Origin of the sequence: Sapientia aquatica, assembly GCF_004358105.1 — a bacterium.
Lineage (GTDB): Bacteria > Pseudomonadota > Gammaproteobacteria > Burkholderiales > Burkholderiaceae_D > Solimicrobium > Solimicrobium aquaticum.
Map to the genome: position 1 here is coordinate 1 of NZ_SMYL01000015.1, position 56,890 is coordinate 56,890.

Here is a 56,890-nt window from a genome sequence, read left to right on the forward strand (position 1 = left end):
TGCGTTTCGGCGCAAAGGGAGGAACAAAGACGGTCGACGGCAAAGAGGAAATTACGCCACCTGAATTCGTTCAAAAACTCGCCATCACGAGAACGGTTATCTCACAATTTAACTTCGAATATTCAGCAGCAAATTATTTCCTAATCAAAGATTGTGAATTCGACCGCGCCAATTTCCGCCAGAGTCGCTACAACAAACTAGAAATCATCAACACCCGAATCAGCCGCCAAATCGATTTCACCGACACCAAAGTGGATGAACAAAACATCGAATTCATTGCTGGCTTCAAAAATCGTATTGAGCTAACCGACGGCTCTAATGTTCGACTGCCTCGTTAATTTGTTGTGCGCTGTCGCTCAATGCCTTGGCTTACGACAGCGTCGAAACTTATTCAAGGTTGACGGCTGGCATGGTCACTCAGCTTATTTTTCTCCGCGATACACAACCCCTTCTTTCATTACAAAAATCGGATGCTGGGTTGACGAGATATCGGCTAAGGCATTGCCCGGTACGGCCACAATGTCGGCGAACTTTCCGGCTTGTAGTGTACCGGTTTGATCGGCCACTCCTAACAAATCCGCGCCGTTAGCCGTGCCGGCCATGAGCGCTTGTTCGGGCGTGAATCCGTTCTTACTCATGAGCACAAATTCATAGGCGTTCTTGCCGTGCTGGCCGACTGCCGCGTCGGTTCCCATGGCGATGGGTGTGCCGATTTTGGCGGCGTGTTGGAACATGGTTTGCATTTGTGCAGCGGCGGCTTTGGCTTTGACCGCGATCGCTGCTGGGAATTGATCGGCTTTGGAACCGACGGCGTCACCAGCGGATAAAGTTGGAACGAGATAAATGTGTTTCTTCTTCATTTCGGCCAAGGTGTCGTCTTTTAAAAAGCTGCCGTGTTCAATCGAATCGACACCAGCAATCAAGGCCATTTTGGCGGCTTTGTCGCCGTGACAGTGGGCCGCAACTTTTCTGCCCCATTGATGCGCTTCCGAGACGACCGCGTTCATTTCTTCTTGGGTTAATTGCGCGTTATCGACTGGGTCTGAGAGCGACAATACGCCGCCGGAGGGCATGAATTTGATTACGTCGGCACCGTATTTGATCTGGTAACGCACGGCCGCACGGCATTCGTCCGGGCCATTGCACACGCCTTGAATCGGGCCAGCGACGGCGATTTTTTGCGGTGGAATAGGATCTTGATCAGCGTGGCCGCCGGTCGAACCGACCGCATAGTTGGACACCAACATGCGCGGACCTGGGATGACGCCAGCGCGGATCGCGTTTCTCAATCCGAGCGCGATGTAGTCGGTGGAGCCGACGTCTCTGACGGTAGTCACACCAGCTTCCAAAGTAATCTTGGCAAAATGCGCGCCGTACAACGCTTGCTCAGCAGGGAAACGCATGATGCCGTTATAAAAGTCGCCGTACCAATCGGCGCTCATTTCACCGGCCAAATGCACATGCGCGTCGATAAAGCCCGGCATCAGCGTGGCATCGCCTAAATCGATAATTTTCGCTCCTGCTGGCAACGGGCTTTGGCTACCGACGCTGGTGATTTTTTTGCCTTCAATAACGATCACGCCGTTATCGACTAGCTTGCCACTGACGGAGTCAAACAGATGCGCTGCTTTGAGCACAGTGATTGGCTGGGGAGTTGCTTCCGCCGCCAATACATTGTTTGCCAGCAGCAGAGTTAATGCCGACAAGGTGAAGCCAACAGTACTGGAACGCTTATTCATTTTTTTAATTCCTTTGCTGGTAAAAACAACGATGAACGGATTACGACGGTGAAATTCAGGAAGCGACAACTTTAGTTTTATTAATGTTTCGGCTCGCTATGGATAGCCCTAACAAACCCAATACGATTAAGGTGACTGCAATCATTTCTGCTTGGGTGGCTTTGATTCCGGCGATTTCCAGAATCGGATTTACGCGGATATGTTCAATCAAAAGTCGCTCAACACCTGCCAACAACAAGTACAGCGAAAACAGCCAACCCGATTGATATCCTTTTTTACGCAGCGACCATAAAATCGCAAAGCACAGCAAGCCCATTAAGGTTTCATAAATCGGCGTCGGATACACGCCGGGAAACGGGATGACTTCGCCGAAAATATTATTATCGTATGTTTGCGCCCACAGCCAACTCGGCAACCAATCTGGTTTTAACGCGATCGACGCGGCAATACCCCAATCGCCATCGCCTGAAATCTGGCAACCGATGCGACCAATTGCATAGCCCAACATCATCGATGGAGCCACTGCATCAAGCAAAGGTCGCAGTGGTAATTGCCAACGTTTTACGCACACTAATCCAACCAACGTACCGACGATCAACCCGCCAAAAATACTCAATCCCGATGTACTAAAAATCATCGCCGCGGGATACGCTAAAAATTGATCTTTGTGCTCCAAAATATGAAAAAAGCGCGCCCCGACGATGCCACTGAGCATCACTGCAAAAGTTAAATCCGGCACGATGTGTTGCGGCGAAACCTGCACTTGCTCAAGCAAACCAGCACTCGATTTTTGACGTACGGTGGCGGCGCCAATGCGACCTGCTTGATACAGGCGCTCAAGTTCGCGCGCCAGCAAAGTCGATGCGACCAACATCGCGCTAGCCACGCACAAGCCAAACATTGGCAACGGCAGCGGTAGATCAAGGCCGGTTAGCCATTTGATTAAATCACTTAAGTAGGGAAAAGACATTTATTCTGAATAGTGTTGATTCTGGGTTGATACTGGATCCTTGCTGCGTCATTACGCGCAATGTTCACACTACATTATTGCCGTGAATTATTGCGTCGATGTGATCTTAGCGCCTTCGTGTGCATTGACCTTAGAACTGCTGCGTTTCACCAATTGGCCTTCCGAATTGACTTTCGCGCTCAACAGTTGCTGATGCAATTTGTCGCGTTCAGCGCCATCCCGAGTAATCAATTTAATCAAGATTTTGTCGGGTACCGATGCGTACTTACGCCGTTCTTTGCGCATATCGGCGGTGCGCCAACCTTGGTCCGTGAACCAATCCCACTGCACGTCGGTAATCGGATATTTGAGGCGAATACGCAAATGGTTTAACACGATGCTGCTGCCTATCGTCGGCTTGGGTCCGGGTGGTGCAAGAGCGCGCTCTGTGCGAATATTCAGCACATTTCGGATGACATTTTTCAGGCTCATGAAAAAACAGGAATAGTAGTAGGTTGAACAACAATATTTAACAATTGGGTGATGATGACATAGCTGGTAAGAATTGCACAATAGTATTTAAATCCGCCCGTCATACGTGAATTATTTAACAATTTAATGTCGCATTCCGGAATTAAAACTCAAGCTTGCAAGTGGTTTTAGTAACAAAAACGGGCACCGAAGTGCCCGCTTTCTCAACCACTCATTACAGCGTTACGCCACTTGCTTAGCTTGTTGCTGCGTTTCTTTAAATGAGGCTAACAAGGCGTTTTGCTTGGCATGCGCTGCCGCCAAATGACGCTCTTTGACATGACCATAACCGCGAATGTCTTCAGGAATGCTCGCAATGGCCACCGCTTTGCTCAGATTATCTTTGCTCAATTGCGGTAACAATGCCGAAATCGTGGCGCGATAATCGACCGGCAAACTGCGCTCAATACGACGTTCTTCGCTGTAGCCAAAAATATCTAACGCCGTACCGCGCAAGAACTTCAATTTAGCGATTACGCTGAAAGCCGACATCATCCAAGGGCCGAATTTTTGCTTAATCAAATGGCCTTTCGCGTCACGCTTAGCCAACAGCGGCGGGGCTAAATGGAAGTTGATTTTGTAATCGCCTTCAAACATCGCTTCGATCTTCTTGGCGAAGTCACCCGACGAATGCAAACGCGCTACTTCGTATTCATCTTTGTACGCCATGAGCTTGAACAAATACTTAGCCACGGTTTCGGTCAAACGTGTGCCCGCTTCGGTGACTTTGGATTCGGCTGCGTTGACTTGCGCCACAAAATCCGCGTATTGCTGCGCATAAGCGGCGTTTTGATATTTAGTCAAAAACTCTACGCGCTGAGCAACGATGGAATCTAGTGTTGGTGCTCGTTTGAATTCAATCACAGTCGCTGGTGTCGCCGCTTTTTGAACCGACGGTAAATCGAAAGCGGCTTTGCGGCCCCATTCAAAGGCGGATTTATTAAAGCCAATTGACACACCATTTAATTCGATGGCGCGCATCAACGAAGCCTCGGTTAAAGGAACCCAACCTTTTTGCCATGAATAACCCAACATAAACATATTGGTCGCTATGTTGTCGCCCATGAGCGCCGTCGCAATATCACCTGCGGCAATCAAGGCCACGCGGTCATTGCCACATGCGTGACGAATCGCTTCTTCCGCGCTCGCGCCGGGGAACTGCCAATCCGGATTTTTTACGAAAGCGGCGGTTGGCGAAGTGGTCGTGTTAATCGCTGCAAACGTGCGCCCCTCACCCATGCGCGATAACGCGTCACGACCTGCGGTGACGATCACGTCGCAACCAATTACCAAGTCCGCAGCACCTGTTCCGACGCGGGTGGAATGAATATCCGCATCGTGATCAGCGATCCGCACATGGGATAACACCGGACCGCCTTTTTGCGCCAAGCCGCTCATGTCCAACACGGAACAAGCCTTGCCTTCAATGTGCGCCGCGACCGCTAAAATTTGACCGACTGTGACCACGCCAGTACCGCCCACTCCAGTTACCACGATGCCGAATGGTTCAGCTGTTAATGGTAATTGTGGCGTTGGTAACTGCATTGCAGCGCCGACGACTTCGACTTTTTTCGGCTTCTTCAATGCGCCGCCTTCAACCGTCACAAAGCTCGGGCAGAAACCGTTGACGCAGGAATAATCCTTGTTGCAGGACGATTGGTTGATTTGGCGTTTGCGGCCAAAATCGGTTTCCAATGGTTCGACCGACAAGCAATTCGATTGCACGCCGCAATCGCCACAACCTTCGCAGACCGCTTCATTGATGACCGCGCGGATGGCTGGATCGGGGAATTCTTTACGCTTGCGACGGCGACGTTTTTCGCTGGCGCAGGTTTGGTCGTAAATCATCGCGGACACACCGGCTACTTCGCGCAATTCTCGTTGAACCGCATCGAGTTCGCTGCGATGACGCACGGTGACGCCTTCGGCCCATTGATAGTCTTCGGGATATTTATCTGGCTCGTCCGTGACCACAATAATTGGATGTACACCTTCAGCCGCGATCTGGCGAGAAATCATGCCCGGATCGATAGGGCCATCAACGACTTGACCGCCGGTCATGGCGACAGCATCGTTGTACAAAATTTTGTAGGTAATGTTGACCTTGCCCGCGACTGCTGCACGAATTGCTAATAAGCCGGAATGGAAATACGTACCGTCACCCAAATTGGTAAACACATGCTTCTCGGTCGTAAACGGTGCTTGCCCTACCCAGCTCACGCCTTCGGCACCCATGTGGCTAAAGTTGGTCGTTTCGCGATCCATCCACAACACCATGTAATGGCAACCAATACCGGCTAAAGCGCGGCTACCGTCCGGTAATTTGGTCGAGGTATTGTGCGGGCAACCGGAGCAGAAATGCGGGATGCGGTCTTTGTTTGGATCGGCTTTGGTGGCCACAGTGAGTAAGGCTTCTTTGGCTTCCAAGAAAGCAATTCGCTCAGCAACTTTGGCCGCGACTGGATGACCGGAGAAATATTTCGAAATCCGTGAAGCGATAGCGCGGGCAATTAATGCGGGGCTTAATTCGTACGTCGCTGGCAACAGCCAATCACCGTGACCTGCGCCTTGCAGATTGCTCCATTCGCCGGTGTCATCGAACTTACCAACCACGCGCGGACGGACTTTATCTTCCCAGCTATATAACTCTTCTTTTAATTGGTATTCCAAAATTTGGCGTTTTTCTTCAACCACCAGAATTTCTTCTAACCCCTGAGCAAAACTGCGCACGCCTTCGGATTCCAACGGCCAGATCATGCCAATTTTGTACAGGCGCAAACCGATGTCGCGCGCGACTTGTTCGTCAATACCAAGGTCAGCCAAGGCTTGACGGGTATCGAGGTAAGATTTACCGGCGGTGATAATCCCGATCTTGGCGTGCGGACTATCCCAGATAATTTTGTTGAGTTTATTGGCACGCACGTAAGCTAACGCGGCATACCATTTGTAGTTATTCATGCGCGATTCTTGCGCCAATACCGCGTCATTTTGACGAATGTTTAAACCGTCTGCAGGCAAGACTAGGTCGGTTGGAATAATCGGTTGCACGCGATCTGGATCGATCTCAACTACCGCACCGGATTCAACGATGTCAGTCACGCATTTCATCGCAGTCCACAAGCCGGTATAACGACTGATGGCAAAACCGTGCATACCGTAATCCAAATATTCTTGTACCGAGGAGGGATACAACACGGGGATTCCGCAGGCATTGAGGATGTGTTCACTCTGATGCGCGGTAGTGGAAGATTTAGCCGCGTGATCGTCACCCGCCAAAACTAACACGCCGCCGTGCTTGGATGTACCGGCCATATTGGCGTGTTTAAAGACGTCGCCGCAACGATCCACGCCTGGGCCTTTACCGTACCAGATTGAAAATACGCCATCGTATTTCGCACCCGGAAATAAATTCACTTGCTGGGTACCCCACACGGTGGTGGCAGCCAAATCTTCGTTCATGCCGGGATGGAATTTAACGTGCTCGGCTTCTAAATATTTTTTCGCTTTTTCAGCGGTCGTATCGACACCACCTAGCGGTGAGCCGCGGTATCCGGTGATATAACCTGCGGTATTTAAACCCGCTTTCACGTCGGCTTGGTGCTGCAACATCGCCAAGCGGATAAACGCCTGCGTGCCAGTCATAAAAGCGCGGCCGCGTTTTAAAGTGTATTTATCTTCAAGGGAAATGGCGTCTTGCGCCGTGTTTGCTAGATCCGACGGGGTCGGTTTGGTGATGTCGTTCATTGGTGTCTCCATGCCATGTTTGGGCGAATTTTGGATGCGAAGTTTAGGGCTGAATCTAAACTCATCAACGTGGGCGACTTTACTGTCGCTTGACGTTACTAACCACTTACTGAGGATTGCACTGCTGGTGTTAGCAGCGCGATCCGGTTAACCAATTTGGGCGCCTTGTGAGTTTCCAAATCGAGTCGGCACGATAGCACAGCAAAATAAGCTGCTCCATGCACACACTTTAAAATTCTTACCGGTACAGTTGGTGTCACTGTAACGGCGGACTGTGAACTGTTGTATTTTGTGCGAATCGATAATCAAAAGTTAAGCAAATAGACAGCGAACGCACAATGTAAAAAAACCGCTACGTTTTAGTGTAGCGGTTTTTTGACTTTTCAACTCAAGACTTTGGTCGGATCTAATACGTTCCTGGAATCAAAATCCCTTTATCAATCTGACTGATATTCGTGTGACCGCAAAACGCCATCGTTAAATCGAGTTCGTTACGAATAATATCCAAACATTTGGTCACGCCCGCCTGTCCCATCGCACCGAGTCCGTATAAAAATGGTCGGCCAATATAAACCCCTTTAGCACCCAAAGCGACTGCTTTAATCACGTCTTGACCAGAACGAATTCCGCCATCCATATGAATCTCAATTTGACCGCCGACCGCATCGACTATCGACGGCAAAGCACGGATGCTGGATAAGGCACCGTCCAATTGACGTCCGCCATGATTCGAGACGATTAATGCATCGGCGCCGCTCTCCACCGCATAGCGCGCGTCTTCAGGATCCATAATGCCTTTGATAATGAGCTTACCGCCCCAGCAACGCTTGATCCATTCCACGTCTTTCCAAGACAACGCCAAATCGAATTGTTGTGCTGTCCATGACGACAAGGACGACATGTCCGATACGTCGGACGCATGACCAACAATATTGCCAAACCCGTGGCGGCGCGTACCTAACATGGCAGCGCACCAGCGCGGCTTGGTCATCATGTTTGCGATGTTGGCGATGGTCAGTTTTGGTGGGGCCGATAATCCGTTACGAATGTCTTTGTGACGTTGGCCCAAGATTTGCAAATCCAAGGTCAACACCAACGCTGAACATTGCGCCACTTTTGCGCGTTCGATTAAGCGTTCAATAAATCCGCGATCTTTCATCACATACAATTGAAACCAAAACGGCTTGGTGGTGTTCGCCGCCACGTCTTCGATTGAACAAATACTCATGGTCGAAAGCGTAAATGGCACGCCGAATTTTTCCGCCGCTTGCGCCGCTAAGATCTCACCATCGGCGTGCTGCATTCCGGTCAAACCAGTCGGAGCCAAGGCCACCGGCATCGCTACTTCCTGCCCGATTAAGGTGGTTTTTAACGAGCGATTTTCCAGATTCACTGCCACGCGCTGGCGGAATTTGATATCGGCAAAATCGCTGTTATTGGCACGATAAGTCGATTCGGTCCACGAACCAGAATCGGCGTAATCGTAAAACATGCGCGGGACACGTTGCTGCGCCAACACGCGTAAGTCTTCAATTGTAGTGATGACACTCATAATAATTAATCGCTTCTTTAATCAAATGTTAATGCACCATTAGTACACCATTAAAGTGAATGGATACACATAGGCTTGCAGCGTCACGACCAAGCCAACCAGGCCAGCTAGGGCGATCGAATGGAAGAACACGTAACGCAAAATTTCACCTTCATGCCCAAACCATTTCGTCGCTGAGGCCGCCACCACGATGGATTGTGCATCCACCATTTTGCCCATCACACCGCCCGACGAATTGGCCGATGCCATCAGGATCGGGTTCAGACCGAGCTGCTCGGCTGAAGTTTTTTGCAAACCGCCAAACAACACGTTCGAGGCGGTATCGGAACCAGTCAACGCCACCCCCAACCAACCGAGCAAGGTTCCGAAGAATGGATACAACACACCCGTTTGCGCAAAGGCCAAACCTAGGGTGGAATCCAAACCAGAATAACGAGTGATGTAGCCCAAAGCCAGCATGGTGGCAATCGTCAGCAGCGAGTATTTCAAAAGCTTGATCGTGTCCCAATACACTTTGACCAATTCGCTGAATTTATAGCCCATCAACAAGCCAGAAGTTACGCAAGCAATCAAAATTCCTGAACCGGTGGCAGACAACCAATTTAAGTTATAAACCGCGGCTTCAATTGACGATTTATGCACCACTGGCGGCATTTTTTGCACCATTTTATGGAGCGCTGGCCATTCAATTTTGAAGATAGAAATACCGTCTAAATATTTCTTCCACTCCGGTATGCCCCAAACAAACACGCAGATCGACAGAATCAACCAAGGTAACCATGCGCGGATAACTTGATCGCGCTTGATAGTATTGACTGCATCGGGAACCGGGAAAGAATTGGCTTCTGGTGTCGTGGCTTTACCACCGTTGAACGTGCCAGCAGCATTGGTCCAAATCGTGGCTGGTTTCCACACTTTTAAGAACAGCGTCAAGCAAGTCAGCGAGGAAATCGCCGCGCCCACATCGACCAACCAAGGACCGTGGAAATTCGAGATGAAATATTGCGGCACCGCGAAAGTAACACCGGCAACCAAAATAGCAGGCCAGATTTCACGCATCCCTTTAAACCCGCAAAACGCGGTGATTAACCAAAATGGCACCAACAACGAAAACAGGGGTAACTGGCGACCAACCATGCCCGACAACTGCAACATATCCAAACCCGTTACAGCGGCCAGCGCAATAATCGGTGTGCCCAGCGCGCCGTAAGCCACGGGTGCGGTGTTCGCGATCAAGGACAAACCCGACGCAGCCAATGGAGCAAAGCCCAAGCCGATCAGCAACGCACCAGTCACCGCTACTGGCGTACCAAATCCGCCTGCGCCTTCAAAGAAGGCACCAAACGAAAACGCCACCAACAATAATTGCAGGCGGCGATCTTGGGTGATGTGGGTAATGCTTTCTTGCAGAATCTTAAACTGCCCTTTGCGCTCGGTGAGCTGGTACAGAAAGATGACGTTGAGTACAATCCAGCCGATTGGCAATAGGCCATTGGCTGCGCCAAAGAACGCCGCTGAAATTGCCGTCGTGGCCGGCATCGCGAACGCAAAGATCGCCACCAACAGCGCAGACAACAAACCTAATGCCGCCGCGATATGCGCTTTGATATGAAAAAATGCCAGCGAAACCAGCATCACGACCACAGGAATAGCTGCTGCTAAGGTCGATAGCCACGGATTATTAAACGGGTCATACACCTGATTCCACATGATTTGTCTCCAATTGATTTAATTTTTATCTTTACTTCCCAGTTCTGATTTAGCCGATGACTAATCAAAATTCAGTTTGAACCGCGTTACTTACGGCTAGCTTAACGCAGAGCAACTTGTATTACAACACTACATCATACAAACTCACTTGTGGTTTAATTAGAACGTTGTATGATGACAAATAACCGCATTCTTGTTGTTATTTGTGCTTTTTTGCCAATTTACTACGCCGAACCAAAATAACTATGCCCACCGAATCCCCATTCGTCACCGAACCGATCTCCGCCACCGGCACCTTGGCCGATCGCGTGACCGAAGTTTTGCTACAAAAAATCCGAACAGGTGAAGTTGCAGTCAACTCGCGCCTGCCGTCCGAGGCAGTTTTGGCCGAAGGTTTTGCGGTCAGCCGCACGGTAATCCGCGAGGCGATTTCGCGCTTAAAGGCCGAGGGATTGGTCGAGACCCGCCAAGGCAAAGGCACGATTGTGGTGGAGCAAAGCAATCCGATGGCGTTTCAGCTCAGTGTTGATGTGAAGGATTCCTTGGAGGCGGTTCTGCGGATTGTCGAATTGCGGCGCGGATTAGAAGGCGAAATGACCGCACTTGCGGCGCAACGACGCACTGCGGAGCAAAACCAACACATCCAACAAACCCTGCGCGCCATTGATGAAGCCGTGGCCGCCGGGCGCGACGGTGTCGAAGAAGATTTCGCGTTCCACGCTGCCATCGCGCAGGCTTGCGGCAATCCGCTGTACTCGTCGATGCTGGAATTCCTCAGTCAGTTTTTGCTCGACACTATTCGAGTTGGTCGCATCAACGAGGCGCAACGCGCCGACTTCATCGGACAACTGCAAGCAGAACATCAAACTATTGCCAACGCGATTGCGCAGCAAGATGCCGTTGCAGCGCGCAACGCCGCTTGGCACCATTTGGAAAATGTCACCAACCGCATCATTGCTGCCGACGCCGGATTCTGGCGCAGCGAAGGTGGCGAAGTAGCGCGCAAATTGTCGCAGGCGGAAGTGACCCGTATCCTGCCAGCGCGCACGAATTGATTTATTCGGCGCTCGGACTTAGCTATTTTTTAATAATTAATTAAAAATTGTGAGCAGGCCAAGTTAAATTTTTCTATACTGCTGATTACTTAAAAAACACCAATAAAAATCATGCAGCATATCCTCTACGAAATCTTCACCACCATCTTAGCGACCATCACCGCCCTACTTCCGATCGCCAATCCACTCACGACTATTGCCGTGTTACCAGCCTTAGCCGGACACTTAACGCCAATTGAACGCGCCAAGCAAGTCAAACGTGCTTGCTACTACATGGCAGCGATTCTGGTGGTGTTTTTATTGGCGGGCGCTGTCCTCATGGATTTTTTCAGTATTTCGGTACCAGGCTTGCGTATCGCTGGCGGCCTGATCGTGTGCAAATTCGGTTTCAACATGCTACTGCCACCGGACGAACATCCGCACGAACAAAAAGTAATCAGCAAACGCGATATTTCATTTAGTCCGCTGGCGATGCCAACCTTGTCTGGGCCTGGCTCCATTGCCGTGGTAATTTCGATGTCCACCGGCGTACATAGCCAAACCGCCTTACCAATCTGGCTTGGGTATTTGTCGGTGGTATTGGGAATTTTGTTGGTAGCTTATGCGTCGTGGTTAGTATTGCGTGCGTCCGAGCGGCTGACTTCGTTGCTGGGTGAAGAGGGGATTGAAGCCATTTCGCGCATCATGGGATTCTTACTAATTTGCATCGGTGTGCAATTCATCATTAACGGCATCGGCAACTTGCTACACGATCCGCAATTCTGGCCTGAATTGTTGACCCTGTAATTTTTTATCATCTGGTTTTTACCACTTCACGTGTTGCGGCGCTTAAATTTGTAAGCCCAAGCGCCGCAAATCACCGCAATCAATCCCATCAAACCCAGCAACAAATAATTACCGCATACGATGTACGGCGTGATGCCTTGATATCCTTGCACTGTCACCTCCAACTCGCCGCGCGTAAATGGCGGCAATTGCTGCACTACTTGGCCTTGCGCATTCACCAAAGTCGTCACGCCAGTATTGGTTGAACGCAGCATTGGGCGACCTGTTTCCAGAGCACGCATTTGGGTGATTTGCACATGTTGCGGCATGGCCCAGGTATCACCGAACCACGCTAGATTCGTCATGTTGAGCAAAATAGTGGGGACTGCTTTTTTGTCAAAATATGCATGAGCTATCTTGGCCGCGATTTCCTCACCGAATACGTCTTCGTAGCAAATATTAGGCAAAATTTGTTGATCTTTGACCGCAAATGGCGCGGCCAATAAAACACCGCGCTGCAAGTCGCCCATAGGAATATGCATGTAGTGATAAAACCATCCAAAGCCAGGTGGAATAAATTCGCCGAAAGGAACCAAGTGATGTTTGTCGTAACGATAATTAGCCAACGATGAGTTGCTCACATCATGCGGCGAAATTCCCATCATGCTATTAGCGAATAAATCGGGGCCATCGCTGTTGAACAATCCCAAGGCTATCGATGATTGCGTACGGTCAGAAAACTCCTGCAAATTCGCCAGATAATTTTCCGGCAAACCTTGCGCAACCAAAGGCAAAGCGGATTCTGGGGTAACGATTAAATCGGCTGGCTTTTGCTGGATACTACGGTAGTAAAAATCGAGCGAATCAACCAAATGTTCACGTTCAAATTTAATATTTTGATCGACATTACCCTGCAATAAACGCACGGTCATCGGAGCACCATTGGGCACTGTCCACTGCACAAAACTCAAACCAAATCCGAGCGCCAACAAGGCAATCGGCAAAGCGATGAAAGCCCGCTTACCAATTACAACCAATGCCACGCTGCCAGCGATTAGCGCAGTGAGCCAAGTAATGCCGTACACGCCGATAATCGGAGCGAATCCCGCTAGCGGACTGACGTTATGCGCGTAACCCGAAGCCAGCCAAGGAAAGCCAGTAAAAATCCATCCGCGCGTCCATTCCGCCAAACTCCAGCAGGTCGGAAACCACACCAAATACACCACGACGACCGGAAAATGCTTGCGAAGCCGCGCCGCCAAGCCCATCAAAAAAGCAGGCAGAAAAGCCAATGAACCAGCCAGTAAAGCCACCGCGATAATCGACAACCAGATCGGCATATCACCATAACGAAACATCGTGACAGTGAGCCAAATCACTCCAAAAAATAACCACGCAAAACAATACAACCAAGTCAGTTGCATTACTTTTTTGATCGTGGCAGCGTAATGCAACAAACAAAACAGGCCAGACAGGCCGAGCAATTGCAGCGGCCACAGTGACAGCGGCGCAAACGCGAATACGTTAATCGAGCCCAATAAAAAGGCACTTAAAAAAAGTGCCCAATGGGGAAAACGAGCGAGAAACTTTTCCAAATTAATCCTAATAAATAAACGTCTGCCGGCAATGTACGGGCGCTCTTCGTGAGTGCCTTGGTCGAACAACGTTGAAGGTGACTTCAAACATCAAGGGCAACTATATGGATTGCCCTAACAAAGTAGTACTCGCCTAATTCAACAACCTAACCCGCTTCATCCTCACCCGGTAAGGCTTCTTGCGGCATACGTTCCACCAACAAGACGTGCACCTGTCGCGGATCAGCGCGTAACACTTCAAAACTGGTGTGACCAATTAAAAACTTATCGCCTTTATGCGGCACACGCGCCAAATGGTTGGCAACTAATCCACCAATGGTGTCCACATCTTCGTCCGAAAAATGGCTGCCGATTACTTCGTTAAACTGACTGATTTCGGTCAAACCTTTTACGCGCCAACGATCACCATGTGCGCCAGTTCCAATTGGGAGAATATTGTCTTCTTCCTCGTCAAAATCGTATTCGTCTTCAATATCACCGACGATTTGTTCCAGTACGTCTTCAATCGTGATGATGCCATCGACGCCGCCGTATTCATCGACCACCATCGCAATGTGATTGCGGTTGGCGCGGAAGTCGCGCAGCAACACGTTTAAGCGTTTGGATTCAGGAATAAATACCGCTGGGCGCAGCATGTCGCGCACATCGAATTCTTCATCAAAGTAGTAACGCAACAGGTCTTTGGCTAACAACACGCCAACGACTTTATCGCGATTGCCTTCGACCGCAGGGAAACGGGAATGCGCCGTGCTAATCACATACGGCATCCATTCAGCAATCGGTTTGGAAATATCAATCACGTCCATTTGCGAACGCGGCACCATGATGTCACGGGCGCATAAATCGGAGACCTGAAATACACCTTCGATCATCGACAAGGCATCAGCGTCGATCAAATTGCGTTCGTGTGCGTCTTGCAGCACTTCGAGCAATTCGGCGCGACTTTCGGGTTCGGGGGAGATGAGAGCGGTGAGACGTTCAAATAAAGAACGGTGGGGTTTTACGTCAGAAGCGGCGGATTTATTATAGGCCGGGGCCTTAAATTCAGCGGTTCTGACCTTACTAGGATGTTCTGGCATAGGAGGCGTTGCGCCGTAGTTTTAATGCTACAGGATACATTAATTGTGCCCAAATTCCAAAAATCTTGCGCCAAAAATAGTGGTTCTGCGCAGATTTACTTAACCAAATTTCAATTGCACTGGCTCTTCGTTGGTGCGGCGTTCGGCTAACAGGCGCTTATTGTAATGATCGAGCCAATTCATAATTTCCATTTTGCCATCCATATGCTCGACTAGCGCGGTGCAGCTTTCGACCCAATCACCATCGTTGCAATAGGTCAAACCGTCGATGTCGCGGATTTCGGCGTGATGAATATGTCCGCACACAACGCCGTCAACATGGTGATGTTTGGCATCGGCAGCCACGACATGCTCAAAGCTGGAAATAAAATTCACGGCATTTTTGACTTTGAGTTTTAAGTATTGCGACAACGACCAATGCGACAAACCAAACCAGCGGCGCACTCTGTTAATTGGGCCGTTTAGCAGCAATAACATTTCGTACGTGTTGTCGCCCAAAAACGCCAACCAGCGCGAATACAGCATCACGTTATCGTATTGATCGCCGTGAATAACCAAGTAACGCTTGCCATCGGCGGTCACATGGATAGGGTTATTTTTGATTTCGACATCACCAAACGACAAATCGAAATAATGGCGTAAAAACTCATCGTGATTGCCTGGCACATAGACGATGCGACTGCCTTTGCGCGCTTTACGTAACAGTTTCTGCACTACGTCGTTGTGCGCGCGGGGCCAGTACCATGATTTTTTCAAACGCCAACCATCGACAATATCGCCCACTAAATAGTAGGTATCGGCATTACAGTGCTTTAAAAAATCGAGTAGCACCTCGGCCTGACAACCGCGTGTTCCCAAATGAATGTCAGAGATGAAGATGGTTCGCAATTTGAAGTCAAATTGTTCTTCATCGCCAGAATTTGATCCACCACTGACGCCGCTGCCAGTCGATTTTTCGCTCACGTTTGCTCCGTCGCACTGAGGATGATTATAAAAATTATGCAGAGCTTAGAGATGTTGTGTTTCAACTTGATGAAATCGCGCGAAATGCGTGTAAAGAGCAACAATTGGTGGTTGTTGTGCTATTTGTTCGCGGAAATCTAGGGGGAAATGGAAAGCCAAGGAGAAGTCAATGTGACTAACTTGGTTGAGGGATGATGGCGATTAAATTAATTACGGCAACCACGAAAGTTGCCCCTACCAGAAATGCCATGACGTTAATTTAACAACGCGGGGGAACAGCAAATCAGAGCGGCTTGCCGTCATCCGCATAGGGATTGGCAACACCCAAGGTCGCTAAAATCTCGGCCTCCAAACCTTCCATCTCTTCGGCTTCTTCATCGTCTAAATGATCGTAGCCTTGGGCGTGCAGCACGCCGTGCACGATTAAATGTAGAGCGTGATCGTGGATGGTTTTATTCTGCGCCTCGGCTTCTTGCTGCAATACGTCGGTGCACAAAATAATATCGGCTTGCGTGGTCTCGGCATGCTCATCTTCGGTGTAGGCAAAAGTTAACACGTTGGTCGCGTAATCCTTGCCGCGAAAATCACGATTGAGAATTTTGCCCTCCGCTGCATCGACAAAGCGCAGTGTAATTTCTGCGGGCGCAAATAATGCCGCTTGCACCGCGCTTTTGAGCAAAGCTTTCGGCAACTGCTTTTTTAAGCGCTCATCGGGAAATTGCAGCGTTAGGCTTAGTTTAGGTTTTGCGGACATTCTTCGGCGCTTTCGCTGGAACTAAACTAATCGCGGTATCCGTTACAGACGCGGCGTTTTCATATGCATCGACAATGCGCGCCACCAAAGGATGACGCACCACGTCCACACTGGTGAAGCGGGTAAAGGCGATGCCGCGTACATCGTGCAAAACGGTGTTGGCATCGACCAAACCACTTTTTTGTCCGCGCTGTAAATCGATTTGGGTCACGTCGCCGGTAATCACCGCTTTACTACCAAAGCCTATCCGCGTTAAAAACATTTTCATTTGTTCGGGCGTGGTGTTTTGCGCTTCGTCCAAAATCACAAACGCATGATTCAAAGTGCGACCGCGCATATAGGCCAGCGGAGCGATTTCAATGACCTGTTTCTCAAACATTTTTTGAGTGCGATCAAAGCCCAGTAAATCGTATAAGGCATCGTACAAAGGACGCAAATAGGGATCGACCTTTTGCGCTAAATCGCCGGGCAAGAAACCCAAACGCTCGCCCGCTTCGACCGCTGGCCGAGTCAACACAATGCGCTTGACCGCATCGCGCTCCAAGGCATCAACCGCACATGCTACGGCCAAATAAGTCTTACCCGTTCCAGCAGGGCCGATACCAAAGGTAATATCGTGTTCCATGATGGCTTTGAGGTATTGAATTTGATGCGGCGTGCGACCGCGCAAATCGGCGCGGCGGGTTTTTAATGTTGGGCTAACAATGTCGGAAGTCGCTTCCGCAGTCACTTCACGCGCCAATTCATTCTTAGCTGCAGCGGGCAAATGCGCGGCTTGCGCAACGCTATTTTGAGCGCGTTGTTCAACCAAGGCGAGTTGTACTTCATCGACAGAAATAGCTTTTTTGGTGGAATGATAAAAGCGCTCTAATAATTCCACCGCTTGTTCGGCGTTCTCTCCGCTGACGATAAATTTGTCGCCACGACGAAATAAGGACACATCCAGTGCCGCCGAAATTTGACGCAAGTTTGCATCCATGGGACCACAGACAGCGGCCAGACGCGTATTGTCTAGCGGCTGTTCGGGGGAGAAAGTTAAGACGTTGGATTTAGTTTTCACGCGTTGATTTCAATGAGTTCGCCACGAAGCGAGAAGTTATAACTTTGGGTGATTTTGACATCCACTAATTGGCCGATTAACTCCAGCGAGCCGGCAAAATTGACTACCCGATTATTTTCAGTACGACCTTGCAATTCATTGGCATCTTTAACCGTCGGGCATTCCACCAACACGCGTTGGACGCTGCCTATCATTTCATTGCTGTAGCGTTTTACGTTGTTGTTGATCACCGCTTGCAGACGTTGCAGACGCGCTAACTTCACTTCTTGCGGCGTATCGTCTTCCAAATTGGCTGCAGGCGTTCCAGGACGTGGGCTAAAAATAAAACTAAAACTATTATCGAATCCGATATCGTCAATCAGCTTCATCATCGCTTCAAAATCCGCATCGGTTTCACCGGGAAAGCCGACGATAAAGTCAGACGAAATCGACATATTTGGCCGCACCGCGCGCAAGCGACGTAAGACCGACTTGTATTCTAAAACGGTGTAGCCGCGTTTCATCGCGGCGAGAATCCGATCCGATCCGTGCTGAGCTGGCAGATATAAATGATCCACCAACTTTGGCACTTTGGCGTAGGTGTCGATTAAACGCTGGGTAAATTCTTTTGGATGGCTAGTCACAAAACGGATGCGCTCGATGCCGGGAATTTCTGCCGTGTATTCGATCAACAAAGCAAAATCGGCGATCTCGCCATCGGCCATTTCGCCACGGAAGGCGTTGACGTTTTGACCTAGGAAACTGATTTCTTTCACGCCTTGCGCAGCCAAGCCAGCGACTTCAGCCAACACATCTTCAAAGCGGCGCGATACTTCTTCACCTCGGGTGTAGGGCACCACGCAGTAACTGCAATATTTGCTGCAACCTTCCATGATCGACACAAACGCAGTCGGACCTTCCACCTTGGCGGGCGGCATATGATCGAATTTTTCGATCTCGGGGAAGCTGATATCAACTTGCGATTTGCCGGTGGTGCGTTGGTCGTCCAACATCTTAGGCAGGCGATGCAAAGTTTGCGGGCCAAACACCACATCCACATAGGGTGCGCGCTTGACAATCGCTTCGCCTTCTTGGGAAGCTACGCAGCCGCCGACGCCGATAATTAAGCCCGGGCGTTTGAGTTTTAACTCGCGCAAACGCCCTAAATCGGAGAACACTTTTTCTTGCGCTTTTTCGCGCACCGAGCAGGTGTTGAGCAACACCACATCGGCATCTTCGACCGTGTCGGTCTTAATCATTCCATCGGATAAATTGAGCACATCGGCCATTTTGTCGGAATCATATTCATTCATCTGACAACCGAAGGTTTTAATAAATACTTTTTTTTGCATGAGGCTTCTACGTTAAAAACAAAGTTCGTCGAACAACATTCGGCGAGTTTAATTAGCGGTGGTCGGAACCGTCACCGTCATCCCCGACGGCGCGACAAAGATCATTGACGGTGGAATCGTGGACTGAATCAACTGTGCTTCCGTTGTATTCATTATCCAAATACGATCAACCTGCCCTTGGGCATTTTCTCGGTACACAATTCGCACATCAGAGCCATTCAAACTCATGGGCTGGACGATGTGATTATTTTCATTTCGAATCTGTGCGCCGCCGGTCAATTGACGCACGACACCGTCAATGACGATAGTCGGCGCTGCCGACGGACTCAACACACCGATCTTGGCATCCGATGGAAATGGTCGCTGCCCCGTTGGACCAACCACGTTCTGGGCATGCAGATTGGCCACCAAACCCAACATGAAGATAAAAACCAGCGCGATTATTGAAATGCGAGCTTGCATAGACTTATCCGAAAATAATGAAGAAAATCAAAAGGTTAAGCGGCGAATTTTAGCATATCCGAGGGGCAAGCATTCAAGCAAGATACGCAGCGAAGCGCGATTTGCTTGGTTTTTGTTTAGTCGGCCGAGCGGCTTGGGAGCGAAAGATTAAATTTAATGCAACAAGACGGCGCAAAACGTGGCTAGCTTGCACCGTTTTACGCGCTTAATTTTCCAACGCAAAAAAGGGGATCAAGTCCGCAGCGCGGCTCTGGCTTGGGCGATCAAACCAGCAGTGGAACTATCGTGTTCGGTCAAATTAGCGTCCGAATGTAAATCGGCCTCAATTGCTTTAGCCAACACTTTGCCCAATTCCACGCCCCATTGATCAAAACTATTAATGCCCCAGCAAAAGCCTTGCACAGTCACTTTGTGTTCGTACAGGGCAATTAATGCGCCCAACGAAGCGGGGTTGAGTTCATCCAATAAAATCGTGTTGCTAGGGCGATTGCCGTCAAACGTGCGATGCGGCGTCAAGAGACGAATCTGTTCGGCAGAATAGCCTTGCGCTTGCATTTCGGCTGCCACTTGCTGCGCCGATTTACCCAGCATGAGCGCTTGCGATTGCGCGAAACAATTGGCTAGCAATACCAACTGATGCTCAGCCAAGTGGTGCTGCGGACGTAGCGCCGCGACGAAATCGACCGGCACAATATCGCTGCCTTGATGCAAACATTGGAAATACGCATGCTGCCCGTTGGTGCCAACATCGCCCCAAATTACCGGCCCGGTCGGCACATCGACTGCCACGCCAGCGCGGGTAATGTGCTTGCCATTACTTTCCATATCGAGCTGCTGGAGATAATTGGGAAAAGCGCGCAAATCCTGATGGTAAGCCGCGATCGACAAGCTATTGCAGCCCAATACATCACGATTCCAAATGCCGATTAAAGCCAATAACACCGGCATGTTTTTTCCGAGCGGCGCATTCTGAAAATGCACATCCATCGCATGCGCACCATCGAGCAAAGCGCGGAAATGATCAAAGCCTAATGCCAATGCAATCGGCAATCCAATTGCCGACCACAGCGAATAACGCCCACCGACCCAATCCCAAAATTCAAAGCGATTTTCCGGCGCGATCCCAAACGCTTGCACAGCTGGCTGGTTAGTGGACACCGCCACAAAGTGTTTTGCCAAATCGGCTTCATTAAAATGCCGCAAAAACCAACGACGCGCCGAATGTGCATTAAGCATCGTATCGGCGGTGGTAAACGTTTTCGAGGAAATAATAAATAAGGTGGTCGCGGGATTTATCTTACCCAGCACCTCATCGAGCGCATGTCCATCCGCGTTGGAGACAAAATGACTTGTGATGCCGGAATGGGCAAAACTGCGTAACGCTAAGCACACCATTTTGGGGCCGAGATCGGAGCCGCCAATACCGATATTGACCACGTCGGTAATCGCTAAACCTGTTGCGCCGGTCCATTGATGACTGTGAACCTGGCGTACAAATTCTTGCATGTGATCTAGGACCGCATGCACCTCGGCGTTGATGTTTGTGCCGTCAACCAGCTGCGGGGTGTTTTTAGGCGCGCGCAAGGCGGTGTGCAAGACCGAGCGGTTTTCGGTGAAATTGATTTTTTCGCCAGCAAACATGGCGGCGCGTTGCGACTCAACGTCCTGCTCGCGCGCTAGATCGCACAGCAAATTGAGAGTGTCAGACGTTAATCGATTTTTTGAATAGTCGAGCAGCAAGCCGGCTGCGTCGATGGAAAAGTGGTCAAAGCGCTTTGAGTCTTGTTCAAACAGGTTACGAATTTCAACGCCCTGTGCGCTAAGTTGGTGGAAATGTTGCTTTAATTTTTGAAAGGCCGAACTGTTAGACAAACTGTGCACAGTCATATAAGACTCATTGGGCTAAAAAATACTCGGGACTATAGCCCAACAGGTGCAAGCTAAGCAATTAAATAAGCAATTAAATAAGCAATTAATAATCGGTAATAATGCCATCCATAGCGATGTCGTGTGGCGCGATCTCCATTTCGCACATCGAAATCCGGTAGGCGATGCCGATCGCTTTGGGCTTGGGTTTTCTGGCTAAAGTCCGATCATAAAATCCGCCGCCATATCCTAGCCGGTAGCCTTTCTCGGTAAAGCCAACACAAGGAACAAACAACACTTCCGGCTCGATCGTGGGCGCGCTCTCCAGTGGCACCAAAACGCCGTAACGATCTTTCATTAATTCATCGCCTTGTTTAAATAGCGAAAACTTCAGCGGATGATCTTTGGCTGGCGCCGAAGGCAGCGCGGTGCTAATGCCTAATTCCGACAAAATCGGAATGATATCATTGAGACAGGGCTCGGCTTGAATCGGGCTGTATAAACCGACCGACTTGACCGCATTGGCTTTACACCAAGCAACGACTTGGTCGGCTATTTGTTTGTCCCACAGCTTACGGTGGTGCGTATCTATCGCTCGTCTGGCAGCGATTAAGGCGGCACGTTGAGTTGCTCTATTCATGGCTTTGCGCAATCAAAACAGCGTTAAGAAAATGGATTGGATAAAGCTGGCGCTACGTCCTACTTATGCTTCCTACTTATGCTTCCTGCCGATGTGTCCTACTTGTGCGTCCTGCTAATGCGTCCAACTTATTAACGGTAAAAAATACCCGCTAATTTAGCTCAATTCGCATTAACATTCGATTTATCATTCATGCTGCACTGCAACCTGTATTACCCTGTGCTTGCTGGATTAAATCGATGTTCGACATTTAGGCCGCAGCTTATACAACAATGATTGCTTAGGCTATGCCCTATTTAGGGCATTTTTTGCGGAATCAAGCCCCTCGAATCGTCAACTCAATCCACGGGTATTGCGTTGCTGCAGGGCAGATCGACTTGGCACAGTCTCTGTTAGACTGTGTCGGCGCGCAGTGCGCGTTGGAAGGTGCCGATAGTACGCGTGTTGTGCAAGATTGCGTGCCTAGTTTGTTAATTTTCAGAATAAATTCATGTCTCTATTGTCCGTTAGAAATTTTCGCTTCCCATTCGCCCGCCTGTTGCTAGCTGGAACAGTTGCCGTTTTATCTTGCACGTCTGCCCTTGCCTTACAGCTCACGACTTCTCCCGACGACGATCAACGCTTTTTGGCGTTGCGCGATGCGGCAGGGCGAGAAGATGCCAAGCGCGCTACCGAATTAGCCAGCCAGCTGTCGGCCTATCCGATTCCCTCGTATGTGGATTACTACCAATTACGAGCGCACTTGCGCACCGCTTCCGGTACTGAAATTAGCGATTTTTTAGCGCGTTACGCCAATAGCGCGATTGCCGATCGCTTACGTAACGATTGGTTGTTAATGCTAGGACGGCAAGGCAATTGGGCCAAGTTTGACGAACAATATCCGCTGTTTGTGTTGAACGACGATACACAAGTTAAATGTTTCGCCCTGCTTTCCAAGTTCAAACAAGGTCAAAACGTCGCTGCCGACGCGCGTAAATTATTGACCTCATCGCGGGTGTATGGCGATGGCTGCTTCTCGCTATTTAGCAATTTGGTCGACAGTGGGCAATTCAGCCCGACTGATATGTGGAATCAAATCCGCTGGGCGGCGGAAGCGAAAACCACTTCCGTGGCGATTCAATTAGCCACCTTAGCCAATCTGCCTAAAACAGCCAAAGCGCTCGATATTCCGACTAAAAAAACGACAGAAAAATTAGAGAAATTCTTATCCAAGCCGCTAGGGAAATCCGACGAAGCGCACAATATCGCCTTGATTTTATTGGGTCGCTTAGCCAAAGAAGATCCCTATGCCGCAGTCGCTGCGTTAAACAAGTTTGAGGCAAAATTAAGCGACGATGAACGTGCAATTGCTTGGGGCCAAATTGCCCTACCAGCCTCGCACAAATTACTGCCTGAAACCTTGGACTATTGGAAAAAAACCGATAACGCTCCGCTGTCGAATGACGCCTATCCTTGGCGCGTTCGGATCGCCTTGCGTAACGCCGATTGGAAATTGGTCCGTAGCTACATCGAATCGATGCCAGCCTTTATGCAAACCGAATCGGCATGGGTTTATTGGCTCGCGCGCACTTATGTAGCTGAAAACAAACCGGAAGTGGCGCAACCATTTTTTCAAAGCATCGCTGGGCAGTTTAATTTTTACGGCCAATTAGCACTCGAAGAACGCGGCTTGCAAGTTGCGATTCCGGCGGCAACTCCGATTTCCGCCGCAGAAGTCGTTGCTGCCAGCAATAATCCAGGCTTGCAGCAAGCGTTATTGTTCTTTAACTTAAATCTGCGCTTTGAAGGTACACGTGAATGGAATTGGGCCACCCGCGGCATGTCAGATCGGCAGTTGCTGGCTGCCGCTGAATGGGCGCGGCAAAACACGATATTAGATCGCATGGTGAGCAGTTCCGACAAAACCAAAACGCTATTCGATTTCACTCAACGCTTTCCGACGCCGCATAAAGAAGTCATGGCACAAACTACCGATGCGCTCAATTTAGATATGGCTTGGGTGTATGGATTGATACGCCAAGAGTCGCGCTTTATTCTTAACGCCCGCTCCAGCGTTGGCGCGTCGGGATTAATGCAAGTCATGCCAGGAACAGCCAAATACGTGGTGCGTAAATTGAAGTTAGAAAACGTTGACATCAGCAAAGTCAACGACATCGACACCAACATCGTCTTGGGGGCGAGCTATTTAAGCATCGTGTTGAACGATTTAAGTAACTCACAAGTATTAGCCAGCGCTGGTTACAATGCGGGGCCGAATCGCGCCCGAGCTTGGCGCGCTAGCTTGCCTAAGACCGTTGAAGGCGCCATCTTTACTGAAACGATTCCGTACACCGAAACCCGCGATTACGTCAAAAATGTGATGGCCAACGCAACCTATTACGCCGCATTATTTAAGCGCACGCCACAATCATTAAAGGCGCGTCTGGGCATGATTTCTCCAGCAGAAGCAACCCTAACATCGATACCAGACTCCACCACCGTTAATCAGGAATAGAGAGAATTGCTATGCAAAGTACCGACAACCAAACCACGCCAGAATTAGACACCGAAACATCGAAGTTACTCGAACGCGCGCGCCGCTCGGAATTAATTCTCGTGATTGGGAATAAAAATTATTCGTCCTGGTCGATGCGCCCTTGGGTTGCCTTAGTCGCGTTCGATGTGCCCTTCAAAGAAGTGCGAGTGTTGCTCGATCAACCCGATACCGCGAATCGGATTGCCGAATATTCCTTAGCAGGTCGCGTGCCGGTTTTAATTGATGGCGAATTAACGGTGTGGGATTCCTTGGCGATTTGCGAATACGTGGCCGAACAATTCCCCGACAAACATCTGTGGCCTAAGAATTCCGCTGCACGCGCGCGAGCGCGCAGTATTTGTTCAGAAATGCATTCCAGCTTTTCCGCATTGCGTTCCAGTATGTCGATGGATATCCGCGCTAGCCATCCGGGACAAGGCCGCACGCCACAGACGCAAGCCGATATTGGGCGGATTTCTGAAATTTGGGAAGAATGTCTTTCTCAATACGGTCACCATCAATTCTTGTTCGGCGAATTCTCAATTGCCGATGCCTACTTCGCGCCAGTTGTGATGCGTTTCCGCACCTACGGTGTATTCCTTGCGCCGGCTTTACAAGCCTACATGGAACGCGTAATCGCCCATCCCGCCGTTGCTCGTTGGATGCAAGAAGCGCAGGATGAAACCGAAGTTTTGCCGAATCATCATTAATCGAGTCGCTAGCAAATGAAGATTTATCGTGTTGGCGGTGCTGTGCGAGATGCCTTACTCGGCTTGCCTGTTCAAGATATCGACTATGTCGTGCTGGGCTCGACCCCAGAAGACATGGTGGCGGCTGGCTTTACGCCGGTGGGTAAAGATTTTCCGGTATTTTTGCATCCCAAAACGCACGCCGAATATGCCTTAGCGCGCACCGAACGCAAAAGTGCGCCGGGTTATCACGGCTTTGTATTCCATTGCTCGCCCGATGTCACACTGGAGCAAGACCTGCAGCGCCGCGACTTAACTATTAACGCGATGGCGTTTCCCGATCAATCTACCGCTGCTCAGCTTGATCCCGCCGAAATCGTCGATCCATATGGCGGACAGCGCGATTTAGCCGCGCAATTATTTCGCCACGTTTCACCCGCTTTTGCCGAAGACCCTGTGCGAATTTTGCGCGTGGCACGTTTCTCTGCACGCTTCCCTAGCTTTACTGTCGCGCCTGAAACCATGCAACTCATGCGCGACATGGTGGCCGCGGGCGAAGTCGATGCGCTCATCGCCGAACGAGTGTGGCAAGAAATTGCGCGCGGCTTAATGGAACTAAGCCCTGCACGCATGATGCAAGTGCTGCGCGAATCGGGTGCTTTGGCGCGCATCATGCCCGAGCTTGATCACAACTGGACTGAGGCAATCAGCACAAACAACGAAACGACCAAAGGCCAACAAATCGGCCAACTTGTCGATTTCGCTGCGCAAAAAGGCTATTCGTTGGCAGTGCGCTGGGCCAGTTTAGTGACCGTTTTAGCCCGCGACGCCTCAATCGACGCAGCAGATCAGCTCAACGCCGCGCAACAACTTTGCGCTCGCTTAAAAGTCCCGACCGAAGTTCGTGATACAAGCATCATGGCACTGCGTGAATGGCATGTGATTCGGCAAGCAACAACCTTATCAGCCCAACAAATCGTGGCCTTATTCGAGCGTTGCGACGCATTCCGCCGATCACAGCGTTTTTTTGACGCGCTGCAAGCCGCGACGATTGATGTGCCAGACGACGAGGCGCAAAACGTGCTCAACCAAGCATTGGCCGCAGCCCAAGCAATTCCCTCTGGACAAATTGCCCAGAGAGTTGCGCAGCAGTTTCCTAAGCAACCGCAAAAAATTGCAGAACAAATTTTATTATCTAGAATTGAAGCAGTAGAAAAACTGAACGCCAGCAAACCACGTTAATAACGATACCGAATCCAACACCGAACGAGAAAGCCATGCCAAAATCCCGCCGCACCGTCTTGGTAAAAGAACTCTCAGCGCGCCATCGATCGCGCGTGATGAATCATTTTTTGGGACTCGATCAAAGCGACCGATTGTTGCGCTTCGGTTCTAACTTATCCAATGAACTCATCACCACCTACGTTAAAGGGATTAACTTTGAAACGGACAAAGTCTTTGGCGTGTTCAGTCATCATTTTCGATTGATCGGCGTTGGTCACTTGGCGTTTGTACCGCGTGCGGATCGCCCCTTGGTGGATGGTGTGGTTCAAAAAGTGGCGGAATTCGGTGTATCGGTCTCCAGCAACGCGCGCGGTTTAGGGATCGGTTCCAAATTGTTTGAACGCGCTGGCATCCACTGCCGCAACGCCGACGTCACCACGCTGTACATGCATTGCTTAAGCTCAAACCAAACCATGATGCATATCGCGAAAAAGGCGGGCATGGAAATCCATCGCGATCATGGCGAGGCAGATGCCTATTTAAAAGTCGCGCCAGCCAATCCGAGTAGCGTGATGAAAGAAGCCATGCAAGAGCAAGTTGCTAGCCTTGATTACTCATTGAAATCAAATATCAGTGCAGTATTGCGGCTGTTTGGATTGGGTAAAAAGAAGAGCAAATAATTGCTCGACCAGCCACAATCCTGTCACATTCAGTTCCAGTTATTTAACAAAATTTAACCGCCTCAATTGCTTTCCTGACAGCAATTTTTAAACCCGATTAGTGTATATTTCACTGGCCTAGTAATCTTTGTAGCGGCGGCGCAGTTTAGGTTTTTATGTTCAGATCGTAGCAATTATTGCCACTTTAAACGTACTTAATTCCCCCTTCTCCCGCGCCCAACGACGCGCTAGTCACAGCAAGGATGACCAACATCAATAGACAAGCTAATTGAATTGATGCAACATCATTAAAGTACGGTTTAACAATTACCGCCGATCAATGGCTCATTAAAACCAAACGATATAGCCTTGAACGCAACCATCAAACAACACACTTTTTCACTGCGCCAATCGCTGGCGCTGCCGTTTCTTGCGCTCTTTTTTGTGATGATCAGCGTTTGGGCCTGGGTGTTTTACGCCAACATGGTCAGCATGGGGCGGCAAATGGAACAGCAATTGGCCGCCTCGTTGAATAGTCGGGTTAATGTTTATCTCGATCACCTGTTTTTAGAAGCAGTTACCTCGGTCAATGAAATTCATCGTTTGTATCGCGCCGGGCAGTTAAATCAACGCAGCGAAGAAGAGCAAGCAAGGCAATTCGCCACCATTATGTCGAGTCAGCCCGAATTAAGCGCGATTAATTTGGGGCTAGAAGATGGCCGCTTAATTGGTGTTAATCGCAGCCTGGCCAATGGCGTGTTGCATACCTCGGTCATTCCCAAAGGCGCACAACCGTATCGAGAAATCTATTCCGTTTCTGAAAACGGGCAACGTGATTTATTTGTCTTTCAGGAGCCGATTCCTTACATACCCAGCAAGCGGCTGTGGTACCGCCACGCAATCGACCAAGGCAAGGCATCGTGGTATCCGATTTATCGATTCGCGCAAGGTGAAACCGCGGATCTGATCGGTAACTTCGCCATCGGTTATTCGATGCCCTTATTTGACGAACAACATCAACCGATAGGCGTCATCAATAGCGATATCGCACTCGGTCAAATCAGCCGTTATTTAAAATTACTTCCCTTGGGCGAAGGTGGCGTCGCGTTCATCATCAATGAGCAAAACCAAATTATTGGTATATCCAATGACACGCCGCTCTTCCGCAAACAAAGCACTGGCGGCGACGAGGTTAATTTACAACTGGTGCACTTTAACAATATCAACTCGCCGGTGGTGGAAGCGGCTGGCGAGCGCTTGCCGCAAGGTGACGCCCAAGAAACGTACATCACGGTCAATGACGCAAGTTACTTAGAAAGCGTGCATAGCTTTAAAACTGACCAAGGCTTGGACTTACGGGTAGTGATTTTGCTGCCGGAGAAGCAATTCTTCCCAACGTTAAAAGCCAATATGCAGACCATGCTGCTGTTTGTGGCGGGTACCTTAATCTTGGGAATTATGCTGGTGCTGTTTGCCGCTCATAAATTAAGCAAACCTATCGAGCAAATGACGCAATGGGCCGATCAATTAGCCAAAGGGAATTGGGCTTTGCCAAGTAGTGATAATGACCCAGAGAAATTGCACGATTACCCGATTAAAGAAATTCGCCAATTGCGTAACTCGTTTTCCACCATGGCGTCGAGCTTAAATGAAACGGTGGCAACCTTGGAGCAGCGCGTTGCCGAGCGTACTGCGGAACTGGAGCTGGTCAACAGTAATTTGTCCGAACTCAGCAATACCGACGGGATGACAGGGATTCCAAATCGCCGTAAATTTGATGCGGTCTTAGCCAGCGAATGGAACCGCGCCACACGTACTGGGCAACCGTTAGTTTTGGCTTTAATTGACGTTGATTGGTTTAAGAAATTTAACGACCATTACGGCCATCTGGCGGGCGACGATTGCCTGCGCCACGTCGCTACCATCTTAAAAGCCAAAATTCGACGAAGCAGCGATTTGGTAGCACGTTATGGTGGTGAAGAGTTCGCCATCATTGCCCCCAGCATTAACAAAGCCAATGCGATTGAGATGGCCAATATTATTTGCAAAACATTGGCTGCCAGCGCCGTGCCGCACGCCATGTCACCGTTCGGCGTGTTGACCGCCAGCATCGGTGTAGCGCTGATTGTACCGACCTTGGATATCGAGCCAGAAACACTGATTCAAGCCGCCGACGAAGCGCTTTATCACGCTAAAGATAGTGGGCGCAATCAGGTGGTGTTTGCCGATATTAAGATTGCGCCAGAAGACCAGTTTTTTGAGTCCGATATTCGGTTCGAGCAAAGCTAGAATTTGGCGAACGATTTAACCCACAATTTGGGTCAGCGGCAACGACGTCGTTTCTTTAATCTGATGCAAAGCAAAGCTCGATTTCACATCCAACACGGCCGGATGACGCAACAAAGTTTCCATCATAAAGCGCGAAAAGTGATCCATGTTTTCCACATGCACGCGCAATAAATAATCCATCTCACCGGTCATGGCATAACACGCCACCACTTCAGGCCACTGCGCCACCGATGCAGCAAAATCCGAGCGAGGGGAACGCGAACCGCCAGTGCCGCCTTTCATCGGTGTGTCGCTGTGTTTTTCCAGCCGCACATTTACATACGCCAGCAAACCCAAGCCGATTTTGCTGGGATCTAATAAGGCCACGTATTGGCGAATCACGCCTAAATCTTCCAGCCGCTTGATCCGACGCAAACAGGGCGAAGAGGATAAACTGACTCGTTCGGCGACTTCTAAATTACTCAAGCGACCGTCAGCCTGCAGTATTGCTAAAATTTTACGGTCAATTTTATCTAAAATCATGATGGCATTTATTAGCTAATAAACGCCGATTATACGCAATTAAAATGCCGAAAATAGTAATTCAACCCGTTAAATTGGCATTTTATAGCCATTTATGAGGTCTATACTGAGCGATCTTAAACAGGAGACAGACATGGAATTTCAAGGCTGGGAAAACCCGATGGGAACCGATGGTTTCGAGTTTATCGAATACGCTGCACCGGACCCAAAAGCACTAGGTGAATTGTTTGAACAACTCGGATTCATGGCGATTGCGCGTCATCGCACTAAAAATGTAATCCTGTACCGCCAAGGCGACATCAACTTCATCATCAATGCCGAACCCGATTCATTTGCCCAACGTTTTGCGCGCAAACACGGTCCATCGGTGTGCGCGTTTGCCTTCCGTGTCAAAGACGCGGCTGCCGCTTACAAGCGTGCATTGGAATTAGGCGCTTGGGGCTTTGATAATAAAACTGGCCCGATGGAATTGAACGTTCCTGCCATCAAAGGCATCGGCGATTCGCTGGTCTATTTTGTTGACCGTTGGCGCGGTAAATCGGGCGAACCCGGCGCAATCGGTGACATCAGTATTTACGATGCCGACTTTGTCGCCATTCCTGGTACGCCATCCAATCCAGTCGGTCACGGTTTAACCTACATCGACCATTTAACCCACAACGTGCATCGCGGTCGCATGAAAGAATGGGCTGAATTCTACGAAAACTATTTCAACTTCCGCGAAGTGCGCTACTTCGACATCGAAGGCAAAATGACTGGCTTGAAATCCAAAGCCATGACTTCGCCATGCGGCAAAATTCGGATTCCAATTAACGAATCCTCGGACGATAAGTCACAAATCGCGGAGTACTTAGATCAATATCACGGCGAAGGCGTGCAACACATTGCGCTTGGCACCGATGATGTTTATGGCTCAGTCGCCAGCATGAAGCAAGCCAAGGTCGCGTTCCAAGACACGATCGAAACCTACTACGACATCGTCGATCGCCGCTTGCCAGGTCACGGTGAAGATTTGGCTAAATTGCGTGAATTACGCATCTTGATCGACGGCACTAGCACCGAGACGAAACGTGAATTGTTATTGCAGATTTTCACGCAAACAGTGATTGGCCCGATCTTCTTTGAAATCATCCAACGCAAAGGCGATCAAGGCTTTGGCGAAGGTAACTTCCGCGCCTTGTTTGAATCGATTGAGCTAGATCAAATTCGCCGCGGTGTATTAAAAGAAGAACCTGCAAAAGCGTAATAGAACTATTAAAATCATGTTTTGATGCGAACCGGCTTAGGCCGGTTTGCTACTTTTAAAGAAGAAAATTATGCAGAATGCACAACGCGATTTCCTAGCGACCGTGGCGGAAAAGTCCGACGGCGCAGCCTTGCGCGGTGATTACACCGACATCACCGCCGATTACGTCGTTCAACAAAATTGGGCTGCCTACACGCCCGAAGAACACGCCTTGTGGCGCAAGCTGTATCAACGCCAAGCCGAATTATTGCCCGGTCGGGCCTGCGATGAATTTATTGAAAGCCTCAACGCGCTCAACGCTTCCGAAGGCATTCCTGATTTTGAAGCCACGTCAAAGGCCTTGTTCGCTGCAACTGGCTGGACCATTGTTGCCGTGCCGGGATTAATTCCTGAATTGGCGTTCTTCACGCATTTAGCCAACCGTCGTTTTCCGGTTACGGTGTGGCTGCGTAAGCCCGAAGAATTTGATTACATCGTGGAGCCGGATGTATTTCACGATTATTTCGGTCACGTTCCACTGTTGTTTAATCCCATCTTTGCACACCACATTCAGGAATACGGGAAAGGTGGCTTGAAGGCGATGGGCTTGGGCGGCTTGGATCAATTGGCGCGTTTGTATTGGTACACGATTGAATTCGGCTTAGTTCAAAGTCCGCAAGGTTTGCGTGCTTATGGCGCGGGGATTTTGTCGTCGGGCGGCGAATTAACCTATTGCTTGGAACCGTCGTCGAGTCGGCACATTGCCTTGGATGTGGAGCGCTGCATGCGCACCTTGTACAAGATTGATTCGTACCAAGAGACGTATTTTGTGATCCGCGATTTTCAACAATTGTTTGACGATACTGCGCCCGATTTCACACCGTTGTATGCGCGCATCAAACAGCAAGAACCATTACCAGCCAATACCTTGTTGCCGAATGAGGTTGAATTAGTGCAAGGCTAATTCATGCATGTTGCATTTATTTAACAGTCTATGATTGAATAAATGCAACAGTACGGCACAGATACATTTCCACGCTTAATTTCCTGATAGCAAGCTTCATATAATGATTTACGGCAACTTTGCCGAGAATCAAGGCGGATGCAACCATGCAACCCGCCAAACTATATGGAGATCATCATGAGCATTCGGTCGGCAAACACAGCAATTGGCTTACTCAACGGCTTATTTTTAGCCAGCGCTTGGGCGACAATTTGCGTGGCACACGCTTCAGGCCCGCAGCCAACCAGCATCGCCACCGGCACGATCACATTTCATGGCAGCGTCGTCGAAGGCACTTGCTCGGTCAACACCGCCAATCAACAATTGAGCGACTGTTCGACCCGCATGGCGCGTCAGGTCAAACTAAGCACTAGCGCGTTGCCCCCAGTTAACTATTCCGAAACGCTACGCACTGAAAAAGACGTGCGCTCAGACCGACTGATTACCCGCAAAATCATCCTAGCCAATTACGATTAATTTGGCGTCAAAACAACAGTTCACCGCGCAAAGATTTTGCATTTGCAACACGGTAAGTGACCACAAATAAGGTGGCACTTACCTAGTTTGGTGCAAACAAGAACTAATTTAGGGAGTTGATTTACATCATTGCCCTAAGTTTGTTTTATTCAAAGCAACAAATGTTGCGTTAAACTGAGGCAACTTTTGATGATTTTGGGGAAGCACCTTGACGACAGCGACAAAAACAATCGCCTTAATTTCCGCCTTTTTCTTGCTAGCAGGCTGCCAAAAGGCGGTCAAAGCGCCGGTCGAATCGCTATATCGGATTCAAGGCAGCAAACAAAGCCCGATCTATCCGGTGGATGTAAAGCAAAACAGCGAAGACGTTTTGATCCAATTAAAGGCCGACGCGCCCTTACCGGAAATCACTTCGCTCGACTTGGCGGGCAACAAAATCCCGTTTAACTTTCACATCGTCAACAACACCATCGTCGTGCCGGGCAAGTTCGCGCATTTACGCCTGACTCATGCCGCGGACGAGACCATCGATATTTTGCAAGAAGAGCCCAAAAATTAAGCAGGCCAACGTGCTACTTGCATTTAAAACAGCACTACAGCGATAAATTGCCTTCCAACATCGCGCATTCCCTTGGACACGCCGAATTTCTGGCGCACCAAGTTGATGCGCATTTTTTTGTGTTGATTTCCCCCAATTACTTGCATATTATTAATAATTATTCTTTTTAAGCAACATTAGTTTATACTCGATTGCAGCCCGTTATTGCGCAAATTCCAATCAAAATTACCAATAGCGCCCCGACTAGTTTTTCGCGAATCATCCATTCATGATTGATCACTTTTTGGACCTGTTTGCTTCGGAAGACACCATCTCCGCCCTGGAGCTCCACCTTGCCAAAGCAAGCGGTGCAGATCGGGTGACGGCGCTGATCAATCTGGCATGGCATATGCGGCAACGGGACTGGAAACGTGCACTGGTATTAGCCAATGAAGTTGACCTAACGATCTACGACGCCAACTTAGCGCCCACCGAACTGACTCGCAGCAAAGCGCGGATTCGTTTAATGCGGGCAGAAATCAAATCGTTAGCAGCGGATTTAGATGGCGCGGAAGCCGAAATTGATTTGGCGCTAACCCGCTTTAAATCGATCAACGACAACATCGGGTGCGGCGATTGTCATTGGCTACTGGCTTATATTTGGCAAGACCGCGGGCATTCACGCGAAATCGAAATCCATTTATCGCTGGCACTGCATCAATACGAATTGGCCGATGAACCGGTGCGTATCGCGGCAACCAATGCCCGGATTTTGGCCCGCACCGCGTTTGTCGATATCGGCTCTGCCACCGAACAATTAGACCGTTTATTTCCTGATCTAAGTCAATTCCCAGACGTGGTGGTAACGTGGATTGTGACTTCACGCGCCACGATTGCCGCATTGACCGACGACCCGGGCGCGGCCATTAAGCTCGATCTGCAAGCCTATCAAACCGCGCTCAATTGCGGACAAATTCGTCACGCCTTGATTTGTGCCGCCAACGTTGCCGAAGGCTTCGCTACTTTATCCGATATGCATTCCGCCTTGGAGTGGGCGGAGAATGCATTAGCGCTGGCCCGCAACACCCAATGGCCGTACAGCATAGGTATTTGCTTAATGCAGGTCGGCGACGTATTACGTCGGCTTGAGCGCTACAGCGATGCGAAATCGTTTCTGCTGGAAGCGATTACGCAACTCAGCTCCATGGCGAGTTCGCGCGGCAATATCAACTCCTTGAATCATCTGGGCATGGTGGCGCTGGATGAAGAACAATTTGAAGAGGCGCTGCAGTATTTCGCCAGCATCGAACACAATATCGAAGCACAACGCGATCGCGACCAACTCATCATCATGTCGCGCGGGCAAGCCACGGCGCTGCTGCGTTTAGGTCGAATTCAAGAAGCCTCCGCCAAAGCCAACGAATCCATCAAACTCGCCATCGAACAAGGTAGCGCGGATGAACAAATTAAATCCTTGCGAGTTTTAGCTGAGTTGCATAAAGAAGCCGATTTGCCGCCGCCCGACAATATGGTATTACCGAGCGCTTCATTGCACTATTTAGATCAAGCCTTAAAGCTCGCCAACACGGTTAAGGGTTATCTCATCCCGCCCGATTTGCTCAATCAAATTGCCAGTGAATATGCTGCCTGCGGCGACTATAAATCAGCCTATGAAACAGGCGTAACAGCCACGACAGCGCGTAACGATACCCGCATCAGCGAGGCACAAAATCGCGCCATTGCGATGCAAGTGCGGCGTGAAATCGACCGTAATCGGGCTGAAACAGAACAGCAAATTAAACTAACCGAAGCGCTGCAAAACACCAATGCAACCTTGGAAACCTTAGGTTTAATTGGCCGAAAAATTACCGCCAGCTTAGATACCCGCGCCGTCTTGGAAGCCCTGCATTTTCACGCTAACGAACTGCTCGACTCATGGTCCTTCATCATCTATTTGCTCAACGAAGAAAAAACCCATTTGCAGGTCGTGTTTGGTTATGAAACTGGGTTGACAGAACCCTTCCCCTTATTCGAAATCCCGTGCGACCACCCTACTTCGTTAGCGGTGTCCTGTATTCGTGAAAATCGTGAAATCGTGATCAATTCCTCGCGTGATCGCCTGCACAGTCGCACCATTCCGGGCACCCAGCAAGCCACGAGTATGCTATTCGCCCCGCTCAAAGTTGGTCAGCGCACCTTGGGTGTTATGTCGATTCAGTCGCCCAAAGAAAACGCCTATGGCGAACGCGAATGTTCTATTTTTAGAACGCTGTGCGCGTATGGCGCGATCGCACTCGACAACGCGTCGGCCTACACCGCGGTGGAAGACGCGCGCAAACGCGCTTTGATTCAAGAACAAGAATTACGCATCGCCGCGATTGCTTTTGAATCGCACGAAGGCATGTTAATCACCGATGCCCAGCAAAAAATATTGCGCGTCAATAGCGCCTTCTCCAACATCATTGGCTATTCATCCGAAGAAGTCATCGGCAAACTGCCCAGCATGTTTAGATCGCCTTACCACGACGATTCGTTTTACCGCATGCTGATGTCGGTGGGCGACGAATTTGAAGCGTGGCAGGGTGAAGTGTGGACGCAGCGTAAGAATCAAGAAACCTTTCCACTTTGGATTACCGTAACCGCGGTGCGCTCGCTGGACGACAAAATCACGCACTTCATTTTTTCCTTAGTCGACATCACCGATCGCAAAGTCGCCGAAGATGAAATCCGCAATTTAGCGTTCTACGATCCGCTCACAAAACTACCCAATCGACGTCTATTGTCAGAGCGCTTGCAACACGCGCTGGCAACTAGTTCGCGCTCCAATAATGAAGGCGCGTTGCTATTTATTGACTTGGATAATTTTAAAAAACTCAACGACACACGCGGACACGATATCGGCGATTTACTCTTAGAAGAAGTCGGGCAACGGCTATCCTTGTGCCTACGCCAAGGCGACACCGCCGCGCGTTTAGGGGGCGACGAATTTGTGGTGCTTCTCGAAGAATTAAGCGACAACTCGCGACAAGCCGCCGACCTAGCCGAACTGGTAGCACAAAAAATTCAAACGATCTTAAATCGACCTTACACCCTAAACGGCAAAACGCACCACATCTCGCCTTCCATCGGAGTGACCCTATTTAAGTCGCACGATGTGACGGTCGATGATTTGCTCAAGCAGGCTGATTTAGCGATGTACCAAGCCAAAGACGCGGGACGCAACGCGATTCGATTCTTCGATCCAGAAATGCAAAAAATCGTTGATACGCACGCCGCCTTGGAAGCCGATTTGCGCCAAGCATTAATCAGCCACCAATTTGTCTTGCACTACCAAATCCAAATCAATAGTGAGCAAAAAATCGTCGGCGCCGAGGCGCTACTGCGCTGGAATCATCCCGAGCGCGGCACCGTTTTGCCGGGGGAATTTATCCATCTAGCCGAAGACAACGGTTTGATCTTACCGCTCGGCGATTGGATCTTGGATAGTGCGTGTAAGCAGTTGCGTAAATGGGCGCAAACGCCAGAAACTGAACATATGAGTATTGCGGTCAATATTAGCCCGCGCCAATTCCATGACACTAATTTTGTGGACAATGTAACCGCTGCGATCAAGCGCAATCACGTCGATCCGACTAAATTAAAGTTAGAAATTACCGAATCAATTTTACTCAAAGACATTGATACCGTTATCGTTAAAATGCGCGTGCTAATGGATCTGGGGGTACGGTTTTCACTCGATGATTTCGGTACTGGATATTCGTCGCTGGCCTATTTAAAACGACTGCCATTAGAGCAATTAAAAATCGACCAATCGTTTGTGCGTGATATTTTTATCGACGCCAACGATCTCGCTATTGTGCGCGCCATTGTCACGCTGGGACTCAGTCTTGGTTTGTCGATTATTGCTGAAGGAGTGGAGACTACCGAACAGCGCGACTTCTTAGAATCCTGCGGCTGCCACACCTTCCAAGGCTTCTTGTTTGGCCGCCCTATGGCAGCAGAGCGACTGCCCTTTGCCAACGAACATACACTTCATTAGACAAATTAGCGCATCCAAGGAATCGCCCCGCATTAGTGCTAGAATCAATTCATCCCAACAACTGACTTCAATACGAATTGATCTTATTTAGCTACTCTTCGAGCATTAAACTAAATCAATGACCACCTATTTAAATACGATTTTTAATCAAGATGCTATCTCTGGCATGGCGCAAATTCCCGATGGATCCGTCGATTTAATTGTGGCCGATCCGCCCTACAGTTTAGGCAAAGATTACGGTAACGAATCCGATAAATTAGAAGCGCATGATTATTTGGATTGGATGGAAAAATGGATTGATGCCGCGCTGCCAAAACTAAAAAGCAGCGGAAGTTTGTATATCTTTTTGACGTGGCGCTATTCACCTGAAATTTTTGTGATGCTTAAGCAGCGCCTGCAAATGATTAACGAAATTATTTGGGATCGCCGTGTTCCTTCCATGGGTGGCAGCGTGCGCAGCTTCACTTCGGTGCATGACACGATAGGATTTTTCGTGAAAGAAAAAGGCTATTATTTTGATCTCGATGCAGTCCGCATTCCCTACGACGCCGAAACCAAAAAAGCCCGCTCTCGCTCGCGTTTTGTCGGTGCAAAATGGCTGGAAGTGGGCTACAACCCCAAAGATTTATGGAGCGTTTCACGCGTACATAAAAGCGACCCTGAACGCGCCGATCATCCCACTCAAAAGCCGTTAGAAATCATCGAGCGCATGATCAAAGCATCCTGCCCCGAAGGCGGCTTGGTACTCGATCCTTTTATGGGAAGCGGCACAACGGCGGTGGCCGCGCTGCGCTGCAAACGCAACTACGTCGGTTTCGAACTAAATCCCGATTATTGCGCCATCATCCAAACCCGCATCAACTCCGATGAAGCGCATCCGGTTGAGAATAACAATCAACCGACCGAGCCGATTCGACCTAAGCTGGTAAAGAGTAAAACACGGACTAAAGTTGAGACGAGCAGTTCTAGGAAATTGAATTGAACTGAACTTGACTTAGCGGATTGAGCTAACTTATTAAAAATTAACTCTAATAAAAAATGCCTGCAATACGCAGGCATTTTTCTTTGCTACCAACACTACTGACTGATTACTTTTTAGGTGCGATCTTTAAGAGCGTAACTTGGTCGCTAACGATGTGCGCCGCTTCACGCAGCAAGATATCCTTTTGCGCTGCTTCGTTTTTATCGGCTTCTTTTTCGTTGGTGAAGTTGCGCTCAGTTGGCAACAAACCATCGTCTTTTTGCAACGCTGCTTCCGCCGCTTCGGCTTCTTTATCCGCCGCCTCAGAGCCAGCTTTTTTCGCTTTTTCCTCACGCCGTTTTTTCAGCTTCGCTTCTTGCGTATCGCGTTCGATGCGGCGTTCATTTTCATTGAGCGAAATCAGATTTTTTTCACGCAACGCTTTAAATTCAGCGATATCTTGTTTTAAATCTTGGAATTCTTTATCGCTATTAATCCGCGCATTATGCTGCTCGGTCAAGGTTGGAATAATGCTGGCGAAGTTATTTAATGGCGTGTACTTAGTCGGCGCAATATGGCTCCACGCCAAAGCATTATCGTAAGTGGATTCGCCAAAATCTTCGGTATCGGTGAACATAGGCAGCGTTACATCGGGCGTCACGCCACGCAATTGGATGCCATCACCGTTAATCCGAAACCATTTGGTAATCGTCATTTTGATTTCACCAAAATCAGGCTTCTCGCTTTTAACCAATTGATCCAAATTCACCACTGTCTGGGTCGTGCCTTTACCAAAGCTGGTTTCACCGATCACCAAGCCGCGGCCGTAATCTTGAATCGCGGCAGCGAAAATCTCAGAGGCCGAAGCCGAAGCGCGATTGACTAACACCGCCATTGGTCCAGTCCAGACCGCAAAACTGCCACTACCGATTTTATTGACGATGACGGAATTCTTGGAATCCAATTGCTGCATAACCGGGCCTTGATTGACGAACAAGCCAGTCAACTCAATAGCCTCATCGACCGAGCCGCCGCCGTTATTTCGCAAATCCATCACCACGCCATCAACGTGATCTTTTTTAAACTCGTCCAAAATAGTGGCAACGTCTCTCGCCGCGCTTTTGAAATCTTTATCACCGTTGCGTTGCGCCATAAAGTCGCGATAAAAGCCGGGCAACGAGACTATGCCGATATGACGTGTTGTGTCACCGTCAGGAATATCGATCACGTATTTTTTAGCGGATTGATTTTCAAGTGTGATTTTTTTGCGGATCAATTTCACTTGCTTATGTTCGCCATCTGGGCCAGCTTCCGCCGGCAAAACATCCAAGCGCACGACGGAATCTTCGGCACCGCGAATCAATGCCACCGCATCAAAAATACTCATGCCCATGATGTCGCTGCTCGGGCCACTTTCGCCCTGCCCAACGGACAAAATTCGGTCGCCGGCTTTTAACTTGCCCGACAATTCGGCTGGGCTGCCCGGTACCAGATGCCGAATCGTGATGTATTCGTCTTTATACTGCAACTCTGCGCCGATTCCGGTCAACGACAGCTTCATGGAAATATCAAAACTCTCGGCCGCACGCACGCCAAAATAATTGGTATGCGGGTCGTTCGCGATGGCGTAGGAATCCATAAACGTTTGAAAAACGTCGTCGCCTTTGATGCGCAAAATACTTTTCAAGGAATTGTCGTAACGCTTGTCGAGAATCTCAACAATCCCTTTGTCGTCCTTGCCCGCGAGCTTCAGACGCAGCCAATCGTTCTTTACCCGCTTGCGCCACAAATCGTTAATCTCTTGTTCGGATTTCGGCCACGCGGCGTTCTTACGATCCGGTTGGTAGCTTTCTTGCTGCTCAAAATCAAACCCTTTGGCCAACAAAGCGCGCGAGTAACTCAAGTGTTCGGTAATGCGCTGCTGGCGCAGGTTATACATAGCAAAAGGCACGCTCAAATCTTCGTTGAGCATGGTGAGGCCAAACTTATTACGAATCGGGGTGAATTGATCGATGTCGGACTGTAAAAAGATAATCTTTTCGCTATCCAACGCTTTGAGGTAATTGTCAAAAATCACGCCGGAAAGTTTTTCATCGAAAGGCAAATGCTCGTAATTCTCGTGGGACAGTACCAACGCCGCAAAATGCGCAGCGCGGGCTTGCTGCGGTAAGGGTTCAAGCGTGGCGTTTTCTTGAGTCGCATTAAGGACTGTTGAAAATAAAGCAAGCAGCAGCAAGAGAATTTTATTTTTCATTTCGATTCGATTCGTAAATTTGTCCACAAAATGGATTGGACGCGACTGAGCAGTGAGCACGTAGCATAACAAAGATTTGCTTGGAATATTCCTCAGGAGAACTTAAAATCTGGCCGCTGCGGATACTACCTAGCAAACTAAAAGGAGTTACGGCAATAATCGTTGCGCTTCGGATTTGCCTTGTTCGTAGGTTTTGATGACATTTTCACCGCTAGTGCAATCCATATTGGTTGCGGCAACAGGCGCTGTCGGTTGCAGATACACGCGCTTTTGGTATTCAAAAATGGAAGGCAAATCGGCGCGATGGCGGGTTAATAAAATCAGCGTCTGCGCGTCCTCTGCTCGGTCGAGTGGCAAAGGAATATTGTCGTAGAACCCGCCGTCGAGCGCGGGCCGATTGTTGACGCGGTAAATCGGTGTGATCGGAACCGCTGCCGCAGAAGCCAACAACAGATCACGGGCGGTATTTAAATCTTTACTTGCTGTCAGGTCGAGATACTCCGCCCGAAATCCTAAATGATGCGGCAAACGAGCATGGAAATTCTTTAACCAAAACTTTTCCGTCGAATACAATGCAAGCGCTATGAAGGTGGATAAAGTCAGCGGAACGAAGGGAATCGGACGCGTAATAACTACGTCAACGTTGAAGCTCTTTTGTTTTAAATTTGCGAAATCCTGCTGCTGTAAAAAACTACCAATCCAATCGGGATAAATTCGGGGTAACACGAATGGCCGCTTACCTCTGAAAAAATCGCGCCACTCAATATTGCGTGGTGTCGCATTAAAGCGCTCACTGGCCGCACTCAATGCATCGCTAATTCGGCCAGTCGCAAAGGCCGTCGCGATGCCCGCTCCAGCGCTCACTCCGATCAGTCGATTGGCTCGCCAGCAGGCATGTTGCGACAGTAATTCAATCATGCCGGCTTGCCACCAGCATCGATTACCGCCACCTGCAAAAACAATAGTTGTGTAGTCGCGCGCTAAAAAGTTGGAGTTGATTAATGCCTGCATTATTCTGGGTAAATTGGATTGCTGTGGTGGATTTAGGAATGTATGTTCGACTGCGTAGTTACGCGTAGTTATAGCTGATCGAATAATAATTCAACTCATTTTCCAGATCATCAATCTTAATTTTTTTCTCAAACTGCAAACCAAGTTTGGTCAGTACATGGATCGACGCGGCGTTATCAGGAAAGGTTAATCCGATGACTTTTTTGAGCTGATGTTCGGGCACCGCTTGGCGCATGATCGCGCTTGCACTCTCGGTGGCATAACCTTTGCCCCAGCAATCTTTGATAAAACGATAGCCGATGTCGACTTCTTGTAGGTCGCTTAGAAACTTCATCCCACTAAATCCGATTAACCTGCCCGACATTTTTTCGATACAGGCCATGCGACCGAATCCGAATTGTGAATAATCGTTGATCGGTCTAGCCAACAACATCTGGCGCACCTGGTCCAAGCTGGTGAAGGGCGCTTCGCCGGTGTACTTAAGTACCCGGGGATCAGACACCAAGGGGAAGTATTCTTGCGCGTCGTCCAAGTTGAAGTGTCTGAGAATTAGGCGATCAGTGTGAATAATCATCGGATCAAGCAGGCCGCCGCATCAAGCACGCGCATAACCTCTCCTTTTTTTAACGTTGGTATTGATGAACTGGTTCAAAAAATTAACGCAGCCGATGGAATACTTGCCACGAGTGCAGCAAGCGTTCCATTTAATCCTAACGAGCAGCCCAAGGTCAAATCAATTTTGAGCCGCTGGAGAACCACTCAGCACTTGCTCGACATCGACTAAATGCACGTCATGCATCATATTTAGGTAGGCTTCAAAATAACCTTTATGCGATGCCCCAACAATGGATAACAGCCGCTTACCTGGCGTGTCTTCCAAAACTTGGCGGATATTGGACACCATGCGCAGGTTGCGGGTCTCCCAGTAGCCGACATAATTGCGGCCATAAAATTGAGGTGATGGGTCTTTCATGGCGGCGCCAAAATCGCTTTCATACACCAGCTGAGCTTGATCGGGTTGATTGAGTGCGCGGTAGCGCGCCAAAACGCCTTCATCACTGTTCAAATGCGCGAATAGCGCCTTTTCCTGCGTAGACCGGGCGGCTGTAGCCGGGTTATCCCATAGGCGTTGAACCGTTTCCCAATAGGCTTTTTGATCGGATTCGTAGGCATCACTGGAACTGCCGGGATGATGGTCAATTGAGAATACCCGTTCTAATCCAAGACGGGCAGCTAACGGGGCAGCGATTAAGGCATCTTCACTGCGCTTTAGCGCCAAACCCTTCAGAATCGCGACCAAGCTTGGATGCATATGTTGATCGTCGATTTGCTCGTTCGCAGGCAGACGCAACCATTGAACTAAGGCCGAAATCGGCTCATCGGCGGCTAAAAAAATCGCCGCCAAATGGCGACGCTGGGCCGCAGTCGGGGTTGCTGACAAGTCCGCAAGCAATCGATCAACTTCCACGCTAGCTGCAGGAACATCCAATCCGGTGGCGTCTCGCGCGACGGTGGTATCGCGACAATAGGTTTTCACTACGTCTCCATATTGCTTAGGATAGCGCCGCATCGAATCGCATTGCGTTCCGGAGATAGCTTCTATCGTGATAATTTGTGGCTTCCAGGCTTGCAGACGATCGAGTAATTGGCCTAGAAATTTTGGATCAAAGTCGGCAGGAAAATTGCGCAAGTGGTCGCTTCCCAGCACCAGCACTTGATTTGGCGGCCCAACTTCGGGGCCTTTGAGTTTGCTCGGATCGAAGGAAGGTGTGTAATCTGCGGCCCTCGCCGCTGCGCCAAATAACATCGCAATCACGACAATAATGGTTCGTAGCATGGTGCTCCTTTTAAATAAAATATGGTCCTGCGTTGTAGACTGATGCGGGCAAAATCTTACGTGGAAGGTAAATTGTTCGCAGCGTGTTTGCGATAAACGGTAATAAGTCGGGATTGAACTGCATTTTCGAGTTATCAACCCGATGGAAAGTTTGCATTAAATCTAGCTAATCAACCATCAATGTTGAACTTTTTTCGATCCCACTAAATTCGATTTACAGTGTTTTAATTCACCCTGTAATATCGCTGCGTTGTCGTTGCCGTGTTGGACTCATTCACATTCGGATCAAACTCATTAAGGGGGCGTTATGAAACGTGTTGTTGGTGTTGGCGGTATATTCTTCAAAGCCAAGAATCCCGAAAAACTACGCGACTGGTATCGCGATCATCTTGGCTTTGCGGTCGATAATTGGGGCGGGGTCGTTTTTCAACCGAGCGGCACGGCAGAGTCGGTCGAAACCGAGCAAACGGTGTGGTCGTTATTTAAAGAGGACTCAACCCACTTCGCACCGAGCACGCAAAATTTTATGATTAATTATCGAGTCGATGATTTGCATGGGCTGATCGCGCAATTGCGTGCCGAAGGTTGCAATGTGGACGACAAAGTCGATGATTCGGAATACGGCAAATTTGGTTGGGTAATCGATCCTGAAGGGAACAAAGTCGAATTGTGGGAGCCGCCCAAAAGCTAGCGATCTACGCGCGGTCGGTAAGGCCGGTATTTAGCAAACCTTATCGACCACCCTGCAACAAGGGCGCCAAGGCTTGCTCTGCAGCGGTTTTACTTAATTCGGCAGCGTCTAAAATGTCCAACGCCTGCAGCACTTCATTCTTGCGCGCAGGGTCAACTAGCACCGCTTGATTGGCGGCTAACGAACGCAATAGCTGCGTAGTAATCCGGTCTAACTCAGGGCGGATCGTTTTTGCTAGATCCGGTGCATCGGCGAATTTGCCGGCGTGTTGCGCCGTCCATTTGGCAAACAAATCGCGCTGCACGGTTTTCGACGCTTGAATCTGGGCGCGAAATACCGATTCAACGAAATTACTAGCGAGATTGAACTCAGCGCCTTGTTTTACCGCCGCTTGAATCACTTGCTCTTCGCGCGCCAAATCTTCAATCGGTGCTTGCACATTCCACTTCGCCCGCGCCACCGCCTCGGCCAACAATAAACGCTCGTCCACGGCGCGTCGCAACGACTCTAAACCCCACGGAAAATAAAGCCAACGATCCATAGCCTTTTGCACTGAACCATTAGCAATCGACAATTGCAACCAGAGATTGATAACCGTTTGAAGCTGCGCATCACGCGGCAGCAGAATCGCTTTTTCTGAATGATCAAACGGTGCCTCCGGATGAATCGCACACAATTCGGGATGCAAATGTTGCTGTAACTTAGTTTCGATTGCATCGGTAATCATCAGGTCAGCTTGCTGGTTGACGATCTGATCGAAAATCGACACATTGTCTGGATACACAGTGAGCTGAGCATGCGGTGCATTGGCCTTGGCGAAACGTTCGTTAGTGCCGCCAGGATTGACGATCAAGCGTACATCGGCCTGATCAATCTGCGCCAAGGTTTGAAAGCGCGCACTGTTTTCGCAACGCGCAATCGGGGTTTTGCCATCGCGTAAATAAGGAATCGAGAACTGCGCCACCTTCTGCCGCTCCGGTGTAATCGAGACCCCAGAAATCGCCAAATCAAATTTTCCCGCGCTAAAATCCTGCATCAAACTAGGCCAACTCGTCGGCACCAGCTGCAACTTGACGTTTAAGGCTTGCGCCAAGCTCGCGGCCAATTCAATGTCAGAACCGATAAAATTATTGCTCTTTCCAATCCGAAAACTAAATGGCTTGTAATCACCGGTCGTTCCAACACGCAAAACACCGCGCGCTGAAATATCGTCAAGGCGACTAGCAGAACTTGATTGCGCGCTTGCAGCGGTGCTCCAAGCGATTAGCCCAATTAAGGCAAACAATTGAATGGCAAAGAATCGAATTAAGCGATGCATAGTAGTTCCTCGGTGTTTCTACATGAAGTAAAACGAATTAACGTAATCTCAACCGGCTGTGGGAAATTGATTGATCAGAATTTTACGATCTCTGGCGACCAGTAAAAAAACCAACGCAATCACCCACAATACCGAAACCATCGCCATCGAACCAAATCGCTGCATCAACAAACCCGTTGCCGCTGGCCCCACGGCGCTAGAAATATTCCACGTCAAGCCAATTAAGCCTGCAATGCGCAACAACGACGTGCCACCGAACTTATCTCCTGAAGCCACCATCGACAACGTGTAAATCGCACCAGAAAAACCGCCCAAGCAAAAAAGATATAAGGCCCAAACAATCGGCAATTGCAGCGCCCAGTGCAGTAGCGGCAACAACAGACAAACTGCTAACCCACAAAGGCGATGAATGCGCGCGCGTCCAAAATGATCCGACATCCAACCGGCAACATATTGCAGGCTTGCGTCGCCCGCCAAAACAATAGTCGCCGCAGTCAAAGCGCGGCTTTGCGAGAAGCCAGAATCTAACGCGACCAACGGCAAAAAACCTAAGATGATGCTATCAAACGAAGCAAAAAAAGCGACCCCAGCAATAATGATAGAACCACGTCGCACAACGACAAACCACGGCAGTACTTGCTCCGCAGGATTGCCCACATTTGCATCCGTCGGGCTTGATGTTTCGACATGCGCACGGGCGTCGTCCCTAGCAATAAATATGGCAGGAATACCCAGCATAAACAGCGCACCAAACAGTAAAAAGGCCGTCTGCGGAAAGCCCGACACCCAGTCTGTAAACAACGGCCCAAGAACCTGAAATAGCGTAAAGCTTGTCGTATAAATCGCCACAACCCGCCCGCGGTGACTATCGCTAGGCAGCACGTTAATCCACGATTCACCAATTAAAAAGAGCGCTGCCATCGACACGCCAAATAAAAATTGCAGCATCAGCCAGCTTGGAATCGACACAAAAAACTGCAAGGGAGCGATCGACAAGGTCGCCAAAATAAAGCACCCAATCATAATCTTGCGCCGCCCAATTCGCGCAACCACCGAAGGCGTTAAAAACGTGCCACACACGCCACCCAAGGCCGAAGCAGCAATCATCCAACCCACCACATTCGGCCCAAATCCACGCCGGGTTAATGCCAGAGCAGTCAACGGCAAGGTGCAACCCAAGCCGATGCCAACGATGGCAATACTAAATGTCACGGCAAAAAAATCCCGCCAAGCGCCTTTTTCGAGCATGTTGTTCTTTAGGTGATTACACTATTTTGCTGGGATGTTGACTCAATGTTGACGGTTAGCTGATGTTGATAAAACGTCGCATTAGCCCACTCAATTAGCACAGCATTTGTCGCTATGAATGCACTGATTTGGTGATTTTTAATTTCATTAGCATTTCATCTCACTCATGCAGCAGAGATTCATTAAAACTTATTCGGATTTACATGTCCGAAAAGCCAGTAGTAAAAAAATCCCCATGAGCTAAATCGGGATGACATTTAATGCCATCAAGAATAATTCGTCAAATTAATTTAAGCAATCGCTGCCGCTATAAGCGATGTACAGCGGGTATTCGCTACAAACAACCTATCCTAAGGGAATTGACGAATTGCCATTCATACACCACGCTATAAACATCGCTTAGCAATCACTTGGATTTAAAAAATATGGCTAAAAGAAGAAAACAAAAAGGATTAATTCACGCCGCCTTTGCCCTCCCTTGGTGGGTAAGCGTTGTCTTTGGATGTGCAGGCTTTTTTATATTCAATTGGATACTGCCATCATTTTTCGTCCGTAATCAATTTCTGTTTCCACTAGCGCCATACCTGCATTCTGTCGCGCTAGGAGTGTTGGTATTTTTCGGAATTCTAGCAACGCTTGGATTTATTGGTGCTAAGTTACGCGTCGATAAATCTGAATCCACTTCCAGACTAACCACCCCAAATACACCACGAAAACACCAAGATAGCAGCAATTCATCCGATCAAGTTCGCCCAATAGTACAACCGCACATCACCGATTCGAACCAAATAAGCAACCCAGTCCGCGCATGGAATTTAGCAGGACTTCGAGCATTAGAATGGAAGCGTTTTGAGCTACTCACCGCCAAATATTACGAACTGCTTGGCTTCAAATCAGAGACTATCCGGTGTGGCGCAGATGGTGGTATTGACGTTAAATTATTTAAGGGCGATTTAACTCAGCCTATCGCTATCGTTCAATGCAAAGCTTGGAACACCCCATCGGTGGGCGTAAAAGAATTACGCGAATTGCTTGGGGTAATGACGCACGCCAAGGTTAAACGTGGCATCTTTATCACCACCGCGACATACACCAAGGATGCCATCGCCTTTGGCGCTACAAATCCAATTCAGCTATTGGATGGCAACAGTTTTTTAGAAAAAATTACAGCTTTATCCGAGCAACAGCAAATAGAGCTATTGCAGTTTGCCTTTGAAGGTGACTACAGCACGCCAACTTGCGCGTCTTGCGGCATTAAAATGGTGCGACGTGATAGCAAGCGTGGCGCGTTTTGGGGATGCGTAAATTATCCTCGGTGTCGGAGTAAATTCCCACTTTCACATCAAGATAGAACCGTGACGATATAGCGTATGTTTTCTATAAAGCTTCTCGATGTTAAATAAAGCTCAAAAATTCCTACAAAATCATCCAGTTAATTCTTACGATGTAATTAGTCAATGAATCAGTACATCCCATTTCATTTTCATCCCTTTTCTCACTGTCCGCGCTTTTTAGTTTTTGATGTACTAACTGTCTTGATCATTCAGCGACAAATGCCGAATCAAAGTTAAATCAATACGTTTAGAGCAGTACATTTCCCAAATCTTGTAAGCTTTAAGGACAGTCCAATCAGTTTCGTTTGCAGAACCGATATCTGTCACCAATTCAAGCAGATCTTTCGGTAGTGCCGACAATATAGCAATTTGACCAAAATGGGCTGGATCAATAAAAGTCCGTTACATCGAAACGAACTACCTCCATTCGCTACTTTGGCTGACTAACGGATTCGATGATTTGATTTGATTTGGACATATAAAAGTTAAAAGCAACAAATGCTCGAATCATAATAAATTTCTGCTGCCAATGGACTCGTCCGATATCCGTGAATCACCTTAGGCCCCGAACCCGGAATTAATATTCTCCCCGCAAAACGCTACTTTCAGTAGTCCTTGCAAGTGAGCTCGTTTTCCTGATTGCGAACTTTCCCCGGTCGCTTTATCTTAACAGTGCATTTTTTATCGGACTCATTATTTAAAATCCTTTTCGATAACATTATGTCGGAGTACAAGTAGCGACATACCATCCAGTTTTCTTCGCCCTTCCATAATATCCAACTTACTTCGGTCTCATTATCAGTATTCGGTACAAGAGTCGCCTGTTTTTGCGGCGGTCCGGCCACGATAGATATTTGATAAAAATACGACTTGCTAGGAACAGACACCGATTTCCAATCTATAACGTCATTCGTCAGAGTGCTAGCTGTTTCAATTTTTTCTGGGCAAACAAACGACTCCGCCTTACAGCATTGGAAAACCCAAAATACGGTCATAAGAAAAAATTTTAATTTATTCGATAACATAAAAAGTATCTCCATTATTACTTCTGCTTTTTGCCTTCGACGAATTAAATTGAATTTCTCTCGGTAATACACCACCCTGAGCTTTCCATTGATCTAAGACTTTAATCGAATTTTCATCCTTCGAAAGAAAAATTGCCGCGTGTTTACCCAAAGGATCGGTCGGATATTTTCCTTCGTCATCAAAAGTAGCAATCGCTGTTCCCGGGAGGATTTCACCTTGAATCGCATCTTTCACTCTCACGCCCCTTTTCCAAATAGATGTATTCGGTGCTCCGGTAGTCTGGCGTACAAACTCCACACATTCAGTATTGCCTTTTGCATTGGTATATTTTTTAGCACCCTCAAACTGTTTGGGATTTTCAACACCTTTTAGTACATAAGCCATTTAATCCTCCTTAACAATCTACATTTTTCTTAATATCAAACGCAGCGGTGACAACTCCGCCACTTCCGCCTTGCGCGTTTTGCAGGATGTATTCCTGCGTCACTTTGGCAAAGTACAAGCCAACTTGCTCGAATACGCCCTCTTCGTTACCAATCGGATTGACCTTAGTAACGATGACATCCGACATAGTAATTTGTAGAACTCAAGTGGACTTCCGCCAGCTTTGCGGACGGTCAACTTTGCATGCGCTATATGATTTCCGGTAAGGCAGAATTTCGTTAAGTTAGGTGAAGCGCGGTCAACTTGATGCCAGAACAGCAGATCACCGACAGCAGCTTTACCTGCTCCACCGCCACTGCCCGAGTGCATATTGGACGCTTGCTCAATCGACCATTTCCAATCCGACACCTCAATTTCATCTTTGTGTTTGGCATCATTGGATTCACCTGCGATTCCATCGATTTTGATAAATATGTCACTCGCCATTTCATCTCCTTCGCAAATATATTTAAATGAACAAATAGCTTAAAAATTAATTATTTAGTTACACCCATTTCTTAATAGTTCCGCCGAAAACGCTTATCCAGCACAATTGATCTTGATTAAATTGAGTCCACGATTTTTTTGACATGAATATGCATTACAAATAAAACCCAGGATATTTGACGCTGCGTCGCAATTCAGGCAGGCTTTGCACTTCATCTAAATTCACACCGGCAGCTTTTTTGTCGATATTGAAAAAAGTCATTCAGCAACATACCGATCAGCCCCTTGAGCACAAATAAAATAACGAACCATGACCAACCCAAGCTCCCCCACTTTCGCCGACATTATCGCAGCAGCACAACGAATCGACGGACACGCGCACCGCACTCCTGTTTTAACTTCTAAAACCGTCGATGAAGAACTTGGTGCTACCGTTTTTTTTAAATGTGAAAATTTTCAGCGCATGGGTGCATTTAAATTTCGCGGTGCGTTTAATGCGTTGTCTCGGTTTGATGCGCAACAGCGCCAAGCGGGAGTGGTGGCTTTTTCATCGGGTAATCATGCTCAGGCGATTGCGTTGTCGGCGAAGCTGTTGGGCATTCCTGCGACCATCATCATGCCGCAGGATGCGCCAGCGATGAAGATTGCGGCGACTAAAGGGTATGGCGGGAACGTGGTGACCTATGATCGCTATACCGAAGATCGGGAAGAGATTGGACGACGTTTGGCGCAGCAGCATGGGATGACCTTAATTCCGCCTTATGACCATCCGGATGTGATTGCTGGTCAGGGAACGGCGGTGAAGGAATTGATTGAGGAAGTCGGTGCGTTGGATGCGCTGTTTGTTTGCTTGGGCGGTGGTGGCTTATTAGCTGGATCGGCTTTGTCGGCGCGGGCTTTGTCGCCGGAATGCAAAATTTATGGTGTTGAACCTCTGGCTGGAAACGACGGGCAGCAATCGTTTCGCTCCGGCAGCATCGTGCATATCGATACGCCCAAAACTATTGCCGATGGCGCGCAAACTCAGCATTTGGGCAATATCACCTTCGACATCATTCGCCGCACCGTTGACGATGTCTTGACTGCGACCGATGAAGAGCTGATTGATTGCATGCGCTTCTTCGCTGCACGCATGAAAATCATCGTTGAGCCAACGGGCTGCCTCGGCTTTGCAGCGGCGCGGCAAATGAAAACTGAATTGCGCGGCAAGCGCGTTGGTGTTGTAGTTAGCGGCGGCAATGTCGATATTGCACGGTTTTGTGAATTGCTCGCCAACTAAACATATCAATGATCATATTCGAGGTGAGCAGCGCTAAATAATGGCTAATCTGTGCGTTATAGCCAAGGTCTTTCGGTGCTAACAATCCCACTTTTTTTACTCTCGCAGCAGCCACGCGCTGCTCGACCCACCAAGGTGGAATACAGTCATCCCAAGGCATTAAAGCATTACTTTGCCAAAACTGAACTCGGTAAAATAAAGCGCTCCCGAGCGGCTTATTTAGAACGACTTATTTACGGTGAGGGTGAAAATACTTCGTCCACAAAAGGCGCTTTCTACAATTGTTCTGATCTTGCTTAACCGCCCCACGGCAGCGCTGGGCTACTGGTGTAGCCTAGCGTTGGGTTCCCCAGTGATCGCGCTTGGTTGCTAGGCAGTCGACGCCAACTTCATCTGGTGTTTGACTGATTTGCGGGCACCTATTCCTTACCGACTTTGCTTAAATTGGAGGTGATTACTATAAATATTGGTCAAGTCTTTTATCGTTGCCGCGATTGTTAGGATGATTTGCGATTTGAGCATTAATGTCACATTTAACCCGGCGCGAAATTCGACAGCCGAGTTAACCGATGCGGGATTGGATCGGTCACTCGGATAAGGTCACGCATCGAAAAGTTATCATGCGTTCTCATGTGGCAATAAAGTTATTGTCGCGATTTGATTAGGGCATTTTATCGTCACAGTATATTGATGAATTTACCCGCAGAAAACGTCAATTCAGATGCTTTTACTATCCAGGTCAGAAAATAATCGAAATGAGTCATTTATTGGTATCGTCAAGATCACCATTTGCAACCCGTGTCTGTTACGGTCTCGTACAACAGCGGAATGAGCAGCAGCAAACTGGGAGTGGGCGAGACATATTTAGTGCGGCAATCGACTCTGGCCGCACGCGCGATATTCTGGCCTAGTTTATCGGCTTTGAACGATAACGTATTGCCACTTTCGGTCGATGAGTTGGGGAATGCCCGATGCTGGGAACCGACTTGACTCGGTGGCCCAAGCAATTCGCGCAGCGCTTTTTTTGATAATTCGAGATTGAGCGGTTCAGGCTCAAGTTCAGTTGCAATCGCGTCTTTTTCTGCCGGTTTTTTTGGCGATTTTTCTGCGCTACTTTGTTGCTCCACTTTTTTCTCTTGCACGCAAACTAACTGCTCTTTTGCACAAGCAGGAGATGTGATAACCATGTTTTTAGAGTCGGCCAAATCACCCGCCCAACTGAATACTGGCAACGTGGCCGCAAGCACTATTAATACTATTTTTTGCATGCATACACCTTAGATAAATTTCCGAATGTCGTACTTGATTTAGCTTGATGCTTTAGCCGCCGCATGACGTACTCGAGTTTTGGCAACCACACCGGAAGGATCGAACAAGACAATATACTCAGCCTCGCCCAATGAGCCTTTGCCCAGCAAGGCAAACTGCGCTACCGCTCCAAAACTTAGGCTTGTGGCGCGGTCATCTTTTAATTGGTACACCCACACCTCATAGCCACTATCAAATTGAATTACTCGATAGCGGCAAATGCTATTACACCGACTTTGATTAGATCGAGGGAATAACGGCTAATCGTCCAACGACTCAGACACGCAATTAGCATCGACATCAAGGGGGACGAAATGAGGGTTTTCATCGTTGAGATAAAGATAGCTTTGGTTTGATAAAGCGGCGACGTGCTTCCGTCTGCGCCGCTCGGTGGTTAATTGACCAAAAGCCTAAAGCCTGTCCACGATTTTGTATATGCCCTATTTAGGTACTTTTTACTACGCTCGGGGTTAGTGAAACGTCCGATGTGCACTTTTTCCGACGATAAAGCAAGCGCAGCAGGATTTCATTACAAGAAAATCATAACTTACTCATCACGTTATTTGAAAGTTTGCGTCCCATCGACACCAAACAACGCTGAGCGGTAAACACAGTTAAGGTGATGTATTGGCTATCGGGAAGACGATATAAAAACAGGAACCTTGCCCAACGACCGAAGTAAATCCAATGCTGCCGCCCATGCGCTCGATTAATTCGCGTGAAATGGCGAGGCCTAAACCTGTGCCGCCGCGTTGGCGCACATCGGACGAATCCACCTGCGAAAATTTTTGAAATATCCGTTTGTGAAATTCGATCGGAATCCCCGTACCCTGATCGGTGACCGTGATTTTTACTTGATCGGTACGCTCTTCGCTAAATTGGCAATCAATCTGTACTTGACCGCGATCCGGTGAAAATTTAATGGCGTTCGAGAGCAAATTGGACAGCACTTGCATCAACCGTTGTTCGTCGCAGCGCAGCCTGATGTGGGTGAGTTCAGGTCGATCAATGAAGACGAGATCGATTTGGCGTTCGCGTTGATAATTGCGATTATCTTCAATCGCTCGTTTTAGGATAGGTACGACCGCATGCTCACGCATATCAAACGATACTTTGCCCGCGGCGAGTTTATCCATGTCTAACAAATCGTTAATGATATGCGTGAGCCGCAAGCTGTTACGGTGCGCGACGCTGACCAATTGTTCAATTTGGGGAGGAATTTTTCCAAAGACCTCATTGACAATCAAAGACAACGAACCAGCTATCGAAGTTAGCGGGGTGCGTAATTCGTGGTTTACGGTGGAGATAAATTCGCTCTTCATTTTCTCCAAACGAATTCGATCACTGATGTCGTGAAACGTGACGATAATTTGCTTTAGATTTCCTTCGTCATCTTTTTCTGGGAATGCCGCCACGCTCAGCCACACGATAAATTCGCGCTTCGGGCTATGGATTCCTAGAATGCTTACATTCAACGGCTGCTGTGACGCCATTACTCGGCTAACAGGATAATCAGCGACGTCCATTGCTTGACCACCTTCGTTCAAAAACCGCCAAGCAGGATCGATCGCCACTTTGCCCAGCATCTGGTCAAGACTTAGCTCAAGCAATTCCGACGCGCGCGGATTGCTAAACGTGACGGTGGAGTCAGGCGCATGAACAACAATGCCGACGGGAAGATTGTGCAACAGTCGCTTTTGCTTCTCTTCGAGCGCTTGCAAAATTTTGTTTTGGCGCTGTTGTTTGGCTAATGCCGCCTCGACCTTTTCTTCGGCCAGTTTGCGCGCGGTGATGTTGTTATGGGTAATGACGAAACTGTCGTAGCCCGTCATTTTGACGATGGTCATCATGAACCATTTTCGCTCGACCGGACTGTGACACGGATATTCATGATCAAAGCAATCAAGCCGACCGGCGATCACATCTTTGAGCCCATTCTGCAGTCGATTGATATTGGGATCTTGTTGCGTTACTTCGCCTTCGCAAGAGTGAAAGTAATTAACTCCAATCCAGTCTTTGTCGACGCCATTTTCAAGTCCGAACTGCTTCCACGCATTATTGGCAAAAATAATCTTACCAGTTCTGTCGATCACAACGATTTCTTGCTCAACAGAATCTAAAATAGCAAAAGAGAACTCCTCCAACTGATCGTGAACTTGAACAGCCATGACATCCTTCGTGCTGAAATTGGAGAGATGACAACTCGCTACGCAATGCATCAACCGCCAGCGCTGTATTGAGTAATTGTTAGCCAAACCGCGCAACTTGGCGCTAACGATTACTCGCAATCCAACACAAATAGCGAACTCTACTGCGTGCGTCGTCTACCAATTTATACGTTCAATTTCACATTGCAAGTTAGAAAAAATTCGTTACTCGTCATGCATGACTAGCTGCTAAACTTTCTTTTAACCACCATGCAATTCGAGCAAGAGGATATGCACTGATTCACCGCGTCTAAGGCGTTAATTGTTAGCTAGCCTTGGCAATAGCGTTGTGGGCTTGGCGCAATTGAGTCCATTTGGGCGCCAATTTGATCGCCTCTTGATACTTTTCTAGCGCCTCGCTTTGCTTGCCCTGTTTCAGCAACACATCGCCCCACGCTTTTAGTGGATCGGCCCAATTCGGGCCTTTTTGATTCGCCAATTGAAGCTGTTCGGCGGCGTGAGGCAAATCACCATGTTTTAGGTAGGCTAAGCCATAGGAGTAATAGCCCGAGGGAACGCTCGGTGCTAATTTGATCGCTTGGGCGTACGCCGCTTGCGCTCCAGTCCAGTCGTTGCGCAGGTCTAGCACATCACCCTTAAAGCGCAGGCAATCGGTAAAGGTATCGATGCCAACCACACGCAGCGGGCCGGTTAAGGCGGCATCGGCTTTACTCGACTGACCAACCTTTTCATACACGGGCGCGGCATAGCACATTAAAAACGAATTGCTGGTTGAGACTTCGGGATGGGTGTATTCCTTCGAAAATTCATCCCACTGCAATGCTGCTTGTTGCAGTTCGCCATTTTCTTCGGCCAGCAAGGCCTTGGCTAACGCAGCAATGGCGACATCTGCTGCATTGTTTTGGTCGATTGGTGTCGTCTTAATGCGCAATTGCGCTGATTCGACATCGTGCAACAGCGTCTCCGTTTGAGCGACTTGTAAGTTGGCTGAACCGGCCAAGCTGGCAAAAATGCCGACCCCATCGTTTGATTCCATATCAGCTATCGCTTCGGTCCGAACGGCGTTTAAATCCCATAAAAGTTGATCGTAGTTTTGGTACATTGTCTCTTGTGCGCGACCGGGACGACCGCCCGCCATTTTGATCATTAATTCGCCCTCGCGCACTGCAGCTTCTTCTTGGCCCATAATCCACAAGGCATAAATAATATTGTTGTAGCCGCCCCAATAATCGGGTTTTAAACGCACGGTCTCGCGGTACAACTGCAAGGCATCTTTCATGCCATTGATGCCGCCCTTGCCAGCGATGGCGTTACCCCAACTGTTGAGCACATAAGGCCGTTCGCTGGCTTCTACTTTGCCGTAAGAGGCTTGGGCAAATTGGATTGCATCGTCGTTACGTCCCGCATTGGTTAAGTAGTTCGTCCACAAACCCGGTTGCGATTGCCCGTAAATATATTCGCTGGCTTGGGTCAATAATTTATCTAAATTGCGTGATTCATCGGTGAAGGTTTTGGCCAGTATTCCGGTGCCGCGCACGGTCAAGGCGAATGCCCCATTTTCCGCCAACGTCACGTCGCCAGTGATATGTTGATCGTGACCAAATCGAACTTTTAAGGCCTGTTCTAGCTGACCAATCGACATACCGGTTTCAGGTACTTCAATCGCAATGTCATTGGTCCAAGCATTAGAGAGCGAACGCCGCAGCGCGCTGGTGCGGGTGGCAGCCTGAATCCGCGAGAGATTATCCAACAAACCGTTGGCGACAATTTTACCGCTGGGAACTTGGGTAGCGAGATTGGGCGCAATTTCAAAGGCATCAATCACGACACTGCGGGAAAGCACAGCGTCGTGCAGCATAAACGCGACAAACACGCCAATCGCGGTGGCAACGCACGCGAGAAAAATTTGAAACCCAACTCGCAACCGAATCCCAAGTCGGCGGACAGTTTCTTCGCTGATTTGATTACGTAAATGGGTTAAGCGCAAATGATGTTCATCGTGCAGCAACGTCGTTTGGGTCTGCACGTGCTTGGACTGCACTTCCACATGCTGCGCTTGGACTTGTAAAAAATTAGCCACTTCACGCGCAACTTCAGGACTGTAGATCGCGGCCTGATGCGCAATGGTGGCGGCAAATGGATCGACTGCATCAATTTCACCGCCCAGTAGCGGCGGCTCTGAACCTTCTAGTTCGGCGTGTTCCCCTTCATCGCCTAGGAATTCATCTATTTTTATTTCAGCCATGCTGGTGTCCTATCAATGCTGGTTGATGTCCTTACTTCCCTCATTTACGTAGCGAATTAATCATTGTGGTCGGCGCTAAAGTAATTTCAAATCGGCGTGCAGTTGCGCGAGATTTAAATGATTCGCCCCACCCGCTTCTTTCAGTTGCTGCGGAAAGATTGCCCACGCTTCTTCGCCGTAGGTGTGCCACCATTCAAAGGTCATTTTTTGCACCACGCCCCAGGTCACAACATAAAAAGGTTCTTCAGACTTTTCTGTGGGTTAAGAGTACGCTATCGCGCAGGTTTAGCCAACGGAGAGCGCGATGGAAAGCAAAGATTTGTATCAGGCGTTGCTGGGGATGCAAGAGCCATGGACGGTTAAAG

The 56,890-nt window shown here is 48.8% G+C and carries 46 protein-coding genes and 2 pseudogenes; 17 read left to right on the top strand and 31 right to left on the bottom strand.

Annotation, left to right across the window (positions count from 1 at the left end; all coding sequences use genetic code 11):
- Window positions 1-338: hypothetical protein (locus E2I14_RS19380; protein WP_165967888.1), on the top strand; the 338-nt coding region annotated here is incomplete at its 5' end.
- 84 nt (window positions 339-422) lie between these two features.
- On the opposite strand, the gene E2I14_RS17685 is transcribed toward E2I14_RS19380, so the two are convergent.
- The 6 genes from E2I14_RS17685 to E2I14_RS17710 form a co-directional block, all read right to left on the bottom strand.
- Entirely contained in the window at window positions 423-1,739 is a 1,317-nt protein-coding gene (locus E2I14_RS17685) for a metal-dependent hydrolase family protein (RefSeq protein WP_133331000.1), read from the bottom strand.
- A gap of 55 nt (window positions 1,740-1,794) precedes the next feature.
- Window positions 1,795-2,709, bottom strand: coding sequence for a prolipoprotein diacylglyceryl transferase (locus E2I14_RS17690; RefSeq protein WP_133331002.1), 915 nt, complete (start codon window positions 2,707-2,709; stop codon window positions 1,795-1,797).
- A gap of 87 nt (window positions 2,710-2,796) precedes the next feature.
- A complete protein-coding gene (locus E2I14_RS17695; protein ID WP_133331004.1) occupies window positions 2,797-3,180 on the bottom strand; it encodes a hypothetical protein in 384 nt (127 codons plus the stop codon).
- A gap of 222 nt (window positions 3,181-3,402) precedes the next feature.
- Complete coding sequence (locus E2I14_RS17700; RefSeq protein ID WP_133331006.1) at window positions 3,403-6,963, bottom strand: indolepyruvate ferredoxin oxidoreductase family protein; 3,561 nt, start codon at window positions 6,961-6,963, stop codon at window positions 3,403-3,405.
- Between the two features lie 406 nt (window positions 6,964-7,369).
- Entirely contained in the window at window positions 7,370-8,515 is a 1,146-nt protein-coding gene (locus E2I14_RS17705) for an alpha-hydroxy acid oxidase (protein ID WP_133331008.1), read from the bottom strand.
- A gap of 39 nt (window positions 8,516-8,554) precedes the next feature.
- A complete protein-coding gene (locus E2I14_RS17710; RefSeq protein WP_133331010.1) occupies window positions 8,555-10,225 on the bottom strand; it encodes an L-lactate permease in 1,671 nt (556 codons plus the stop codon).
- A 245-nt stretch (window positions 10,226-10,470) separates the two neighbouring features.
- On the opposite strand from E2I14_RS17710, the gene E2I14_RS17715 reads away from it, so the two are divergent.
- Together E2I14_RS17715 and E2I14_RS17720 are read left to right on the top strand one after the other, a co-directional pair.
- On the top strand, window positions 10,471-11,280 hold the full coding sequence (locus E2I14_RS17715; protein ID WP_133331012.1) for a FadR/GntR family transcriptional regulator: 810 nt from the start codon (window positions 10,471-10,473) through the stop codon (window positions 11,278-11,280).
- A 111-nt stretch (window positions 11,281-11,391) separates the two neighbouring features.
- On the top strand, window positions 11,392-12,066 hold the full coding sequence (locus E2I14_RS17720) for a MarC family NAAT transporter (protein WP_133331014.1): 675 nt from the start codon (window positions 11,392-11,394) through the stop codon (window positions 12,064-12,066).
- A 26-nt stretch (window positions 12,067-12,092) separates the two neighbouring features.
- On the opposite strand, the gene lnt is transcribed toward E2I14_RS17720, so the two are convergent.
- The 9 genes from lnt to E2I14_RS17765 form a co-directional block, all read right to left on the bottom strand.
- Entirely contained in the window at window positions 12,093-13,640 is a 1,548-nt protein-coding gene (lnt, locus tag E2I14_RS17725; protein ID WP_133331016.1) for an apolipoprotein N-acyltransferase, read from the bottom strand.
- A gap of 146 nt (window positions 13,641-13,786) precedes the next feature.
- Window positions 13,787-14,719, bottom strand: coding sequence for an HlyC/CorC family transporter (locus tag E2I14_RS17730; RefSeq protein ID WP_133331018.1), 933 nt, complete (start codon window positions 14,717-14,719; stop codon window positions 13,787-13,789).
- A gap of 99 nt (window positions 14,720-14,818) precedes the next feature.
- A complete protein-coding gene (locus tag E2I14_RS17735; RefSeq protein WP_406675721.1) occupies window positions 14,819-15,682 on the bottom strand; it encodes a UDP-2,3-diacylglucosamine diphosphatase in 864 nt (287 codons plus the stop codon).
- A gap of 283 nt (window positions 15,683-15,965) precedes the next feature.
- A complete protein-coding gene (gene ybeY / locus E2I14_RS17740; protein WP_133331020.1) occupies window positions 15,966-16,436 on the bottom strand; it encodes an rRNA maturation RNase YbeY in 471 nt (156 codons plus the stop codon).
- Window positions 16,420-17,496 (bottom strand): PhoH family protein, encoded by a 1,077-nt coding sequence (locus E2I14_RS17745; RefSeq protein ID WP_133331022.1) that lies wholly within the window; start codon window positions 17,494-17,496, stop codon window positions 16,420-16,422. The genes ybeY and E2I14_RS17745 overlap by 17 nt, the downstream gene beginning before the upstream one ends.
- On the bottom strand, window positions 17,493-18,827 hold the full coding sequence (gene miaB, locus E2I14_RS17750) for a tRNA (N6-isopentenyl adenosine(37)-C2)-methylthiotransferase MiaB (RefSeq protein ID WP_133331024.1): 1,335 nt from the start codon (window positions 18,825-18,827) through the stop codon (window positions 17,493-17,495). Before miaB ends, E2I14_RS17745 begins: the two co-directional genes overlap by 4 nt.
- Before the next feature lie 48 nt (window positions 18,828-18,875).
- The gene (locus E2I14_RS17755) at window positions 18,876-19,289 is read right to left on the bottom strand and encodes a hypothetical protein (protein ID WP_133331025.1); all 414 of its coding nucleotides are present in this window, start codon (window positions 19,287-19,289) and stop codon (window positions 18,876-18,878) included.
- A 231-nt stretch (window positions 19,290-19,520) separates the two neighbouring features.
- A complete protein-coding gene (pgi, locus tag E2I14_RS17760) occupies window positions 19,521-21,176 on the bottom strand; it encodes a glucose-6-phosphate isomerase (RefSeq protein WP_133331027.1) in 1,656 nt (551 codons plus the stop codon).
- Window positions 21,177-21,261: 85 nt separating this feature from the next.
- A complete protein-coding gene (locus tag E2I14_RS17765; RefSeq protein WP_133331029.1) occupies window positions 21,262-21,795 on the bottom strand; it encodes a 5-formyltetrahydrofolate cyclo-ligase in 534 nt (177 codons plus the stop codon).
- Between the two features lie 490 nt (window positions 21,796-22,285).
- Here E2I14_RS17765 and E2I14_RS17770 point away from each other — a divergent pair, with 490 nt between their 5' ends.
- The 5 genes from E2I14_RS17770 (at window position 22,286) to E2I14_RS17790 (ending at window position 29,171) form a co-directional block, all read left to right on the top strand.
- Window positions 22,286-24,289 (top strand): lytic transglycosylase domain-containing protein, encoded by a 2,004-nt coding sequence (locus E2I14_RS17770; protein WP_133331031.1) that lies wholly within the window; start codon window positions 22,286-22,288, stop codon window positions 24,287-24,289.
- An 11-nt stretch (window positions 24,290-24,300) separates the two neighbouring features.
- Complete coding sequence (locus E2I14_RS17775) at window positions 24,301-25,020, top strand: glutathione S-transferase family protein (protein ID WP_133331033.1); 720 nt, start codon at window positions 24,301-24,303, stop codon at window positions 25,018-25,020.
- Between the two features lie 15 nt (window positions 25,021-25,035).
- Window positions 25,036-26,241, top strand: coding sequence for a multifunctional CCA addition/repair protein (locus E2I14_RS17780; protein WP_133331035.1), 1,206 nt, complete (start codon window positions 25,036-25,038; stop codon window positions 26,239-26,241).
- Window positions 26,242-26,276: 35 nt separating this feature from the next.
- On the top strand, window positions 26,277-26,903 hold the full coding sequence (locus E2I14_RS17785) for a GNAT family N-acetyltransferase (RefSeq protein WP_133331037.1): 627 nt from the start codon (window positions 26,277-26,279) through the stop codon (window positions 26,901-26,903).
- A 348-nt stretch (window positions 26,904-27,251) separates the two neighbouring features.
- Window positions 27,252-29,171: a sensor domain-containing diguanylate cyclase gene (locus E2I14_RS17790; protein WP_133331039.1), complete on the top strand. Its 1,920-nt coding sequence runs from the start codon at window positions 27,252-27,254 to the stop codon at window positions 29,169-29,171.
- A 15-nt stretch (window positions 29,172-29,186) separates the two neighbouring features.
- On the opposite strand, the gene E2I14_RS17795 is transcribed toward E2I14_RS17790, so the two are convergent.
- The gene (locus tag E2I14_RS17795; RefSeq protein ID WP_133331041.1) at window positions 29,187-29,693 is read right to left on the bottom strand and encodes an Lrp/AsnC family transcriptional regulator; all 507 of its coding nucleotides are present in this window, start codon (window positions 29,691-29,693) and stop codon (window positions 29,187-29,189) included.
- 133 nt (window positions 29,694-29,826) lie between these two features.
- Between E2I14_RS17795 and hppD the strand changes: the two genes are divergently transcribed.
- The 6 genes from hppD (at window position 29,827) to E2I14_RS17825 (ending at window position 37,957) form a co-directional block, all read left to right on the top strand.
- Entirely contained in the window at window positions 29,827-30,939 is a 1,113-nt protein-coding gene (gene hppD, locus E2I14_RS17800; protein WP_133331043.1) for a 4-hydroxyphenylpyruvate dioxygenase, read from the top strand.
- 70 nt (window positions 30,940-31,009) lie between these two features.
- Window positions 31,010-31,882 (top strand): phenylalanine 4-monooxygenase, encoded by an 873-nt coding sequence (gene phhA, locus E2I14_RS17805; protein ID WP_133331045.1) that lies wholly within the window; start codon window positions 31,010-31,012, stop codon window positions 31,880-31,882.
- 177 nt (window positions 31,883-32,059) lie between these two features.
- Window positions 32,060-32,398 carry a fimbrial protein gene (locus E2I14_RS17810; protein ID WP_133331047.1) on the top strand — a complete coding sequence of 113 codons (339 nt, stop codon included), beginning with the start codon at window positions 32,060-32,062 and terminating at the stop codon, window positions 32,396-32,398.
- A 208-nt stretch (window positions 32,399-32,606) separates the two neighbouring features.
- On the top strand, window positions 32,607-32,957 hold the full coding sequence (locus E2I14_RS17815; RefSeq protein WP_133331049.1) for a hypothetical protein: 351 nt from the start codon (window positions 32,607-32,609) through the stop codon (window positions 32,955-32,957).
- A 268-nt stretch (window positions 32,958-33,225) separates the two neighbouring features.
- Window positions 33,226-36,975 (top strand): EAL domain-containing protein, encoded by a 3,750-nt coding sequence (locus tag E2I14_RS17820; protein ID WP_133331051.1) that lies wholly within the window; start codon window positions 33,226-33,228, stop codon window positions 36,973-36,975.
- A gap of 118 nt (window positions 36,976-37,093) precedes the next feature.
- The gene (locus E2I14_RS17825) at window positions 37,094-37,957 is read left to right on the top strand and encodes a DNA-methyltransferase (RefSeq protein ID WP_133331053.1); all 864 of its coding nucleotides are present in this window, start codon (window positions 37,094-37,096) and stop codon (window positions 37,955-37,957) included.
- A 106-nt stretch (window positions 37,958-38,063) separates the two neighbouring features.
- Here E2I14_RS17825 and E2I14_RS17830 read toward each other — a convergent pair whose 3' ends face one another.
- From E2I14_RS17830 to E2I14_RS17845, 4 genes are all read right to left on the bottom strand, one after another.
- Window positions 38,064-40,190: a carboxy terminal-processing peptidase gene (locus E2I14_RS17830; RefSeq protein ID WP_133331055.1), complete on the bottom strand. Its 2,127-nt coding sequence runs from the start codon at window positions 40,188-40,190 to the stop codon at window positions 38,064-38,066.
- Window positions 40,191-40,337: 147 nt separating this feature from the next.
- Window positions 40,338-41,201 carry a patatin-like phospholipase family protein gene (locus E2I14_RS17835; RefSeq protein ID WP_133331057.1) on the bottom strand — a complete coding sequence of 288 codons (864 nt, stop codon included), beginning with the start codon at window positions 41,199-41,201 and terminating at the stop codon, window positions 40,338-40,340.
- Window positions 41,202-41,259: 58 nt separating this feature from the next.
- Window positions 41,260-41,775, bottom strand: coding sequence for a GNAT family N-acetyltransferase (locus E2I14_RS17840; RefSeq protein ID WP_133331059.1), 516 nt, complete (start codon window positions 41,773-41,775; stop codon window positions 41,260-41,262).
- Window positions 41,776-41,934: 159 nt separating this feature from the next.
- On the bottom strand, window positions 41,935-43,038 hold the full coding sequence (locus tag E2I14_RS17845; RefSeq protein WP_133331061.1) for a DUF5694 domain-containing protein: 1,104 nt from the start codon (window positions 43,036-43,038) through the stop codon (window positions 41,935-41,937).
- A 307-nt stretch (window positions 43,039-43,345) separates the two neighbouring features.
- Here E2I14_RS17845 and E2I14_RS17850 point away from each other — a divergent pair, with 307 nt between their 5' ends.
- Window positions 43,346-43,729 carry a VOC family protein gene (locus tag E2I14_RS17850; protein WP_133331063.1) on the top strand — a complete coding sequence of 128 codons (384 nt, stop codon included), beginning with the start codon at window positions 43,346-43,348 and terminating at the stop codon, window positions 43,727-43,729.
- A 40-nt stretch (window positions 43,730-43,769) separates the two neighbouring features.
- Here E2I14_RS17850 and aroQ read toward each other — a convergent pair whose 3' ends face one another.
- From aroQ to E2I14_RS17860, 3 genes and pseudogenes are all read right to left on the bottom strand, one after another.
- Entirely contained in the window at window positions 43,770-44,270 is a 501-nt protein-coding gene (gene aroQ / locus E2I14_RS19995) for a gamma subclass chorismate mutase AroQ (RefSeq protein ID WP_227544789.1), read from the bottom strand.
- Window positions 44,244-45,047 (bottom strand): annotated as a pseudogene (locus E2I14_RS20000) (transporter substrate-binding domain-containing protein); the annotation flags it as partial. The gene aroQ and the pseudogene E2I14_RS20000, both read right to left, overlap by 27 nt.
- A gap of 48 nt (window positions 45,048-45,095) precedes the next feature.
- On the bottom strand, window positions 45,096-46,295 hold the full coding sequence (locus E2I14_RS17860) for an MFS transporter (RefSeq protein ID WP_133331067.1): 1,200 nt from the start codon (window positions 46,293-46,295) through the stop codon (window positions 45,096-45,098).
- 605 nt (window positions 46,296-46,900) lie between these two features.
- On the opposite strand from E2I14_RS17860, the gene E2I14_RS17865 reads away from it, so the two are divergent.
- Window positions 46,901-47,662 (top strand): restriction endonuclease, encoded by a 762-nt coding sequence (locus E2I14_RS17865; RefSeq protein WP_165967889.1) that lies wholly within the window; start codon window positions 46,901-46,903, stop codon window positions 47,660-47,662.
- 572 nt (window positions 47,663-48,234) lie between these two features.
- On the opposite strand, the gene E2I14_RS20005 is transcribed toward E2I14_RS17865, so the two are convergent.
- The 3 genes and pseudogenes from E2I14_RS20005 to E2I14_RS17875 form a co-directional block, all read right to left on the bottom strand.
- On the bottom strand, window positions 48,235-48,669 hold the full coding sequence (locus tag E2I14_RS20005) for an STY0301 family protein (RefSeq protein ID WP_406675722.1): 435 nt from the start codon (window positions 48,667-48,669) through the stop codon (window positions 48,235-48,237).
- Window positions 48,641-49,039: a BPSL0067 family protein gene (locus E2I14_RS17870; RefSeq protein ID WP_133331071.1), complete on the bottom strand. Its 399-nt coding sequence runs from the start codon at window positions 49,037-49,039 to the stop codon at window positions 48,641-48,643. The genes E2I14_RS20005 and E2I14_RS17870 overlap by 29 nt, the downstream gene beginning before the upstream one ends.
- Before the next feature lie 10 nt (window positions 49,040-49,049).
- Window positions 49,050-49,525: pseudogene (locus E2I14_RS17875) on the bottom strand (Hcp family type VI secretion system effector).
- Between the two features lie 310 nt (window positions 49,526-49,835).
- On the opposite strand from E2I14_RS17875, the gene E2I14_RS17880 reads away from it, so the two are divergent.
- Entirely contained in the window at window positions 49,836-50,804 is a 969-nt protein-coding gene (locus E2I14_RS17880) for a threo-3-hydroxy-L-aspartate ammonia-lyase (RefSeq protein ID WP_133331073.1), read from the top strand.
- 782 nt (window positions 50,805-51,586) lie between these two features.
- Here the strand turns inward: E2I14_RS17880 and E2I14_RS17885 are convergent.
- From E2I14_RS17885 to E2I14_RS19845, 5 genes are all read right to left on the bottom strand, one after another.
- Window positions 51,587-52,072 carry a hypothetical protein gene (locus tag E2I14_RS17885; protein ID WP_133331075.1) on the bottom strand — a complete coding sequence of 162 codons (486 nt, stop codon included), beginning with the start codon at window positions 52,070-52,072 and terminating at the stop codon, window positions 51,587-51,589.
- A gap of 39 nt (window positions 52,073-52,111) precedes the next feature.
- Complete coding sequence (locus E2I14_RS19385; protein WP_165967890.1) at window positions 52,112-52,285, bottom strand: hypothetical protein; 174 nt, start codon at window positions 52,283-52,285, stop codon at window positions 52,112-52,114.
- A 441-nt stretch (window positions 52,286-52,726) separates the two neighbouring features.
- Window positions 52,727-54,280, bottom strand: coding sequence for a PAS domain-containing sensor histidine kinase (locus E2I14_RS17890; RefSeq protein WP_165967891.1), 1,554 nt, complete (start codon window positions 54,278-54,280; stop codon window positions 52,727-52,729).
- Window positions 54,281-54,584: 304 nt separating this feature from the next.
- A complete protein-coding gene (locus E2I14_RS17895; RefSeq protein WP_133331079.1) occupies window positions 54,585-56,525 on the bottom strand; it encodes a tetratricopeptide repeat protein in 1,941 nt (646 codons plus the stop codon).
- A 75-nt stretch (window positions 56,526-56,600) separates the two neighbouring features.
- Window positions 56,601-56,729, bottom strand: coding sequence for a hypothetical protein (locus tag E2I14_RS19845; RefSeq protein WP_264757064.1), 129 nt, complete (start codon window positions 56,727-56,729; stop codon window positions 56,601-56,603).
- Between the last annotated feature and the right edge of the window lie 161 nt (window positions 56,730-56,890).

Bases quoted from the DNA above. Each gene is read 5' to 3' on its own strand.
- E2I14_RS17830 (WP_133331055.1), bottom strand. From the start codon at position 40,190: ATGAAAAATAAAATTCTCTTGCTGCTGCTTGCTTTATTTTCAACAGTC.
- E2I14_RS17840 (WP_133331059.1), bottom strand. From the start codon at position 41,775: ATGATTATTCACACTGATCGCCTAATTCTCAGACACTTCAACTTGGAC.
- E2I14_RS17710 (WP_133331010.1), bottom strand. From the start codon at position 10,225: ATGTGGAATCAGGTGTATGACCCGTTTAATAATCCGTGGCTATCGACC.
- aroQ (WP_227544789.1), bottom strand. From the start codon at position 44,270: ATGGATCGTTGGCTTTATTTTCCGTGGGGTTTAGAGTCGTTGCGACGC.
- E2I14_RS17890 (WP_165967891.1), bottom strand. From the start codon at position 54,280: ATGGCTGTTCAAGTTCACGATCAGTTGGAGGAGTTCTCTTTTGCTATT.
- E2I14_RS17775 (WP_133331033.1), top strand. From the start codon at position 24,301: ATGCAAAGTACCGACAACCAAACCACGCCAGAATTAGACACCGAAACA.
- miaB (WP_133331024.1), bottom strand. From the start codon at position 18,827: ATGCAAAAAAAAGTATTTATTAAAACCTTCGGTTGTCAGATGAATGAA.
- E2I14_RS17700 (WP_133331006.1), bottom strand. From the start codon at position 6,963: ATGAACGACATCACCAAACCGACCCCGTCGGATCTAGCAAACACGGCG.
- E2I14_RS17720 (WP_133331014.1), top strand. From the start codon at position 11,392: ATGCAGCATATCCTCTACGAAATCTTCACCACCATCTTAGCGACCATC.
- E2I14_RS17770 (WP_133331031.1), top strand. From the start codon at position 22,286: ATGTCTCTATTGTCCGTTAGAAATTTTCGCTTCCCATTCGCCCGCCTG.
- ybeY (WP_133331020.1), bottom strand. From the start codon at position 16,436: ATGTCCGCAAAACCTAAACTAAGCCTAACGCTGCAATTTCCCGATGAG.
- E2I14_RS17810 (WP_133331047.1), top strand. From the start codon at position 32,060: ATGAGCATTCGGTCGGCAAACACAGCAATTGGCTTACTCAACGGCTTA.
- E2I14_RS17715 (WP_133331012.1), top strand. From the start codon at position 10,471: ATGCCCACCGAATCCCCATTCGTCACCGAACCGATCTCCGCCACCGGC.
- E2I14_RS17695 (WP_133331004.1), bottom strand. From the start codon at position 3,180: ATGAGCCTGAAAAATGTCATCCGAAATGTGCTGAATATTCGCACAGAG.
- E2I14_RS20005 (WP_406675722.1), bottom strand. From the start codon at position 48,669: ATGGAGATACTTTTTATGTTATCGAATAAATTAAAATTTTTTCTTATG.
- E2I14_RS17835 (WP_133331057.1), bottom strand. From the start codon at position 41,201: ATGCAGGCATTAATCAACTCCAACTTTTTAGCGCGCGACTACACAACT.
- E2I14_RS17780 (WP_133331035.1), top strand. From the start codon at position 25,036: ATGAAGATTTATCGTGTTGGCGGTGCTGTGCGAGATGCCTTACTCGGC.
- E2I14_RS17880 (WP_133331073.1), top strand. From the start codon at position 49,836: ATGACCAACCCAAGCTCCCCCACTTTCGCCGACATTATCGCAGCAGCA.
- E2I14_RS17850 (WP_133331063.1), top strand. From the start codon at position 43,346: ATGAAACGTGTTGTTGGTGTTGGCGGTATATTCTTCAAAGCCAAGAAT.
- E2I14_RS17885 (WP_133331075.1), bottom strand. From the start codon at position 52,072: ATGCAAAAAATAGTATTAATAGTGCTTGCGGCCACGTTGCCAGTATTC.
- E2I14_RS17845 (WP_133331061.1), bottom strand. From the start codon at position 43,038: ATGCTACGAACCATTATTGTCGTGATTGCGATGTTATTTGGCGCAGCG.
- E2I14_RS17795 (WP_133331041.1), bottom strand. From the start codon at position 29,693: ATGATTTTAGATAAAATTGACCGTAAAATTTTAGCAATACTGCAGGCT.
- E2I14_RS17820 (WP_133331051.1), top strand. From the start codon at position 33,226: ATGATTGATCACTTTTTGGACCTGTTTGCTTCGGAAGACACCATCTCC.
- E2I14_RS19845 (WP_264757064.1), bottom strand. From the start codon at position 56,729: ATGACCTTTGAATGGTGGCACACCTACGGCGAAGAAGCGTGGGCAATC.
- pgi (WP_133331027.1), bottom strand. From the start codon at position 21,176: ATGACTGTGCACAGTTTGTCTAACAGTTCGGCCTTTCAAAAATTAAAG.
- E2I14_RS17870 (WP_133331071.1), bottom strand. From the start codon at position 49,039: ATGGCTTATGTACTAAAAGGTGTTGAAAATCCCAAACAGTTTGAGGGT.
- hppD (WP_133331043.1), top strand. From the start codon at position 29,827: ATGGAATTTCAAGGCTGGGAAAACCCGATGGGAACCGATGGTTTCGAG.
- E2I14_RS17825 (WP_133331053.1), top strand. From the start codon at position 37,094: ATGACCACCTATTTAAATACGATTTTTAATCAAGATGCTATCTCTGGC.
- E2I14_RS17860 (WP_133331067.1), bottom strand. From the start codon at position 46,295: ATGCTCGAAAAAGGCGCTTGGCGGGATTTTTTTGCCGTGACATTTAGT.
- E2I14_RS17705 (WP_133331008.1), bottom strand. From the start codon at position 8,515: ATGAGTGTCATCACTACAATTGAAGACTTACGCGTGTTGGCGCAGCAA.
- phhA (WP_133331045.1), top strand. From the start codon at position 31,010: ATGCAGAATGCACAACGCGATTTCCTAGCGACCGTGGCGGAAAAGTCC.
- E2I14_RS17690 (WP_133331002.1), bottom strand. From the start codon at position 2,709: ATGTCTTTTCCCTACTTAAGTGATTTAATCAAATGGCTAACCGGCCTT.
- E2I14_RS17785 (WP_133331037.1), top strand. From the start codon at position 26,277: ATGCCAAAATCCCGCCGCACCGTCTTGGTAAAAGAACTCTCAGCGCGC.
- E2I14_RS17755 (WP_133331025.1), bottom strand. From the start codon at position 19,289: ATGCAAGCTCGCATTTCAATAATCGCGCTGGTTTTTATCTTCATGTTG.
- E2I14_RS17730 (WP_133331018.1), bottom strand. From the start codon at position 14,719: ATGCCAGAACATCCTAGTAAGGTCAGAACCGCTGAATTTAAGGCCCCG.
- E2I14_RS17685 (WP_133331000.1), bottom strand. From the start codon at position 1,739: ATGAATAAGCGTTCCAGTACTGTTGGCTTCACCTTGTCGGCATTAACT.
- E2I14_RS17895 (WP_133331079.1), bottom strand. From the start codon at position 56,525: ATGGCTGAAATAAAAATAGATGAATTCCTAGGCGATGAAGGGGAACAC.
- E2I14_RS17765 (WP_133331029.1), bottom strand. From the start codon at position 21,795: ATGAATAGAGCAACTCAACGTGCCGCCTTAATCGCTGCCAGACGAGCG.